50 protein-coding genes and 2 pseudogenes (1 of these 52 cut by a window edge) are annotated in these 56,368 nt (G+C 70.4%); 27 read left to right on the top strand and 25 right to left on the bottom strand.

The features are described from left to right. Nucleotides 1-613, top strand: the 3' portion of a protein-coding gene (locus tag LRA98_RS08225) for a 3-deoxy-D-manno-octulosonic acid kinase (protein WP_238633253.1). 116 nt of this gene lie to the left of the window's left edge; the window shows 613 of its 729 coding nt (coding positions 117-729); the start codon falls outside the window, past its left edge; the stop codon is at nt 611-613. 8 nt (nt 614-621) lie between these two features. After that, nucleotides 622-1,716, top strand: coding sequence for a glycosyltransferase family 9 protein (locus tag LRA98_RS08220; protein ID WP_238633254.1), 1,095 nt, complete (start codon nt 622-624; stop codon nt 1,714-1,716). Here LRA98_RS08220 and hldE read toward each other — a convergent pair. Continuing rightward, complete coding sequence (gene hldE, locus LRA98_RS08215) at nt 1,713-3,146, bottom strand: bifunctional D-glycero-beta-D-manno-heptose-7-phosphate kinase/D-glycero-beta-D-manno-heptose 1-phosphate adenylyltransferase HldE (RefSeq protein WP_238633255.1); 1,434 nt, start codon at nt 3,144-3,146, stop codon at nt 1,713-1,715. The two genes, LRA98_RS08220 and hldE, sit on opposite strands and share 4 nt — an antisense overlap. A 143-nt stretch (nt 3,147-3,289) precedes the next feature. Here hldE and LRA98_RS08210 point away from each other — a divergent pair, with 143 nt between their 5' ends. Next, complete coding sequence (locus LRA98_RS08210; RefSeq protein ID WP_201173155.1) at nt 3,290-3,724, top strand: DUF2721 domain-containing protein; 435 nt, start codon at nt 3,290-3,292, stop codon at nt 3,722-3,724. 19 nt (nt 3,725-3,743) lie between these two features. Here the strand turns inward: LRA98_RS08210 and LRA98_RS08205 are convergent, their stop codons facing one another. Next, a complete protein-coding gene (locus LRA98_RS08205) occupies nt 3,744-4,556 on the bottom strand; it encodes a hypothetical protein (RefSeq protein ID WP_201173156.1) in 813 nt (270 codons plus the stop codon). Between the two features lie 91 nt (nt 4,557-4,647). Here LRA98_RS08205 and LRA98_RS08200 point away from each other — a divergent pair, with 91 nt between their 5' ends. Both LRA98_RS08200 and rfaH read left to right on the top strand, forming a co-directional pair. After that, on the top strand, nt 4,648-4,905 hold the full coding sequence (locus LRA98_RS08200; RefSeq protein ID WP_207189725.1) for a zinc-finger domain-containing protein: 258 nt from the start codon (nt 4,648-4,650) through the stop codon (nt 4,903-4,905). 50 nt (nt 4,906-4,955) lie between these two features. Beyond that, entirely contained in the window at nt 4,956-5,486 is a 531-nt protein-coding gene (rfaH, locus tag LRA98_RS08195) for a transcription/translation regulatory transformer protein RfaH (RefSeq protein WP_238633256.1), read from the top strand. A gap of 16 nt (nt 5,487-5,502) precedes the next feature. Here the strand turns inward: rfaH and LRA98_RS08190 are convergent, their stop codons facing one another. Then, the gene (locus tag LRA98_RS08190) at nt 5,503-6,312 is read right to left on the bottom strand and encodes an ElyC/SanA/YdcF family protein (protein WP_238633257.1); all 810 of its coding nucleotides are present in this window, start codon (nt 6,310-6,312) and stop codon (nt 5,503-5,505) included. A gap of 32 nt (nt 6,313-6,344) precedes the next feature. Next, nucleotides 6,345-8,639, bottom strand: coding sequence for a primosomal protein N' (locus LRA98_RS08185; protein WP_238633258.1), 2,295 nt, complete (start codon nt 8,637-8,639; stop codon nt 6,345-6,347). On the opposite strand from LRA98_RS08185, the gene LRA98_RS08180 reads away from it, so the two are divergent. Next, complete coding sequence (locus LRA98_RS08180) at nt 8,599-9,183, top strand: DNA-J related domain-containing protein (RefSeq protein ID WP_238633259.1); 585 nt, start codon at nt 8,599-8,601, stop codon at nt 9,181-9,183. The two genes, LRA98_RS08185 and LRA98_RS08180, sit on opposite strands and share 41 nt — an antisense overlap. 28 nt (nt 9,184-9,211) lie before the next feature. Here LRA98_RS08180 and LRA98_RS08175 read toward each other — a convergent pair whose 3' ends face one another. The 8 genes from LRA98_RS08175 to LRA98_RS08140 form a co-directional block, all read right to left on the bottom strand. After that, nucleotides 9,212-10,651 (bottom strand): sodium/glutamate symporter, encoded by a 1,440-nt coding sequence (locus LRA98_RS08175; protein WP_238633260.1) that lies wholly within the window; start codon nt 10,649-10,651, stop codon nt 9,212-9,214. A gap of 72 nt (nt 10,652-10,723) precedes the next feature. Continuing rightward, nucleotides 10,724-11,683 (bottom strand): alpha-L-glutamate ligase-like protein, encoded by a 960-nt coding sequence (locus LRA98_RS08170; protein ID WP_201173168.1) that lies wholly within the window; start codon nt 11,681-11,683, stop codon nt 10,724-10,726. Beyond that, the gene (locus tag LRA98_RS08165; protein WP_238633261.1) at nt 11,680-13,197 is read right to left on the bottom strand and encodes an inactive transglutaminase family protein; all 1,518 of its coding nucleotides are present in this window, start codon (nt 13,195-13,197) and stop codon (nt 11,680-11,682) included. The genes LRA98_RS08170 and LRA98_RS08165 overlap by 4 nt, the downstream gene beginning before the upstream one ends. Before the next feature lie 47 nt (nt 13,198-13,244). Beyond that, a complete protein-coding gene (locus LRA98_RS08160) occupies nt 13,245-14,183 on the bottom strand; it encodes an ATP-dependent zinc protease family protein (protein ID WP_201173177.1) in 939 nt (312 codons plus the stop codon). Beyond that, the gene (locus LRA98_RS08155) at nt 14,174-14,731 is read right to left on the bottom strand and encodes a TIGR02444 family protein (protein ID WP_201173178.1); all 558 of its coding nucleotides are present in this window, start codon (nt 14,729-14,731) and stop codon (nt 14,174-14,176) included. Before LRA98_RS08155 ends, LRA98_RS08160 begins: the two co-directional genes overlap by 10 nt. Nucleotides 14,732-14,765: 34 nt before the next feature. Continuing rightward, nucleotides 14,766-16,160: an NAD(P)(+) transhydrogenase (Re/Si-specific) subunit beta gene (locus LRA98_RS08150; protein ID WP_201173179.1), complete on the bottom strand. Its 1,395-nt coding sequence runs from the start codon at nt 16,158-16,160 to the stop codon at nt 14,766-14,768. A 2-nt stretch (nt 16,161-16,162) separates the two neighbouring features. Further along, entirely contained in the window at nt 16,163-16,462 is a 300-nt protein-coding gene (locus LRA98_RS08145) for an NAD(P) transhydrogenase subunit alpha (RefSeq protein ID WP_274519903.1), read from the bottom strand. Continuing rightward, on the bottom strand, nt 16,459-17,598 hold the full coding sequence (locus LRA98_RS08140; protein WP_201173189.1) for a Re/Si-specific NAD(P)(+) transhydrogenase subunit alpha: 1,140 nt from the start codon (nt 17,596-17,598) through the stop codon (nt 16,459-16,461). Before LRA98_RS08140 ends, LRA98_RS08145 begins: the two co-directional genes overlap by 4 nt. 302 nt (nt 17,599-17,900) lie before the next feature. On the opposite strand from LRA98_RS08140, the gene LRA98_RS08135 reads away from it, so the two are divergent. Then, complete coding sequence (locus LRA98_RS08135; RefSeq protein ID WP_238633262.1) at nt 17,901-18,446, top strand: HNH endonuclease; 546 nt, start codon at nt 17,901-17,903, stop codon at nt 18,444-18,446. Between the two features lie 27 nt (nt 18,447-18,473). Here the strand turns inward: LRA98_RS08135 and LRA98_RS08130 are convergent, their stop codons facing one another. Continuing rightward, a complete protein-coding gene (locus tag LRA98_RS08130) occupies nt 18,474-19,835 on the bottom strand; it encodes an ethylbenzene dehydrogenase-related protein (RefSeq protein WP_443134945.1) in 1,362 nt (453 codons plus the stop codon). A gap of 1,182 nt (nt 19,836-21,017) precedes the next feature. Between LRA98_RS08130 and LRA98_RS08125 the strand changes: the two genes are divergently transcribed. Beyond that, complete coding sequence (locus LRA98_RS08125; protein WP_238633263.1) at nt 21,018-21,908, top strand: fructosamine kinase family protein; 891 nt, start codon at nt 21,018-21,020, stop codon at nt 21,906-21,908. A 19-nt stretch (nt 21,909-21,927) separates the two neighbouring features. Here the strand turns inward: LRA98_RS08125 and LRA98_RS08120 are convergent, their stop codons facing one another. From LRA98_RS08120 to xth, 4 genes are read right to left on the bottom strand one after another with little or no spacing between them, the layout of a single operon-like run. Next, nucleotides 21,928-23,007: a phytoene/squalene synthase family protein gene (locus LRA98_RS08120; RefSeq protein WP_238633264.1), complete on the bottom strand. Its 1,080-nt coding sequence runs from the start codon at nt 23,005-23,007 to the stop codon at nt 21,928-21,930. Further along, nucleotides 22,982-23,989 carry a CDP-6-deoxy-delta-3,4-glucoseen reductase gene (locus LRA98_RS08115; protein WP_238633265.1) on the bottom strand — a complete coding sequence of 336 codons (1,008 nt, stop codon included), beginning with the start codon at nt 23,987-23,989 and terminating at the stop codon, nt 22,982-22,984. Before LRA98_RS08115 ends, LRA98_RS08120 begins: the two co-directional genes overlap by 26 nt. Before the next feature lie 36 nt (nt 23,990-24,025). Continuing rightward, on the bottom strand, nt 24,026-25,492 hold the full coding sequence (ubiD, locus tag LRA98_RS08110; protein WP_238633266.1) for a 4-hydroxy-3-polyprenylbenzoate decarboxylase: 1,467 nt from the start codon (nt 25,490-25,492) through the stop codon (nt 24,026-24,028). Continuing rightward, nucleotides 25,489-26,292, bottom strand: coding sequence for an exodeoxyribonuclease III (gene xth / locus LRA98_RS08105; RefSeq protein WP_238633267.1), 804 nt, complete (start codon nt 26,290-26,292; stop codon nt 25,489-25,491). Before xth ends, ubiD begins: the two co-directional genes overlap by 4 nt. 132 nt (nt 26,293-26,424) lie before the next feature. Here xth and LRA98_RS08100 point away from each other — a divergent pair, with 132 nt between their 5' ends. The 13 genes and pseudogenes from LRA98_RS08100 (at nt 26,425) to LRA98_RS08040 (ending at nt 43,377) form a co-directional block, all read left to right on the top strand. Then, on the top strand, nt 26,425-27,468 hold the full coding sequence (locus LRA98_RS08100; protein WP_238633268.1) for an NADP(H)-dependent aldo-keto reductase: 1,044 nt from the start codon (nt 26,425-26,427) through the stop codon (nt 27,466-27,468). Nucleotides 27,469-27,484: 16 nt separating this feature from the next. Next, complete coding sequence (nfi, locus tag LRA98_RS08095; protein ID WP_238633269.1) at nt 27,485-28,156, top strand: deoxyribonuclease V; 672 nt, start codon at nt 27,485-27,487, stop codon at nt 28,154-28,156. A gap of 19 nt (nt 28,157-28,175) precedes the next feature. Then, on the top strand, nt 28,176-28,559 hold the full coding sequence (locus LRA98_RS08090; protein WP_201173209.1) for a DUF6394 family protein: 384 nt from the start codon (nt 28,176-28,178) through the stop codon (nt 28,557-28,559). Between the two features lie 15 nt (nt 28,560-28,574). Continuing rightward, complete coding sequence (locus LRA98_RS08085) at nt 28,575-30,269, top strand: potassium channel family protein (RefSeq protein WP_238633270.1); 1,695 nt, start codon at nt 28,575-28,577, stop codon at nt 30,267-30,269. Beyond that, entirely contained in the window at nt 30,266-31,669 is a 1,404-nt protein-coding gene (locus tag LRA98_RS08080) for an AmpG family muropeptide MFS transporter (protein ID WP_370641513.1), read from the top strand. Before LRA98_RS08085 ends, LRA98_RS08080 begins: the two co-directional genes overlap by 4 nt. 74 nt (nt 31,670-31,743) lie before the next feature. Next, complete coding sequence (gene trxB / locus LRA98_RS08075) at nt 31,744-32,706, top strand: thioredoxin-disulfide reductase (protein ID WP_201241817.1); 963 nt, start codon at nt 31,744-31,746, stop codon at nt 32,704-32,706. Nucleotides 32,707-32,817: 111 nt separating this feature from the next. Then, nucleotides 32,818-34,059: pseudogene (icd, locus tag LRA98_RS08070) on the top strand (isocitrate dehydrogenase (NADP(+))); the annotation flags it as partial. Continuing rightward, the gene (locus LRA98_RS08065) at nt 34,057-34,587 is read left to right on the top strand and encodes a CBS domain-containing protein (RefSeq protein ID WP_338018469.1); all 531 of its coding nucleotides are present in this window, start codon (nt 34,057-34,059) and stop codon (nt 34,585-34,587) included. The pseudogene icd and the gene LRA98_RS08065, both read left to right, overlap by 3 nt. 45 nt (nt 34,588-34,632) lie before the next feature. Beyond that, nucleotides 34,633-37,284, top strand: a complete 2,652-nt coding sequence (ppc, locus tag LRA98_RS08060; protein ID WP_238633271.1) for a phosphoenolpyruvate carboxylase — start codon at nt 34,633-34,635, stop codon at nt 37,282-37,284. Nucleotides 37,285-37,290: 6 nt separating this feature from the next. After that, nucleotides 37,291-37,938: an orotate phosphoribosyltransferase gene (gene pyrE, locus LRA98_RS08055; protein ID WP_238633272.1), complete on the top strand. Its 648-nt coding sequence runs from the start codon at nt 37,291-37,293 to the stop codon at nt 37,936-37,938. A gap of 83 nt (nt 37,939-38,021) precedes the next feature. Beyond that, entirely contained in the window at nt 38,022-39,137 is a 1,116-nt protein-coding gene (locus LRA98_RS08050; RefSeq protein ID WP_238633273.1) for an efflux RND transporter periplasmic adaptor subunit, read from the top strand. Next, nucleotides 39,134-42,172 (top strand): efflux RND transporter permease subunit, encoded by a 3,039-nt coding sequence (locus LRA98_RS08045; protein WP_238633274.1) that lies wholly within the window; start codon nt 39,134-39,136, stop codon nt 42,170-42,172. The genes LRA98_RS08050 and LRA98_RS08045 overlap by 4 nt, the downstream gene beginning before the upstream one ends. A 44-nt stretch (nt 42,173-42,216) precedes the next feature. Then, entirely contained in the window at nt 42,217-43,377 is a 1,161-nt protein-coding gene (locus LRA98_RS08040) for an MFS transporter (RefSeq protein ID WP_238633275.1), read from the top strand. On the opposite strand, the gene argB is transcribed toward LRA98_RS08040, so the two are convergent. Genes argB through coaBC form a run of 4 tightly spaced genes read right to left on the bottom strand, consistent with a single transcriptional unit; the run spans nt 43,374 to nt 47,427 of the window. Next, nucleotides 43,374-44,276, bottom strand: coding sequence for an acetylglutamate kinase (gene argB, locus LRA98_RS08035; protein ID WP_238633276.1), 903 nt, complete (start codon nt 44,274-44,276; stop codon nt 43,374-43,376). The genes LRA98_RS08040 and argB overlap by 4 nt on opposite strands. 29 nt (nt 44,277-44,305) lie before the next feature. Further along, nucleotides 44,306-45,700, bottom strand: coding sequence for a phosphomannomutase/phosphoglucomutase (locus tag LRA98_RS08030; protein ID WP_238633277.1), 1,395 nt, complete (start codon nt 45,698-45,700; stop codon nt 44,306-44,308). Between the two features lie 43 nt (nt 45,701-45,743). Next, nucleotides 45,744-46,205, bottom strand: coding sequence for a dUTP diphosphatase (gene dut / locus LRA98_RS08025; protein WP_238633278.1), 462 nt, complete (start codon nt 46,203-46,205; stop codon nt 45,744-45,746). Next, nucleotides 46,195-47,427 (bottom strand): bifunctional phosphopantothenoylcysteine decarboxylase/phosphopantothenate--cysteine ligase CoaBC, encoded by a 1,233-nt coding sequence (gene coaBC, locus LRA98_RS08020; RefSeq protein ID WP_238633279.1) that lies wholly within the window; start codon nt 47,425-47,427, stop codon nt 46,195-46,197. The genes dut and coaBC overlap by 11 nt, the downstream gene beginning before the upstream one ends. Nucleotides 47,428-47,557: 130 nt before the next feature. Here coaBC and LRA98_RS08015 point away from each other — a divergent pair, with 130 nt between their 5' ends. Together LRA98_RS08015 and radC are read left to right on the top strand one after the other, a co-directional pair. Continuing rightward, nucleotides 47,558-47,947, top strand: a complete 390-nt coding sequence (locus tag LRA98_RS08015) for a hypothetical protein (RefSeq protein ID WP_201173241.1) — start codon at nt 47,558-47,560, stop codon at nt 47,945-47,947. A 76-nt stretch (nt 47,948-48,023) separates the two neighbouring features. Next, nucleotides 48,024-48,698 (top strand): RadC family protein, encoded by a 675-nt coding sequence (radC, locus tag LRA98_RS08010; RefSeq protein ID WP_201173243.1) that lies wholly within the window; start codon nt 48,024-48,026, stop codon nt 48,696-48,698. A gap of 37 nt (nt 48,699-48,735) precedes the next feature. On the opposite strand, the gene rpoH is transcribed toward radC, so the two are convergent. From rpoH to ftsY, 4 genes are all read right to left on the bottom strand, one after another. Then, the gene (gene rpoH, locus LRA98_RS08005; protein WP_238633280.1) at nt 48,736-49,599 is read right to left on the bottom strand and encodes an RNA polymerase sigma factor RpoH; all 864 of its coding nucleotides are present in this window, start codon (nt 49,597-49,599) and stop codon (nt 48,736-48,738) included. Nucleotides 49,600-49,762: 163 nt separating this feature from the next. Further along, a complete protein-coding gene (gene ftsX / locus LRA98_RS08000; protein WP_238633281.1) occupies nt 49,763-50,809 on the bottom strand; it encodes a permease-like cell division protein FtsX in 1,047 nt (348 codons plus the stop codon). Further along, on the bottom strand, nt 50,809-51,489 hold the full coding sequence (gene ftsE, locus LRA98_RS07995; protein ID WP_201173249.1) for a cell division ATP-binding protein FtsE: 681 nt from the start codon (nt 51,487-51,489) through the stop codon (nt 50,809-50,811). The genes ftsX and ftsE overlap by 1 nt, the downstream gene beginning before the upstream one ends. After that, nucleotides 51,486-52,433, bottom strand: a complete 948-nt coding sequence (gene ftsY / locus LRA98_RS07990) for a signal recognition particle-docking protein FtsY (protein ID WP_238633282.1) — start codon at nt 52,431-52,433, stop codon at nt 51,486-51,488. The genes ftsE and ftsY overlap by 4 nt, the downstream gene beginning before the upstream one ends. Before the next feature lie 127 nt (nt 52,434-52,560). Here ftsY and LRA98_RS07985 point away from each other — a divergent pair, with 127 nt between their 5' ends. The 4 genes and pseudogenes from LRA98_RS07985 to coaD form a co-directional block, all read left to right on the top strand. After that, nucleotides 52,561-53,892 (top strand): M16 family metallopeptidase, encoded by a 1,332-nt coding sequence (locus LRA98_RS07985; protein ID WP_238633283.1) that lies wholly within the window; start codon nt 52,561-52,563, stop codon nt 53,890-53,892. Continuing rightward, nucleotides 53,892-55,248, top strand: a pseudogene (locus tag LRA98_RS13210) (M16 family metallopeptidase). The gene LRA98_RS07985 and the pseudogene LRA98_RS13210 overlap by 1 nt, the downstream one beginning before the upstream one ends. Further along, a complete protein-coding gene (gene rsmD, locus LRA98_RS07975) occupies nt 55,245-55,832 on the top strand; it encodes a 16S rRNA (guanine(966)-N(2))-methyltransferase RsmD (protein WP_238633285.1) in 588 nt (195 codons plus the stop codon). The pseudogene LRA98_RS13210 and the gene rsmD overlap by 4 nt, the downstream one beginning before the upstream one ends. A 10-nt stretch (nt 55,833-55,842) precedes the next feature. After that, on the top strand, nt 55,843-56,368 hold a 526-nt coding region (gene coaD, locus LRA98_RS07970; RefSeq protein WP_238640831.1), incomplete at its 3' end, for a pantetheine-phosphate adenylyltransferase.

Raw genomic sequence — 56,368 nt, 5'->3', positions numbered from 1 at the left:
CAGCGGACGCCCCGGCGGCGGTCGCGGCAGCGCCTGTTTCCTGGAGGTCGGCGGGATCCCGGCCGTGCTGCGGCCCTATCGCCGGGGTGGGCTCCTCGGCCCGTTGCTCGGCGACTGCTATGCCCGGGGCCGGCTCCACGCATCGCGCCCCTGGCGCGAGTGGTGGCTGCTCGCCCGGCTCCACGACGAGGGCTTCCCCGTGCCCGCCCCGCTGGCCGCCCGTGTGCGCATGGCCGGACCGTGCTACCGCGCCGAGATCCTGCTCGAGCGGCTGCCGGCGGCCACCCTCACCGAGACGCTGCGCCACGGACCACTGCCGGCCGAGCGCTGGTGCGCCATCGGCGCCTGCATCGGCCGACTGCACCGGCGCGGCCTGGATCACGCCGACCTCAACGCCCACAACATCCTGCTCACCACCGACGGCACCACCCACGTCATCGATCTGGACCGGGCCCGACTGCGCCCCCGCGCCGGCCGCTGGGCCGAGCGCAACCTCGCCCGACTGCAGCGCAGCCTGGCCAAGATCGCGCGCAACGACGCCGCCGTGGCGCCGGTGCCGGCAAGCCATCTGGCCGCCCTGCGTCAGGGCTGGCACAACGCGCTCGAGGAGTAAGCTCAGCGATGCCCCAAGACCCATCCACACCCCCCCGCTCGATCTGTCTGCTGCGCCTGTCGGCCATCGGCGACTGCAGCCATGTGGCCCCGGTGGTGCACACGCTCCGCGAACACTGGCCGGAGACCGCCATCACCTGGGTCGTCGGCAAGACGGAGTACCGCCTGGTCGGCGACCTGCCGGGGGTGGAGTTCATCGTCGTTGACAAGGGTGACGGGCTCTTTGGCGCCGTGCGCAAGCTGCGCGAGGAGCTGGCGGACCGGCATTTCGACGTGCTGTTACACATGCAGGCGTCGTGGCGGGCCAACCTGCTCTCGACGGCGATCCGGGCCGACACCCGAATCGGTTTCGATCGGCCGCGCGCCCGTAATGGCCAGCGGTGGTTCACCCACCGCCCCATCCCGGGGCCGGCGCGGGTCCACGTCCTGGACGGCTTCTTCCAGTTCCTGCAGGCAGCCGGGCTGGATGCACGCACCCTGCGCTGGGATCTGCCGGTACCCGCCGAGGCCGAGGCGGAGGTGGCCGGCCGGCTGCCCGCCCGCCCCTTCCTGGCGATCAGCCCGTGCAGCTCGATCCGTGCGCGCAACTTCCGCAACTGGTCGGCCACCCAATATGCGGCGGTGGCCGAGTACGCCTCCCAGGAGTACGGCCTGGCGCTGGCGCTGACCGGCGGCCCCACCGCGCTGGAGCGGGAGTACGCCGATGCCATCGCCGCCGCCACCAGCGCGCCGGTGGCCGACCTGGTCGGCCGGACATCGCTGAAGGGGCTGCTGGCCGTCCTGCAGCAGGCCACTGCGTTCGTCGGCCCGGACTCCGGCCCGCTCCACCTGGCCAACGCCAGCGGGGTGCCGGTGGTGGGGCTCTACGCGACCTCGAACCCGCAGCGTACCGGCCCCTACCTGAACCTCGAATACGTCGCCAACCGCTACCCGGAGGCGCTCAAGGCCGAACTCGGCCGGCCGGTGGAATCGGTCCGCTGGGGGCGCCGGGTGCGCAACCCCGAGGCCATGGACTGGATCAGCGTGGCCGACGTGGTCGAACGGCTGGATGCGGCCCTGGCCGACCACGGCGTACCACGCCGGGGCAGCGCGGCGGACGGCTAGCCGCGGCCGCGGATGCGAGCGATCAGCTCCGTGGTCGACGCGCCGGCGAGCAGGGGCAAGACCTCCACGGCACCGCCGGCGGCGACCACGGCGTCGTGGCCGGCGATCTGCTCAGGCCGGTAGTCCCCGCCCTTGACCAGCAGATCCGGCAGCACGACCTCGATCAGCCGCGCCGGGGTGTCCTCGCTGAACGGCACCACCCAGTCCACCGCATCCAGGCCGGCGAGCACCGCCATGCGCTGCTCCAGCGGAGTGACCGGCCGCTCCGCCCCCTTGAGCCGCGCCACCGACGCGTCGTCGTTGACGGCCACCACCAGCCGCTCGCCCCGCCGGCGGGCCCGCTGCAGGTAGTCGACGTGGCCGGCGTGCAGCAGATCGAAGCAGCCGTTGGTCATCACAATGCGCTCTCCAGCCGCCCGGGCCTGCCGGACGGCGGCGAGCAGACCTGGCTCGTCGACCACACCGGCGCCCGCTGCTTGGCCGCCCGCGCCGCCCATCGCGGCCTCCAGCTCCGCCGGAGTGACCGTGGCCGTGCCCAGCTTGCCCACCACCACGCCGGCGGCCAGGTTGGCCAGGGCGGCGGCATCGGCGAGGTCCACCCCGGCACCCAGCGCGGCGGCCAGGGTCGCGATCACGGTATCGCCGGCGCCGGTGACATCGAAGACCTCCCGCGCCCGGGTCGGCAGGTGCACCGGAGCGCCCTCCCGCGGAGCCAGGGTCATCCCCGCCTCGCCCCGGGTGACCAACAGCGCCTCGAGCTCCAGCTCTGCCGCCACCATCGCCGCGCGCCGGGCGATCTCGTCGCCGTCCGCGCAGGGCCCAACCACCGCCTCGAATTCCGCCAGGTTGGGCGTGAGCAGAGTGGCGCCGCGGTAACGACGGTAATCCGCCCCCTTGGGATCGACCAGCACCGGCCGCCCAGCGCGGCGGGCGGCGTCGATCAACCCGGCCGGATCGGGCAGGGCCCCCTTGGCGTAATCCGAGAGCACCACCACCGCGGTGTCGGTCAGCACCGGCTCAAGCAGCGCCAGCATGGCGGCGCGATCAAAGCCGGGGAAACCGCGCTCGAAGTCGAGACGGATCAGCTGCTGATGGCGGCTGATCACGCGCAACTTGGTGATGGTGTCGGCGCCGGGAATGCGGTGGAAGCGCTGGCCGACGCCGGCGGCCTCGAGCAACTGCGCCAACCGGTCGGCGGCCTCGTCGCTGCCGGTGGGGCCGATCACTTGCGCCGCGCCGCCGAGGGCGGCCACGTTGAGCGCCACGTTGGCCGCACCGCCCGGGCGCTCCTCGGCGTCATCGACCCGCACCACGGGCACCGGCGCTTCCGGCGAGATGCGCTGGGTGGCCCCGTGCCAGTAGCGGTCGAGCATCAGGTCGCCGGCGACGACGACCCGGACATCGCGGAAGCCGGGCAGCGGGAGATTCATGGGCGAGCGGGCATCCTGTCGAAGAACGGGTCGGGGATTATAGCCGCGGCGCCGGAGCCGACAGAAGCCGGCGCGACGAGGTGGCAGCCGTGGCGCGTGTCCGTATCATGGGGTCTCAGCCACCCTGACCGGAGGGCCCGCGGATGTTCCAGGCACCCGAGCCAACCGCCGAACTGACCCTGTCCACGCCGGCACTGCTCTTCCCCGCCATCTCGCTGCTCCTGCTCGCCTACACCAACCGCTTCATGGGGCTGGCCTCGCTGATCCGCGACCTGGAATCCAAGTACCGCTCCACCCACGACGTGTGCCTGCGCACCCAGATCGAGAACCTGCGCAAGCGCGTGCTGCTCATCCGCAACATGCAGGTCGCCGGAGTGGCCAGCCTGTTCTTCTGCGTCCTGTGCATGCTGGTCCTGTTCGCCGGATCGATGCTGCTAGGCAAGGTGCTCTTCACCATCAGTCTGATCCTGATGCTCGCCTCGCTGGGGCTGTCCCTGCGCGAGCTGCAGATCTCGGTGGGGGCCCTGCACGTGCAGCTGCGGGACCTGGAGAACCGTCACGACGAGGAAGGGCGTTGACCGTCCGCCGAGTGCGGGATCAATCGCCGACCGAGTGGTAGGCCGGGATGGCCTCCTGCTGGATGAACAGCACGGCGCGGCGGTGGCGGCTGGCCGGTGCCTCAAGGTGGGCGTGGTACTCCGAGTACAAGCGGCCGGCCGGGTGGTGGTGGAGCTCGGCGCCGATCACGAAGGCCAGCGCCCGGCGCCAGGCCACGGCGTGATCCGCCTCGCCGGCTGCGTCGAGCACCGACAGGGCGTGCCCGACCGTGCGCAGCGTGGCACCGGGGGCGCGCTCGACCACGGCCTCGTGGATCAGGTTCACCACCAGGCTCTCGCGCGCGTCGCTGGCGGCGGGGCTGGCGTGGAGGAGCGTGCCCGCCCACCCCTGGGGGACCATCGCCGGACCCATGCCCCGGGCCAGGTCGCGCAGATAGGCTTCGTGGGCCTCGGGGAAGTCGGCCACAGCGCCGATCAGCCAGACGCCGAGCAGATCACCGAGCAGCTCGGGGCCCGTTCCCGCGCCAGCGATCCTGCGCGCGTGCAGGGCCGCGCACGCCGCCCCTAGGGCCGCGGTGGCGTTCTCGTGGTGGAGGAACGGCGTGCCGGCCCGGTCCAGGCCCCGCTCGATGAGCAGCACCGGGGCCTCGAAGCGGTCCTGCTCGAGCAGGCCAAGCAGGGTGGCCAGGGCCACCGGCGGCTCCTCGTGGACCAGGTCCACCACCGGCACCGCCTCGCGGGAGCGCGGCGCGCCGATGCGCACCGCCTCGCGGTAGCCGGTTTCGCCGGCCCACGCCCAGAGCTGGGTACGGAGCAGCTGGATGCGATTCGGGGGCGGTGTCTCTTGACTCACGAGGCAGACCCGGGTGGACTGTAGGCAATAGCCTACGTGGTGCCTGCCTCGGTTACAATCGGCATCACGATCAGCAGCCAAGCGGGAGAGCATGGTGCCGGATCCCCAGACCCACGATCGCACAGACCTGGTACAGCCGAACGCGGCGAACCGCTATGAGGTCACCGCCCGGGACCTGCCGGTCTGCTGCCCGCTGCCCGGCATGTACCTGTGGAACTCCCATCCGCGGGTCTACCTGCCCGTCCACGAGACCGGCAGCATGATCTGCCCCTATTGCGGTGCCACTTACGTCCTCAAGGATGACGACCGGCTCGCCGTCGAGATCGGCGGTCAGCGGGAGTGGAAATAACCCCTACGGCCCGGCGGCCGGTCGGCGCGGATCAGGGCGGAGTGCACACCATGCAGGCGGAAGATCTCGTCGAGGACTTCGGGCGTTCGGACGCCTGGTATCTCGTCTACAGCAAGCCTAGGCAGGAGGAGCGGGCCTGGTGGAACCTGGATCACCAGGGCTATCGCTGCTTCCTGCCCATGGCGCGGTTCCGGCGTCGGCGCCAGCGGCGGTATCAGACCGTCGTCGAGCCGATGTTCCCGCGCTACCTGTTCATCCGTCTGGCCGCAGGGGTCGAGGACTGGAGCCCGATCCGCTCGACCACCGGCGTGAACGGGCTGGTGCGCTTCGGCACCTGGCCGGCCCGCGTGCCGGACGGGCTGGTGGAAACCATCCGGCAGCGCATCGAGGACGGCCACTGCGACCTGGCCCCCGAGCCCCTGCAGCCCGGCGAGCGGGTGCGCGTGCTCGACGGCCCATTCCAGTCCTACGAGGGGATCTTCCGTGCCTCGCGCAGCGAGGAGCGGGTCATGATCCTTCTCGACGTGGCCGGGCAGCACACCACGCTGACCGTCTCCCAGCACCAGGTCGAGCGCGCCTGAGCCGTCCGGAGCCGCGTCAGCGTTCCGCGGCGCGGATCTCCCCGCGGATCCGCCCCCAGGCGATCCCCAGGTACTCGTGGAAGGCGCGCTCGGTCATGTGCAGCGCGTGTACCGAGGGACGCAACCCGTGGCCCGGATGGGCCTCCGCGCCGGGCTCCCGTTCGCGCACACGGTGGCGCGTCGGGGCGGGGATCGGCTTGAGCCCCTGCCCCCGGAACAGGCCCATGGCCCGCGGCATGTGCGAGGCCTCGGTGACCAGGATGATCGACCCGGCCTCATCGCCGAGCCGCTCGGCCATCGCCCGGGCCTCTTCGGCGGTATTGCGGGGCTCGGCCAGGCGCTCGACAGCGCCGGCGTCGAGGCCAACCTCGCCCATCAGACGGTGGAGCACCGCCGAGTTGGGGGTATCGCCGCGCACCGCACCGCCGGTCAGCCAGAGGGTGCTCTGCGGAAAGTGGCGCTGGAGGCGCACTCCTTCGAGGACCCGGGTAACGCCGTCGGCGTTGGCCTGCGCGGTGGCCGGCAGCTGCGGATCGAGCCGGTGGCCGTGGCCGAGGACGACGATGTCGGTCACCGGCGCCTCCTCGCCCTCGGCGATCCCGGCCGGATCAAGCAGCGCCGGGTAGCGCTGCTCCAGCGGGGCGAGCAAACGGCTGGCGGTCGGTTCCCAGCTGGCTAGATAGAGCGCCGCCACGGTGACGATCAGCACCCCCCGACCCCAGCGCCAGTAGCGGGTGAAGAGCAGGACCAGGCCGACGATGCCGGCCAGCACCAGGAGGCTCAGGGGCATCAGGACCGCCCCGGCGAGCTTGCTGATCACGAACACGAGTCACCCCTCCCTGTCCTCTACACCGGGACTCAGACCATCTCTACCGGGTCCACATCCAGCGACCAGCGGACCTGGCGGGCCCCTTCCAGGCTGCCGAGCCCGCCGCTCCAACTCACCAGAAAACGCTGCAGATCGACCCGCCGCTCGGCGCGGATCATCAACTGCGCCCGGTGCCGACCCTCGCGCCGCTCCATGGGCGCCGGCACCGGGCCGAGCAGCTCCACCCCGCCGTCCGCACCGACCCGGCTTCGACCATACTGGGCCGCCGACTCAAGGAAAAGGTACGGTGCGTCGGCATTCACCGACTCGGCACGCAAAAGAGCCAGCGCGGCGTAAGGCGGCAGGCCGGCGGCGTGGCGCTCGGCCAGGTGGGCCTCGGCGAAGGCGGGATAGCCCCGCTCGAGCAGAACCCGCAGCAGCGGATGCTCCGGATGACGGGTCTGCAGCAGCACCTCGCCGGGCTGATCGCCGCGCCCGGCGCGGCCGGCCACCTGCACCACAAGCTGCGCCAACCGCTCGGTGGCCCGGAAGTCTGCGCCGAACAGCCCCTGATCCACATCGATCACCGCCACCAGGGTCACCGCCGGCAGGTGGTGCCCCTTGGCCAGCATCTGCGTACCGATCAGCAACTGGGCGTCGCCCCGGTGAGCGGCCGCAAGATGGGCCTCGAGCTCGCCGCGGCGCCGGGTGGTGTCGCGGTCGATGCGCAGCTGCCCCACGCCGGGGAAGAGCTCCGTGAGCGCCTCCTCAAGGCGCTCGGTTCCGGGCCCCAGCGGGCGCAGATCCGCCGCACCGCAATCCGGGCAGGCCGCCGGCAGGCGCGCGCTGTATCCGCAGTGGTGGCAGCGCAGCTGGCCGCGGCTGCGGTGGTAGGTCAGCCGCGCATCACAGCGGTGGCATTCGGCCACCCAGCCGCAGGCGTGGCAGGTAAGCACCGGGGCGTAGCCGCGCCGGTTGAGGAACAGCAGCGCCTGCGAGCCAGCGTCCAGGTGCCGGCGCAACGCCTCCTGCAGCGGTGCGGAAATCCCTCCAACCAGACGGCGGCTGCGGATATCGACCAGCTGCACACTCGGGGCACGGGCCTCGCCCGCCCGATGCGGCAGGCGCAGGTGGGTGTAGCGACCGGCCCGCGCATTGTGCAGAGACTCCAACGAGGGCGTAGCCGAGCCGAGCACGACCGGCACATCCAGGGTGCGGGCCCGCAGAACCGCCAGGTCCCGCGCCGAGTAGCGGAACCCCTCCTGCTGTGCCAACGAGGGGTCGTGCTCCTCGTCGACGACGATCAGCCCCGGACGCGGGAGCGGCGTGAAGATGGCCGAGCGGGTGCCGAGGATCACCGCCGCGTCGCCGTCCCGGGCGGCCAGCCAGGCCTCGGCGCGGTCGGCGCCGGACAGCCCGGAGTGGAGCACCACCACCGAGCCGCGCAGGCGCTCGCGCAGACGCTCAAGGAACTGCGGGGCGAGTCCGATCTCGGGGACCAGGATCAGCACCTGCCGCCCCGAGGCCAGCGCCCGGGCTGCGGCCTGCAGATAGACCTCGGTCTTACCGCTGCCGGTCACCCCCTCGAGCAGGAAGGCGGCGTACCCCTCGGTATCCAGGATCGCGGCCAGGGCGCGCTGCTGATCGGCGTCAAGCTCTGGCCCCGGGCGGGGCGCCGGCACCGTCTCGGCCCCGCGCTCGGCCGGGTGGTACTCGCGATGGAGCAGGCCGGCCCGCTCCATGAGGCGCCCGGCCCGCTGCCAGGCAGGCTGCTCCGCCACCAGCGTGGCACAGGGCGCGGCACCGCCGGCCTCCACCAGGCGGCGACGCAGCTCCGCCTGGCGCGGGGCCCGGCGCACCGGGGCATCATCCTCACGCAGCCGCTCGTCCAGGCGCCAACAGGCCACCGCCCGCCGTGCCGGGCGGCCCTGGCGCAGCGGGCCCGGCAGCCCGGTGGCCAGGGCTGTGCCCAGCGGGTAGCGGTAGTAGCGCGCCGCCCAGGTGAGCGTCTCCAGCAGTTCGGCGTCGAGCAGCGGCCGCTCATCCACCCAGGCGGTGGCGGCACGCAGCCTCGCTGCCGGCACCTCGGAGCCCCGGCACACCTCCACGACGATGCCCACGGCGCGACTGCGGCCGAGCGGCACCTCGACCCGACAGCCGACGGGGTCATCCGGCCAGGCGCCGGACGGCGGGCGGTAATCCAGCGCCTCCTGCAGCGGGCGGGGCACCGCCACCCGCAGAACCGGCGGCAACCCCGCTGCACAGGGGTGACCGGCGTCCGGGCGCGCGCTAGAGTCGTCAGCCATGGAGCCGGAGACCGCCATCGCCGAGCTGCAGGCCGCCATCGAGCCCATCCTCCACGCCCATCCCGAGGGCGTGACCGAGATGACCCTGATGGACCGGCTCGCCGCCGACGGGCATCCGCTGTTCACGCGCGAGGGGCGCGGCGAGCCGGCGGCGCTCTACCGCGCCCACTTCCTGCTCTTCCACGCCCTCTACCGATTGCGCCCGGCACTGGCCGAGGCCGGCCTGGGGTTGGAGATCCACTGCCTGTGCATCCGGCTGCACCGGCTGCCCGGGCGCGCTGCGGCCGAGCGCGCGCTGATCGGCGCCGACCCGTTGGCCGCCTTCTACCTCGACCCGGGCAACCTGGAGGGCATGGACAACGCCGCGGTGGAGCGGCTGATCGCCGACGGCCTGTGCCGGGCCCTGGGCGCGGGCGACCGGGCGGCGGACCTCGCCGAGCTGGGCCTCGCCCCGGGAGCCCCGCCGGCGGAGATCCGGCGCCGCTACAGGCGCCTGGCCATGCGTCACCATCCGGACCGGGGCGGCGATACCGCGACCCTGCAGCGGATCAACGACGCCTACCAGCGCCTGATGGCCCGCTGAGACGCACCGCGGCGCCCGGTCCATGGGATCAGCCCCGCGCCGCCGGCCGCAGCCGGCCGCGCCCGCCGTCCGGCACCATGCGCCCGAAGTACAGGAAGCCCAGGGCCAGCCACGCGGTGGTGACCACGGCCGCGAGGATCAGCACCGGGACCGGCCCGAACTGGTAGATCAGCGGCACCGACGCCGCGGTGAACAGCCCCCCGCCGACGATGGGCTCGAAGAGCAGCTGCTTGTAGCCGAAGCTCTCCAGGGCGCCGGAACGGTTGTTGGGGTCGGCCATGCGCATGAGCAGCACGCCGGTAACCGTCACGCCCATGGACTGACCGAAGTCACCCACACCACGCTCGAACCAGTCGAAGGGGATGACGCGTGGAGCGATCACCACCAGCACGAACAACGACCAGGCGATGCCCGTTGCGGCCAACAGCAGGAAGGGCACCAGATGCTCGCCTAGGGCGGTCAGCGACAGGGTGGCCAGGGCGGCGACAATGGTGAAGTCCAGCGCCGTGCCGGAGATCCGCGACATGCTCCGCTCCGACACATATTCGGCATAGCCGGAGCGGATGATGAACACCTGCAGCAGCACGCCGCCGAGCATGGCCATCGGGAACAACGGCACGTGCTGGAGGATCTCCACCCCGCTGTCACGCGCCCAGGTGACCGCCTCGAGCCACTGCAGCGCCGAGAGCATCCCCCAGCCCAGCACCACGGCCAGGGCGACCAGGCCCAGGTGGACGGTGAGCGGATCAGTGGTCTGGCTCTCCTGCTGGCGGTCGCGGCGCAGGAGGTGGAGTTCACGGTCGCTGAAGCGCTCCTGGGCGCTACCGGGCCCCTGGGCATTCTCCGGGTGATCGATGATCCCCCGACGCACCGCCAGGTTGATCAGGATGGTGCCGACCACGACGCCGCCGACCAGGCCTACGGTGGCCAGCCCTAGGGCCAGATCGGCCCCGGCGGGGAAGCCGAGATCCTCGAAGGTACCGGCCATGCCGGCGGCCGTGCCGTGGCCGCCCTCGAAGCCGATCTCGATCAGCGCCCCGGCCATCGGACTCAGGCCGAAGACCGGCGTCAGCACCAGCAAAGCCAGCAGGATGCCCACCACGTACTGCCCCCACGCCATGGTCTGCCCGACCACGACCTGGGGGCCGGCGCGCAGCCAGATCTCGCGCAGCCCCGGCAGCGGCTTGCCGAGAAAGAGGGCGGCGAAGACGACGCTGATCAACAATCCGGGGATGGCCGACCAGGTGTCGTAGACGTAGTCCGGGAACAGCCCCGCGCCGTCCTCGAAGGGGCTGCCGATGAACCGGCCCAGCACCTCCGGGCCGAGCAGCAGCGCCACGGCACCGGCGATGATCGACGCCGGCAGGAACAGCCGCCGCGCCCACAGCGTGTAGGCGCGCAGGACCGAGCTGGCCAGTACCAGCAGGCAGAGCACCAAGATGGCGATCAGGATCTCGGCAACAGCCATGGTCACTCACCCCCAATGAACACGAGGCGCATCGTACTGGCGCTTCGGCCTTCGGGGCCAGAGGGCGTCGCCTCAGGTGCCGACGGCGAACTGCTCCATGGCCCAGCCGACGCGCGCCTCGGCGGTGGCGTGCCGGCTTTCCAGGGCCTCAATGGCCCCCAGGCGCGGCAGCAACCCGCAGCCGTTGGCGATCTGCACCGACAGGCCGGGGCGGGCGTTGAGTTCCAGCAGCTGCGGGCCCCGATCCCGGTCCAGAACCAGATCAGCCCCCAGGTAACCGAGGCCGCTCATCTCTTGGCACCGCGCGGCAAGCTCCAGCAGCGAGCGCCAATCGGGGATGTCGATGTCGTCGAGCGTCACCCCGGTGTCCGGGTGCTGGTAGACGCGCTGGTCGTACTGCACCGCGTGGGCACACCGGCCGGTAGCGATGTCCAGGCCAACGCCCACCGCCCCCTGGTGGAGGTTGGCCTTGCCCTGGGAGTCCTTGGTGGACAGGCGCAGCATGGCCATCACCGGATAGCCGAGGAAGACCAGGACGCGGATATCCGGGATGCCCTCGTAGGAGAGGGCCTCGAACCGGGGATCGAGGCGGATGCGATCCTCGAACACCGCGGTATCCGGCATGCCAGCCAGCGAGTGCAGCCCGGCCAGCGTGTTGGAGACGTGGCGCTGCAGATCCTCGAGCGAGAGCTCACGCTCGCCGCCGGTCAGGAAGCGGTCGCCGCGGCGCCCGGTCACCACCAGGATCCCCTTGCCGCCCGCCCCCTTGGCCGGCTTGATGACGAACTCGTCTACCCCCTGCAGGCGCCCGGCCAGATCGCGGACCTCGTGCTGGTGACGGATGGTGAAGCGCAGCGACGGGGTGCCGACCCCATGCTCCTCGGCCAGCAGCTTGGTGCGCAGCTTGTCGTCGACCAGCGGGTACAGCCGCCGGTCGTTGTATTGGCCGATGTAGTGGACATTGCGCCGGTTCATCCCGAGGATCCCCGCCTGCCGCAGGCGCCGGGCCGTGCGCCAGTGGCGGAGGATCATCCCGAGGCCTCCCGGAAGGCGCTGAAGCGCTTGAGCTCGACCAGCCGGTAGCCGGTGTACTGCCCCATGAGCATGATCAGCGCGACCACCACCAGATTCAGTTCGGGGAAGTTGAAGGTCAGGTGCTCGGCCAGCGGGCGGCTCATGAGCAGGTACGCGGCCAGCGCCACGACCAGACTGCCGGTGCCCTGGGTGAGGACCTCGCGGGCCCCCTCCTCCTCCCAGAGGATGGACATGCGCTCGATGGTCCAGGCGATGATGATGATCGGGAAAAAGGCCAGGGTCATGCCGGTGGCGAACCCGAGCTGATAGCCGAGCAGGCTCATCAGGCCAATCATGAAGACCACGATCACGATCACGGTGGCGATCCGGGCCACCAGCAGCAGGTTGAGCCGCGATAGGTAGCCGCGCAGCAGCAGGCCCAGGGCGACGATGCCCACGAAGCTGATCAGCCCGGCGACCAGCTCTGTCTGCAGGAAGGCCAGGGCGATGAGCACCGGCATGAACGTCCCCGAGGTACGGATGCCGACGATGATGCGCAGGAAGACGGTCACCAGCGCGCCCAGCGGGAGCAGCAGGAGCAGCTTGAAGGCGGTCTGCTGCTCGATGGGCAGCTGATGCACGCTGAGCACGCTCATCACGCCACCCCCCTCCTCCATCCGCGCCAGCTGCTCGGCCGGCACGTTCTGGCGGTTCATGGAGAAGGCCACGCGCGCATTCTGCCCGCCGAAGAGATCGATGAGCGAGGCCCCGCCCCGGTGCCAGAGCAGCACATCGTCGTCGATGCCCTGCTGCCCGGTCACCGGGTTGAAGGGTAGCCAGTGGTCGTCGACGAAGATCTCCACCATCTGCACCGGCGTCTGGTTGCGCCGCCCGTCCTCCAACTCCAGGGCCAGCGAGGTGCGCGCCGGGACGCCGGCGTGGTGGAGCAGCCGCTCGATGACCACGGCGCGATCGTAGTTGTCGAGGAGCAGGTCAGCGGCACCGTCCCGGCCGGTCCCGAAGGCGTAGATCAGCTGGCGCGCCAGACTCTGCGGACTGGCGGAGGTCTCCTGGGCACGCTCGAGGATCTGCTCCGCGGCGGTCTCCTCCGCACCGGACCAGGTCGGCGAGGCCGGTTCACCCGGTGCCTGGTCCACCGTCCGGTCGCGGTGGTCTGAGCCATCCGGGGTGGCGTGGACCTTGTAGTAGAGGGTCTGATCGCCCTCGGCCTCGGCGATGGTCCACTCGCCGCGGACCACGCCGTCCTGTTCGACGGTGGAGAAGCCGTAACCGGGGGAGGCGGTGTGCTCGAGCGAGAGTTCGAACCCCGGTGGACGGTCGGGGACGTTGAAACTGACCAGCACGGAGTCGCCCTGGGCCTCGAAGTCGATCCGCGCCTCGACCAGCCAGACCGGCTTCTGGGCACCGGGCAGGAACGGCACGCCGGTGTCGATGTAGCGCCACGCCGCGGTAGCGGTCCCGACAACGATCAGCAGCGCCACCAGCGCGAAGAAGAGCCTCCGGGCCGTCATGGTCGCTCCCCCGGCCCCCTCACGCAGTGGCGGGCCGCCCGGCCCGTCTACTCGTCCCCGTCATCGTCGTCCGCCTCCTGCTCGTCGCCATCCGTGTCGTTGTCTTGATCGTCCTTGTCGTCATCGTCCCCGTCCTCCCCCGGATCCTCGTCGTCTTCCTCGACAATTTCCTCGACATGGTCATCGGCATCGATGGCGTCGAGATCCTCGTCATCCGGGGTCACGGGTTCGGTGGCACGCTTCAGGCCGACGTCGACCACCGCCACATCGCGCAGCACATCGCGGCCGATCAGCACCGGGTAGGTCAGGTGGCTGCGGTCGGTCAGGGTGAACTCGGCCGTCTCCGAGAACCGGCCGATGGTCACGTGCAACTCCACGACCGGCCGTGACTCCCGCCCGGAGGCCTGAACGATGGTGGCGCTGCGCGCCTTGGGGCGCTCGATGGCGATCCGGCCATCGCCGTCCGGGTTGAGCATCTGGAAACGGACCCACGGCTCGCCATCCCGCTCGAATTCCTCGATCTCGCGGGCGTCCACCGACGAGGTGGAGGCACCGGTATCGATCCGGGCATCGAACAGCAGCCCCGGCGGATCCAGTTGCAGCTCCTCGATCTCGCCAAAGACGAGCATGCCGTCGGCACTGAGCTCCTGACCCGGGCGCAACTGATCGTCGGGACAGGCCGGCTCGTCCGAGCACTCGGGGTCGCCTGGATCGACGGGGCGCAGCGGCACCAGCCAGCGGTTCGCCGTCTGCGCCTCCATGGCGCCGGCGATGCGCGCCAGCTGCGCCTCGCGCGCCAGCTCACGGGATCGCTCCTGGGCCTCGGCCAGGGCCTCCAGACGCTCGTCGACGCTGTCGAAGCGCTGCTCGAAACGTTCCGTCTCGGCCTTCTCGATGAGCAGGTGATCCGGGGCCGTACAGCCGGCCAGCAACAGGGCGCCGCCCACCGCCAGCAGGGCGGCACGCGGCAGGTTGATCAGGGCCATACCCGTCGGACCTCTTCCGTCGCAGTTTCGTTCCCGAGCCCCTCGCACGCCTCGCAGAGGATCCGCGCGATGGCCGAAACCGCCTCCGGGTCGCAGGTCGGGCACTTGCGTCGTACGACCACGCCGGCATTCCACGCGGCGTCGCGCCAGCGCTCGCCCTCCGGGGCGGCGGGAAGGTCCGTGGGCAGGTCTTGCAGGAAAAGCTTCTGCTCAATCGCCTCGGCGCGGAGCTCGGCGGCGATCAGCTGCTTGCGAAGCTCGTGGTTGTCATCCGCCAGATCGCGGGGCGGATGCAGCTTAAGGTGGCGCCGCAGGGCCCGGAGCGGGTCGATGACCTCTCGATCCCACTCCTGGCCCCGGCGGATGGCACCTTCGGCACTGGAGACCCCGAGCCGCCCCCGCCCCTGCAGACCGCTCCAGACGGCGGCCAGCAGGAGCGAAATGGACAGCCCGTAGCGGGCCTGAAGCTTGAGGCAGGCGGCTTCGACGCCCGGCCTGGCGTAGATATCCTCGGCGAAGCGCCAAAGCCGCTCGGACTCATCCAGCAAACCCGTTGCCTCCAGCAGACCGGCCGCAGCCGGCTTACATACCCTTGACGGTCTGGACCATTTCGGAGACGACCTTCTGGGCGTCGCCGAAGACCATGCGGGTATTGTCGCGGAAGAACAGCTTGTTCTCCACACCGGAGAAGCCGGCCCCGCGACCACGCTTGACCACGAGAACCTGGTCGGCGTAGTCCACGTTGAGGATCGGCATGCCGTAGATGGCGCTGCCCTCGTCCTCCCGGGCGGCCGGGTTGACCACGTCGTTGGCGCCGATGATCAGCACCACGTCGGTGTCCTCGAACTCCTCGTTGATCTCATCCATGTCGTAGATCATGTCGTAGGGCACGCCGGCCTCGGCGAGGAGCACGTTCATGTGGCCCGGCATGCGGCCGGCCACCGGGTGGATGGCGAACTTGACGTCCACGTCGTGCTTTTGCAGCAGCTCGACCATCTCCCAGAGCTTATGCTGGGCCTGCGCCACGGCCAGGCCATAGCCCGGGACGATGATCACCCGGTCGGCGTACCCCATCATGTAGGCGCCGTCGGCGGGACCGACCTCCTTCATCTCGCCCTCGGCCTCCGACTCGGCGGCGGCCGGAGCGGCTCCGAAGCCGCTGAACAGGATGTTCAGCAGCGAACGGTTCATGGCCTTGGCCATGAGCAGGGTCAGCAGCATGCCGGCGGCGCCGACCACCGTACCGGCGATGATCAGCGCCAGGTTGCCCAGGACGTACCCCTTGAAGCCCACGGCCAGGCCGGTCAGGGCGTTGAACAGGGAGATGACCACGGGCATGTCGGCACCGCCGATGGGCACGGTGATGAAGATGCCCAGCGCCAGTGCGGCGATGAAGAACAGCAGAATCGGGAAGCCGGAGCCGGTATTGAACACCCAGATCGCCAGCAGCAGGGTCGCCGCGGCCAGAGCCACGTTCCACCACTGGTGGTTCTCGACCAGGGTCGACTTCTTCAGGCGATCATCCAGCTTGGCCCAGGCGATCATGGAGCCGGAGAAGGCCACCGAGCCGATCACCGCACCGAGCAGGCCGAGTGCCGCCGCGTCGGAGCCCATGGCCGCGGCCACCGAGCCCTCGTCCGCTCGCGCGCCCTGGAGCAGGGAGACCGCGGCGATGGCACCGGCGGAACCGCCACCGAGGCCGTTGTAGACCGCCACCATCTGCGGCATCTCGGTCATCTGCACCTTGAGCGCCGTGTACCAGGCGAAGGCGCCGCCAAGGACGATGGCGATCAGGATCAGGGAGATGTTCTCCATCCCCACGCTCGGGTGGGCGAAGGTGGCCACCGTGGCCACGACCATGCCGACACCGGCCCACATCACGCCCTTGCGCGCCGTCACCGGCGAGCTCATGGCCTTCAGGCCGAAGATGAACAGGATGGAGGCGACGAAGTAACTGAGTTGGACTACGACACTCATGTTCAGCCGTCCTCCTTCTTACTGCTCTTGAACATATCGAGCATCCGCTCGGTGACGACGTAGCCGCCGACGGCGTTGGCAGCGCCGAGCAGCACGGCGACAAAGCCGATGGCCTGCTCCAGCGGCGTCTCGGCGACGCCGAGGGCGACCATGGCGCCGACGACGACGATGCCGTGGATGAAGTTCGAGCCGGACATCAGCGGCGTGTGCAGGATGACCGGCACCCGGGTGATGACCTCGTAACCGGCCACCGCTGCGAGCATGAAGACATAGAGTGCGACGAACCCGCCGACCTCGATCATGACTTACCTCCTTCCAGGCGCTCCCGGGTGGCCCCGTGGCGAACCTGGCCGTCGTGGGTCAGACAGGTATCCGCGATCACCTGGTCGTCCCAGTTGAGAGTCAGGTCACCATCCTGAACCATCAGCGTCAGCAGGTTGTACAGGTTCTTGCTGTACATCTCGCTGGTGTGGACGGCGACGCTGGCGGGGAGATTCTTCGGCCCGACCACCAGAACCCCGTTGTGGGTGACGTCCTTGCCGGCCTTGGTGACCTCGCAGTTGCCGCCGGTCTCGGCGGCCATGTCGACAATCACCGTGCCACCGCCCATGCGCTCGACCGTCGCCTTGTCGATGATCTTCGGCGCCGGGCGGCCCGGGATGGCGGCCGTGGTCACCACCACATGGGCGTTGGCGACATGGTTGGCCAGCACCTCGGCCTGCTGTTGCTGCTCCTCGGCGGTGAGCTCGCGGGCATAGCCGCCCTCGCCCACGGCCGAGACCCCGGTGTCGATGAACTTGGCACCGAGCGACTCGACCTGTTCCTTGGTCTCGGGGCGCACGTCGTAGCCCTCGACCTGGGCGCCGAGGCGGCGGCAGGTGGCAATGGCCTGCAGGCCAGCCACACCGGCACCGACCACCACGGCCTTGGCCGGACGGATGGTCCCGGCGGCGGTGGTGAGCATCGGGAAGAAACGCGGGGAACGCTCGGCGGCGATCAGCGCGGCCTTATAGCCGGCGGCAGCCGCCTGGGAGGAGAGGGCGTCGATGGACTGGGCCCGGGTGATCCGCGGGACGAGCTCCATAGCGAAGGAGGTGACCTTCCGCTTGCACAGCGTCTGGATCCGCTCGTCGCCCTCGTGGGGCGTCAGGAAGCTGATGAGCACCGCTCCTTCCTTCACCTGGCCGGTCTCCTTGACGCTCAGCGGCTGCACGCTGAGCAGGACATCGGCCTCCTTGAGCAGCTCGTCACGGGACTGGACGATGCGAACACCGCCGGCTTCGTAATCGGCATCATCGAACCCGGCGCCCTCACCCGCTCCCGTCTCCAGGAGCAGCTCGACGCCGAGTTTGCCGAACTGCTTCAGGACCCCAGGGACGAGCGCGACACGCCGCTCGCCGGGCCGGGTCTCCTTCGGCACGGCAACCTTGATGGCCATGGTTTGATCCCCCGTTTGCGGCAGTTGTTAGCCGTTGGATTGTTCGTGACGACTGTCCGGACGGGCCTCGACCCGGGCCCGGATCACGGCGCACGGATACCGCCGCGCGCCCAGCCGAACGGGCAGATGCTAGCGAATCGGCCACGGGGTGTGAAGCGGTGCCGCGGTGCGGCAAAACCGCAACCCCGCCCACCGACTGTTGTCAAGAGGCGTGCCAACCGGCTATAAGAGGGCAAGCCCAATGCCTGACACGGGGGTGGGCAGTGCTCGAACATCGCATACTGCGAACCGATATATCCGGCATGCCGCTGGAGTGGGTCGGCTTCGAGGAGGCGGTCCGCTACTACCACCTCGGCCAGGTCGCCTACGCCTGCGGCAGTACACTCTACCGGGTCCGAGGCGGGTTCAACTCGGCCACCGGGCGACGATCGTACCTTGACCTGAACTCGATCATCGCCACCGAGGGAACCCGACAGGCATCGCTCAAGGGTCGACCGGGCTACACGCCCCCGCTCAACAATCCGACCCTGTTCCGCCGCGACGCCCACCTCTGCCTTTACTGCGGCAGGCGCTTCCGTTCCTCCGAACTCTCCCGCGATCACGTCACCCCGGTCAGCCGCGGCGGCGCCAACACCTGGAACAACGTGGTCACCGCCTGCAAGCGCTGCAACAACCACAAGAGCGACCGGACCCCGGAGGCCGCGGGCATGGAGTTGCTGGCGGTGCCATTCACGCCCACCCACGCCGAGTATGTCTACCTGCAGGGCCGGCGCATCCTTGCCGACCAGATGGAGTTCCTGCGCTCGCACTTCCCGCGGCGCAGCCCGCTGCGGGTGCGCGAGCCGTAGCCCAGCAGCGCCCTTCTCCGAGGCGGCCTATTCGGAGCGCTCGATGCGCCGGCGCTCCTCGTAGAGCAGGTAGTCCTGGAGCTGCGGCAGCCGGTGCTCGTCGCCGATGGCGTCCTCGCCACCGAGCACATGCCCCGCGCCTGGGTGACCGCCGCGGCCCCGGTCGATGAGCCAGTCCCAGGTCATCTGCCCCGGGTAGATCAGTCCGATATCGGCCCACGCCACCTCGGCCTCGTCCAGATCGCCCTCCGTGTAAGTGGCCACGATGTCGGCCTCCGGGGCGTCGCCCGCCTCCCCGGCCAGGGCAAGCGTGTGCGGCATCGAGACCCGGTGCCAGCGCTGCCCCACGCCCTCGTGGACGGCGAAGGCCACGTCGTAGACCTCACCGGGCTCCAGGGCGTGGCTGTCTGTGGGGTCCGGCGCCTCTAGCGAGCGGGTCAGGCGAACTCGCCAGGCGCCGTCCTCATAGCCACCGTCGGCCCGGATCGCCCCGCGGCTGCCGTCCGGCTCCTGCAGGAAACGCTGCGGCAGAACGTCCCCGTCCTCCCAGGGGTGGTCGGGGTCGAAATCGGTGGCGTGCCCCTCGCTCAGGTAGTAAAGGTCGTCCTGGTCGTAGTCACCCGCGAACAACCGCTCGCGGTCCAGGGCACGGAAGCCGGCCTCGTCGGGGTCGTACATCCAGCGCGGCTGCTCCGCCTGGTCGTCCCAGTTGTCGGTGAACATGCCGCGTCCCGCAGAGCTGTGGCGGTACTCGAGGACGTAGCCGTTGTCGGCGTAACCCAGGGGATGGGAGCGGTGGGCACGCCACTGCCACAGGTCGAGGAACTCACCGCGCTCGCGCATCGCCTCAAGCTCCGCCTCATCCCGCACGGCCGCCCAGTCGGCGGCGCCGTCACCGTCCTCGCGCGACTGGGGGATGTACTTGCGCACGTCCGAGCGCCCCAGGGTCTCGCCCAGGTGGGGGTGGGCCCGTACCTCGTCGGCCCCGGCGGCGCCGGTGAGCCCGCGCATACCCTCGTGGGCGGTCATGAATCCGCCGTAGCGGTCGAGCCCGACGTCCCCGTCGTCCAAGAGCATGGAGATGCGGTCCTCGTAGAGGCCGTGCTCGTCGGGTTCCGGACCCCCACTCCCGTAGCGGACCCACTCGCCACCGCTGCCGCGCCCCTCCACCTCGTAGACCCAGTACTGGTGATACCAGGACGGCGCCTCGGTGGCGAACTCGTAGCGGATCTGGATGGCCTCGTCGTTGTAGACGGCCCCCACCCGCAAGGTGCGCTCGAGCTCGCCGCGCGGCGGGATATAGACGTTACGCTGCGCATCCTCGGCCAGGGGCCGGTCCGGTTCCAGGCGGACGTCGAGCAGCGCCGAGGCCGCCCGCCACAGCCGCACGCTGTCGAACAGACCGCCCTCCAGCTCCACGTGGGCGAGACCAGCGCTGCGGTAGAGGTGGGCCTCCGGCGCCGCCGCCTCCAGTGCCTCGCTGTGGGAGAAGGGCACCACCCGGTCGTTGGTGCCGTGGACCAACAGCAGCTCCGGGTGGTAGTCCGACCAATCCCGACGGGACGGGTCCAGCTCCTCCAGGGCATCGCGGTAAGCGGCCGGGATCTGCTCCAAGTAGTCATCGAAGGCCTGGGGGTCGTCATTGGCGAGCAGATCCACCAGGGCGGCCGCCTCCTCGCCCAGCGCCGCGCGCTCGGCGCCGATGTCCGACTCTGGGTCATCCAGCCGGCGTTCGGCGATACGCTGCAGCCACTCCCGGTCATCCCCGTCCACCCGGCTGGCCAGTGCCTGGAGGAGAACCCAGCGGCTCTCCGCCCGTGGCGCTGGGTCATCCTGGGCGTCGGCCAAAGCGTCGTACCCGGTGGTGATGTAGCGCAGCCACGCCTCAAGATCGTAGTACCCACCGATCAGGGCGACGAACTCCACGCGCCGGCGCAGCTCGTCGTCGGCGGTGGCGAGCAGCACCGGACCGCTCATCAGGCTCAGGGTGCTCACCCCCAGGGGCAGCCCGCGACTCGCCTCGCGGTTGGCCATATGGCGGACCGCATCGGCGACGTCATCGCGATTCTCCGGCCCCCAGCGCAGCTCGCGCAGCCCCTCCACCTCGGGCACCAGGACCCGGTAGCCGACTCGGGTCAGGCTCTCGGCCATCTCCACCAGGCGCCGGTCGTCCTTGCCCTGCTCGGTCAGGCCGTGAATCAGCACCAGGTTGCCGCGGGCCTCGCCGTCCGGGCGGTAGAGATCCGCCTCGCGCTCGCCTTGGCCCTTGTCGTAGCGCACTGAAGTGCGCTCAGGGTCGCCGCCGCGATCCTGCAGGCGGGTCTCTTCGTGGCCCTCGGCGCTCAGATCGCCGAGCAGCAAGGCGGCCTCGTACTCCCGGTCGAGGGTGGCGCAACCGCCGGCGGACAGGGCCGCTGCGGCGCAGGCCAGGGTGGCGGATCGGGGGATTCGGGACACGGTGGCACCTCGCTGTGAACACCCGGAACGGGGTCCGGGACGGTTGAGTCGCAGCCGCCTATTCTGCACGTTGTCCGTCACGCATCCGACCCCTGAACCGCAGGAGCGCTGGCCATGGATCTGCAACAAACCATCGAGACCGCCATCACCGAGGCCACCGGCGAAGCCTTCGGCCCGGCCCGCCGGGGCGGCGCCGGGGGCGGCTGCATTAACGACGCCTTCACCCTCAGCGACGGGCACCGCCGCTTCTTCGTCAAGATCAACGATGCCGCCGGGGCCGAATTGTTCGAGACCGAGGCCGACGCCCTGCGCGAGCTGGCCGGCGCCGGGGCACTGCGGGTGCCGCGGCCGATCGCCGAGGGCGCTCACGGCGGACAGTACTTCCTGGTCCTCGAGCACATCGACCTCTCCGGCCGGGGCGATACCGCCGGCTACCGGCGCCTGGGCGAGGGGCTGGCCGCCCTGCACGGGGCCTGCGCCGCGGCCCACGGCTGGCACCGCGACAACTTCATCGGCGCGACACCGCAGCCCAACGGCTGGGACGAGGACTGGGTCCGGTTCTTCCGCGAGCGGCGGCTGCGCCACCAGCTGCGCCTGGCCGCCGAACGCGGCGCCGGGCGCCGGGTGGTCGACGCCGGGGAACGCCTGGCGGCGGGGCTGGGGGCACTGTTCCGGGACTACACGCCGGCCCCCTCGCTGCTCCACGGCGATCTGTGGGGCGGCAATGCCGCCTTCTCCGGCGACGGGGCGCCGGTGATCTACGACCCGGCCACCTACTACGGCGACCGCGAGACGGACCTGGCCATGAGCGAGCTATTCGGCGGTTTCCCGAGCGCCTTCCATGAGGGCTACGACGCCATCTGGCCGCGTGATCCCGGCTACGCGGTACGGCGCGACCTCTACCAGCTCTACCACGTGCTCAACCACTTCAACCTGTTCGGCGGCATGTACCTGAGCCAGTCGCAGCGGCTGATCGATCGGCTGCTGGCCGAGATCGGCGGCTGAGCCGCCACGGCGAGGCCGCTCACGCCCGCTCGCGGGAGCGCACCAGCGGCCGCGGCAGACCGCGCCCACTCCAGGCCAGCACGGTGCGCATGGCCCAGTCGCGCTCGGCGGCGTAGTTGGTCAGCCCGGCCAGGCGACGCACCTGGCGGCGGCTGATCTTCACCTCGTCGCCGGACTTGAAGCCGGGGTGCCGGCGGATCTGCCGCAGCGTGGCCAACGACATGGTCGCCGCCCAGGCACAAAAACGCCGGATGCCCGGCTGTGTGGGCGGGATGCGCAGGATATAGGCACGCGCCGCCTCCATGTGCTCGACCCCGATCTCGACCATGCGGCCGATGCCGCGGTGGAACCCCGGGTCCTCGCTCCAGTCGGCATCGGGCCCCAGGCTGCAGCCGGATTCGGTGAAGATCTCCCGCGGCAGCCAACAGACGCCGCGCTGGCGATCGGCCCAGACATCCTTGATGACGTTGGTCGCCTGCAGCCCCAGACCGAAGCGCCGCCCCAGGTCCATCATCTCATCCCGGTTGGGGTCGAAGCCCTCGACCTCGAGGATGAACAGGTCGGTGAGCATCTCGCCGACCACCCCGGCGACGTAGTAGCAGTACTCCTCGAACTGCGCCCGGTCGGTCAGCCCCACCGGTGAGCGCAGGCGCTGGAAGCGGGCCATGCCCTCGCCCATAACCGAGACACAGCGGATCACCGGCCCCTGGTGCGCCTCGGGCAAGCCACCGGTAACGGCGAGCACCCGCGGCAGCGCGACCACCAGGTCGCGCTCGGCCGGCGGCGTGTCCCAGTCGAGTGCGCGCTCGATCTGCCCGGCAAGCCGCGCCGGGTCGCGGGCACCGTGGAGCGCCTCCTTGAGCCCGAGCATGAGGTCGTGCTTGGCTTCGGCGTCCGCCGACGAGTGGTCCTCGATGGTGTCGGCCACCCGGCACAGCAGATAGGCATTGGTGACGGTATCGCGCAGCACTTCGGGCAGCTGCGGGATGGTCAGCGCAAAGGTGCGCGAGACGCCGGGCAGCGCGGCCTCCTGATAGGCGCGGTTCACCGCCCAGCGGTACGCCCTGTAGCGGTCACTCGTGGCTGAAGTGGAATGCATCGTAGAAGAGTCGCTCCGGGTTCAGTCCGTGCTCGAGAAAGGCCGCCCGAGCAGCCTCGGTCATCGGCGGCGGACCGCTCATGTAGACATCGAAGCCCGAGAGATCCGGGTGATCGTGCACCACCGCCTCGTGCACCCAGCCGACCCGCCCGTCCCACGCGTCCTCGGCGCCGGGCTCGGAAAGCACCGGGGTGTAATCCACACCGGGATAGGTCTCGGCCCAGCGGCGGGCCAGGTCGTCCAGGTAGAGTCCGGCGCGTTCGCGGGTGCCCCAGTAGAGGTGAAACCGGCGCCGATCGCCGCGGGCCAGGGCGTGCTCGACGATCCCCTTGAGCGGCCCGAAACCGGTCCCTCCGCCGACGAGCAACGCCGGCCGGTCGCTCTCCTCGCGCAGGTAGAGCTGACCGAGCGGCCCCTCGATGCGCAGCAGCTCGCCCTCGCGCATCCGCTGGAAGACGTGATCGGTGAACCGTCCGCCGGGGATGTGGCGGATGTGCAGCTCCAGATGGTCATCCTCCAACGGCGAGCTGGCCAGAGAGAAGGCCCGTCGCTCGCCGTCAGCGAGCAGGACGTCGATATACTGCCCCGGCCGGAAGGGCAGACGCTTGCCCTCGGGCAGACGCAGGAAGAGACGGCAGACCGAGGGCGCCAGGTGCTCAATGCGCGCCACCCGCGCCGGCAGGATGCGCGGCGGCGCCGCGGCGTCGCCCAGGGGCTCCAGGTCCACGGCCAGGTCGCTGGCGGGGCGGGCCTGGCAGAGCAGGGCCAGGCCGGCGGCACGCTCGGCATCATCCAGCGCCTTGGGCTGACCCGGCGGGTAGCTGATCTCGCCGGCACGCACCGGCGCACGGCACGTCCCGCAGACGCCGTTGCGACAGCCATAGGGCAGCGAGACGCCCTGGCGCAGGGCGGCGTCGAGCACCGCCTCGTCGGGCTCGGCACCGATCTCGGTGCCGTCACTAAAGCGCACGGTGTAGGTCATGACCCTCTGCCTGGTTCGTGGGCGGCCGCTGCCGCGTCAATCAAGACCGAGTTCCGCCCAATAGGCGTCCACCCGGGCCCGGGTGGCCTCATCCATGGTGGCCGGTGTGCCCCAGGTGCGGTCGGTCTCCCCGGGCCACTTATTGGTGGCGTCGAGCCCCATTTTCGACCCCAGCCCCGAGACGGGGGAAGCGAAATCGAGGTAGTCGATAGGGCTGTGGTCGATGAAGGTGGCGTCGCGCCGCGGGTCGCTGCGGGTGGTCAGCGCCCAGATCACCGCCTTCCAGTCGCGGGCGTCCACGTCGTCATCGGTGACGATGATGAACTTGGTATACATGAACTGGCGCAGGAACGACCAGACCCCGAGGAGGACGCGCTTGGCGTGCCCGGGGTACTGTTTGCGGATCGTGACCACCGCCAGGCGGTAGGAGCAGCCCTCCGGCGGCAGGTAGAAGTCGACGATCTCCGGGAACTGCTTGCGCAGGATGGGCACGAAGACCTCGTTGAGCGCCTCGCCGAGCACCGCCGGCTCGTCCGGGGGCCGTCCGGTGTAGGTGGAGTGGTAGATCGGCGCCGCCCGGTGGGTGATCCGGTCGATGGTGAACACCGGGAAGGTCTCGGTCTCGTTGTAGTAACCGGTATGGTCGGCGAACGGGCCCTCTTCGGCAGTGTCCCCGGGGTGGATGTGGCCCTCGAGCACCACCTCGGCCGAGGCGGGCACCTGGAGCGACGACCCCTTGCAGGTCACCAGCTCGGTCTTCGAGCCGCGCAGCAGACCGGCGAAGGCGTACTCGCTGATGGCATCGGGCACCGGCGTGACGGCGCCGAGGATGGTGGCCGGATCCGCCCCCAGGGCCACCGCCACCGGGAAGGGCTCGCCGGGGTGGTGGCGCTGATGCTCGGCGAAATCCAGGGCCCCACCCCGGTGGGCGAGCCAGCGCATGATGACCCGGTTGCGGCCGATCACCTGCTGGCGGTAGATGCCCAGGTTCTGCCGCTCCTTCTCCGGGCCACGGGTGATCACCAGGGCCCAGGTGATCAGCGGACCGGCATCGCCGGGCCAGCAGGTCTGGATCGGCCAGCGCGACAGATCCACGTCCTCGCCCTCGATCACCCGCTCCTGGCACGGCGCCTTGCGCACCGTCTTCGGCGACATGTCCAGCACCCGGCGGAAGACTGGCAGCTGCCGCCAGGCATCGCGCATCCCCGTGGGCGGCTCGGGCTGGCGCAGGAAGGCCAGCAGCTCGCCGATCTCGCGCAGCGCGGCAACATCCTCGGCGCCCATGCCGAGGGCCACCCGGTGCGGCGTGCCAAAGAGGTTGCCGAGCACCGGCGTGTCGTAGCCGCGCGGGCGTTCGAAGAGCAACGCCGGGCCGCCGGCACGCAGGGTCCGGTCGCAGACCTCGGTCATCTCCAGATGCGGGTCCACCGGGTGGCGGATACGCTTGAGCTCGCCCCGGGCCTCGAGGTGCTGGAGGAACTCGCGCAGGTCGCGGTACTTCATACCGGGCTCCCGCCCTCGCCCCCCGCCAGCAGCGCGGGGTCGAACTCGGCGACCACCGGGGCGTGATCCGAGGGACGCTCCCAGCGGCGCGGCTCGACGTCGACCCCGGACGCGGTGCAGGCCCGCGCCAAGGCGCTGCTGGCCAGGATGAGGTCGATGCGCAGGCCTCGGTTGCGCTTGAAACTATTGACCCGGTAGTCCCACCAGGAGAATTGCGCCTCGGGCTGCTCAAACAGCCGGAAAGTATCCACCAGCCCCAAGTCGAGCACCCCCTGCAGCGCCTCGCGCTCGGGCGGGCTGAACAGCACCTTGCCCTCCCACTCGGCGGGGTCGTGGACATCCGCCGGCTCTGGGGCGATGTTGAAATCGCCCAGCACCACCACCTGCTCGTGGACCGCCAGCTCCTGGGCCACCCAGTGGTGCAGGGCCTCCAGCCAGCGCAGCTTGTAGTCGTACTTCTCCGAGCCCACCTCCTGGCCGTTGGGCACGTAGAGATTGATCAGCCGCACCCCGTCCACGGTACAGGCGAGCACCCGGCGCTGGGCATCGGCGAAGCCGGGCAGATCCGTCACCACCTCCTCCGGCGTGCTGCGGGCAAGCACGGCCACCCCGTTGTAGGTTCGCTGGCCGGCGAAACACGCCTGGTAACCGGCCTCCTGCAACGCCGTGAGCGGGAACTGGTCGTCGGGGACCTTGGTCTCCTGCAGGGCGATCACCGACGGTGCGGCACTCTGCGCCCACGCCTTGACCTGAGGCAGGCGGACCTTCAGGGAGTTCACGTTCCACGAGGCGATCTTCACCGGGGTCTCCTTCTTCGGCGGTCGCCCCCAGCTTAACGGCTCGCCGGCGCCGCCACGAGTCCGCCGGGGGCTTGCCGGCAGCCGGCGCGGCCGGGAAACTGACCGGGTCCACGCCGACAGCAGGGCACGCCCATGGAATACCGTCCACTCGGCCACACCGATCTGCGCGTCAGCAGCATCTGCCTCGGGACCATGACCTGGGGCGAGCAGAACACCGAGGCCGAGGCCCACGCGCAGCTCGACCTCGCCACCGAGCGTGGGGTCAACTTCATCGACGCCGCGGAGATGTACCCGGTGCCACCGCGCACCGAGACCGCCGGGCGCACCGAGGCGTATCTGGGCAGCTGGCTGGCCCGCCAGCCTCGCCGCGAGGACCTGGTCATCGCCACCAAGATCGCCGGCCCCGGGCTCGACTCGATCCGCGACGGACAGCGCGCCTACACCGCCGAGCAGCTCCGGGAGGCGGTGGACGGCTCGCTGCGGCGGCTGCAGACCGACTACATCGATCTCTACCAGCTTCACTGGCCCGAGCGCCGCGCCAACTTCTTCGGGCGACTCGACTATCCCTGCCCTGAGGAAGAAGGCGAGGACGAGCGGGCGCGCATCCGGCGCACCCTGGAGGCGCTGGGCGAGCTGGTGGCCGCCGGGCGGATCCGCGCCATCGGCCTGTCCAACGAGACGCCCTGGGGGGCGATGCGCTTCATCGCCGAGGCCGAACGCCTGGGCCTGCCGCGCATCGTCTCCATCCAGAACCCGTACAGCCTGCTCAACCGCAGCTACGAGGTGGGCCTCGCTGAGGTCAGCCACCGCGAGCGCTGCGGCCTGCTGGCCTACTCGCCGCTGGGCTTCGGTGTGCTCAGCGGCAAGTACCTGGACGGGCAGCGCCCCGCCGCGGCCCGGCTGACCCTCTACGAGCGCTTTCAGCGCTACACCGGCGAGCGGGGCGTGACAGCCACCCGGGCCTACGTCGAGCTGGCCCGTGAGCACGATCTCGACCCGGCGCAGATGGCCATCGCCTTCGCCACCCAACGGCCCTTCTGCACCAGCACAATCATCGGCGCCACGACCCAGGCGCAGCTGGCCGACAACCTGGCCGCGGCCGATCTGACCCTGCCCGAGGCGGTGCATGACGGCATCGAGGCGATCCACGCCGCCAACCCCAACCCGTGCCCGTAAACCGGGGGCCGGCGGCGTGACTTGGCCCTGCCGGATCCCGCACCCCTGGCGCGTGGACGCCGCTGAAGGAGCGCGGATCCAACGCCAGCTGCACCAGCGGGTGCGGCTGGCCAACGACCTGCCGCCGGTAGTGAACGTTGCCGGGGTCGACGTCGGCTTCCGCGACGGCGGGGCCACCGCCTGCGCCGCCGTGGCCCGTTACAGCTGGCCGGGGTTCGAGCTGCAGGAAAGCCGGCAGGCCCGCCGCCCGGTGGAGATGCCGTACCGCCCGGGGCTGCTCTCGTTCCGGGAGCTGCCCGCCATCCTCGACGCTCTGGCTGGGCTGGAAACACTGCCCGAGCTGCTGCTCTGCGACGGCCAAGGCGTCGCCCACCCGCGCCGGCTCGGCATCGCCGCTCACCTGGGCGTCCTGCTCGAGCGACCGAGCATCGGCGTCGGCAAATCGCGACTGATCGGCTCGCACGCCGCGGTCGCCGAGGCGCGCGGTGCCAAGACACCGCTGTACGACGGCCAGGAGCGCATCGGCACGGTGCTGCGCACCCGTGCACGGGTGCGGCCGGTATACGTCTCGCCCGGTCACCGCCTAGACTACGACACGGCAGCGGCCTGGGTGATGGCCTGCTGCACCCGCTACCGCCTCCCGGAGCCGATCCGCACCGCCGATCGGCTGGCCTCGCGCGGCGGCTGACGGAAACCAAGGAGTTCTCATGAATCTCGAGAAGGTCGTCTTCGGCTTCTTCATCCTGCTGGCGCTGACCCTGAACTTCGGGTTCGTCTACGGGACGATCGACAACCCGGACCACCACGCCGCCTGGGAGCTGTTCGCCGCCATCGTGGTCAACCTGATCGCCACGGTGCTCAAGTTCGGCGAACGCACGCAGATCGGCGCCATCCTCCTGGCGGCAAGCCTGGTCGCCGACCTGCAGCTGATTGCCGCCGCCGTGCTCTGGGGTGTGGCGGTCTACGGCACCGGCGTGGGCCTGACCGACATGACCATGGCCAGCATCGTCTCCCTAGCCAGCGGTGCGCTGGTGGCCAACGTGGTCTCGGTGACCCTGCTGATCATCGAGACGGTGAAGATCCACCGCTAGGCGCAGGACCGATCCATGGGCAACGCCGCCTTCTACATGGTGCTGCGCCGCATGCGCGGCCCGCTGCTGATGCTCATCGGCAGCTATGCGCTGGGCATCCTGGTGCTCATGGCCATCCCCGGCGAGCACCCGGACGGCGAGCCGTGGCGGATGAACTTCATCGACGCCCTCTACTTCCTGACCTACACGGCGCCGACCATCGGCTTCGGCGAGTATCCGCACGAGTTCAACTACGCGCAGCGCTTCGGGTACATGCTGGCCATCTACCCGCCGGTGATCGCCTGGTTCTACGCCATCGTGACCATCGTCGGGCTGATCCAGGATCCGATCTTCCGCCGCACGGTGGAGGCCGGGCGCTTCCGGCGCCGGGTGCGGCGTCTCGCCGACCCGTTCTGGATCATCTGCGGCTACGGCGACACCGGCTCGCTGCTGGTCCGCTCGCTCACCGAGCGGGGCTGGGAGGCCACCGTGCTCGATGTCGACCCCGACCGCATCGCCGATCTGGAGACCCGCGACCTGCGGCTTTTCGTGCCCGGCTGGCAGGCCGACGCCAACGTCACCGAGAACCTGCGCGCCGCCGGGCTCGATCACCCACAGTGCGCCGGCGTGCTGGCGGTGACCAACGACGACCACACCAACCTGCAGATCGCCATCACGGTGCGGCTCCTGCACCCGGAGCAGCGCGTCATCTGCCGCGCCGAGAACCGCGCCACGGCGGACAACATGGCCTCGTTCGGCACCGACTACGTCGTCGACCCGTTCTCCTCGTTCGCCGACCGCCTGGCGCTGGCGATCACCAAGCCGGAGATGCACCGGGTCTATGAGTGGCTCTCGGGGATGCCCAACACGCCCCTCTTTGAGCCGCCCCGCCCCCCCTCGGGCCGGTGGCTGATCTGTGGCTACGGGCGCTTCGGCAAGGCGGTCTGCCGGCGGCTCGACAAGGTCAACGTGCCCTACACCGTTATCGAGCGGACCCCGGAGCAGACCGGCGCCCCGGAGGGCACCATCTACGGCAAGGGGACCGAGGCGGTGACCCTGCGTGAGGCCGGCGTCGAGCAGGCCGAGGCGGTGCTCGCCGGCACCGACGACGATGCCGACAACCTCTCCATCGTCATGACCGCGCGGGACATCAAGCCGGACCTCTACCTCGCCGCCCGCGAGAACCAGATGGCCCATCGGCCGCTGTTCAAGGCGGCGCAGCTGCAAATGCCGGTGGAACCGAGCTACCTGATCGCCACGCGCATGCTGAGCCTGATCACGGCACCGCTGCTGCCGGAATTCCTGCGCATCGCACGCGGGTTCGACCGCAGCTGGCACGCCGCGGTGGCCCGACGCATCCGCGAGGTCAGTGGTGGCCGGGTTCCGGAGATCTGGACCCTGGAGGTGAGCGAGCGCCGCAGCCCGGCGATCCTTGAACTCCGTCACGAGGGCGCCGAGGTGGCCATCGGCGACATCCTGGCTGACCCCCAGCAGAGCGGCCAGGGCATGAACACCGTGGCGCTGCTGTTGGTCCGCCCGGAGGCCGTGGTCCCCCTGCCCGATCTGCAGGTGCCGCTGGAACCGGGGGACCGGCTGCTGTGCTGCGGGACCACCGAGGCGCGCGCGCAGCTGCGCTGGACCCTGTTCCACCGCAACACGCTGCGCTATCTGACCACCGGCGAGCAGCGCCCCGACGGCTCCATCTGGCGCTGGCTGGGGGAGCGCCGGTGAGCGAGGAGGCAACCCCCACCGCACCGGCCGAGCGCAACGGCTACGCCGGGCTGCGGGTCTATCTGCACCCGCGGGTCATCGCCATGGCCTTCCTCGGCTTCTCGGCGGGGCTGCCGCTGCTACTGGTCGGCGGCACGTTCACCGCGTGGCTCCAGGACATGGGCGTCGAGCTGGCCGCCATCGGCTTTCTCAGCTGGGTGGGGATCGCCCACAGCATCAAGGTGGTCTGGGCGCCCTTCGTCGATCGCCTCACCCTGCCGGTGCTCGGCCCCTGGATGGGGAGGCGCCGCTCCTGGATGCTGCTCGCGCAGCTGATCGTGGCCAGCTCACTGCTCGGTATGGCACTGACCGACCCCACCGAGTACCTGGGCCTGGTGGCCGTGTTCGCCGTCGCCGCCGCCTTCGGCTCGGCCACCCAGGACGTGGCCATCGACGCCTACCGCGTCGAGGCCGCCGCCCGCCATCGGCAGGCGGCCATGGCGGCCACCTATGTCTTCGGCTACCGCATCGCCCTGCTCGCCGCCGGGGCCGGAGCGTTGCACCTGGCCGCCTGGGGCAACTGGACCCTGGCGTACAGCGGCATGGCGCTGCTCATGGGCGTGGGCCTGACCACAACGCTGCTCATCCGCGAGCCGCAGGTGGCCGTCAGCCGCGACACGCGGCAATTGGAGCAGCGGGTCGTCGACTACCTGGAGCGGACCCCGCACCGGGGCCTGCGCCGGCGGATTACGGCCTGGCTGATCGGCGCCGTGCTCTGCCCCTTCGCCGATTTCTTCAAGCGCTTCGGCCTCCCGGTGGCCATCATCATCCTGCTGTTCGTCGCCACCTTCCGCGTCAGCGACATCGTCATGGGCGTGATGGCCAACCCGTTCTACCTGGACCTGGGCTTTACCAAGGACCAGATCGCCAACATCGCGGCGGCCTTCGGCCTCGCCATGACCCTTTTCGGCGCCGCCCTCGGCGGCGTCATGGTCAGCCGCGTGGGCATCGCGCCGATGCTCATCGCCACCGCCATCCTGGCGCCACTGACCAACCTCACCTTCTCGTGGCTGGCGACACTGGGTCCGGAGATCCACGGCCTGATCGCGGCCATCGTGGCCGACAACGTCACTGGCGGTATGGCGATCGCGGTCTTCCTCGCCTACCTGGCGAGCCTGACCAACACCGCCTATACGGCCACACAGTACGCGCTGTTCAGCTCGCTGATGACGTTGCCGGGTCAGTTCCTCGGCGGTTTCACCGGGGTCGTCGCCGAGCAGGTGGGCTGGGTCCACTTCTTCATGATCTCTGCCGCCGCCGGGCTCCCGGCGATTGCCCTGGCCCTGGTCCTGCTGCGCTACGCCCACCCGGACCGCATCCACCGACCGGGGCGCGACGGCGTAGAGACACCCTTGCAATAGCGCTAACATATCCCCGGCCGCGCGCGCCGGGCGTGCGGTGCATCCACCCCTGCAAACAGACGAGTCGTGACCCCATGGCCCAACAGAGCAAGCATTGCAACGTGCTGATCCTCGGCTCCGGCCCGGCCGGCTACACCGCGGCCATCTACGCCGCGCGGGCCAATCTCGATCCGGTCCTGGTCACCGGCATGGAGATGGGCGGCCAGCTGACCACCACCACGGAGGTCGACAACTGGCCCGGCGAGCCGGAAGGCATTCAGGGTCCGGAACTCATGGACCGCATGCGCCGCCAGGCCGAGCGCTTCAACACCGAGATCATCTTCGACCACATCCACACCGCAAGCGTGGCCGGGCAGCCGATCACCCTGGAGGGCGACCAGCATCGCTACACCTGCGACGCGCTGATCATCGCCACCGGGGCGAGCGCCAAGTACCTCGGCCTGGCGTCCGAGAAGCAATTCATGGGCAAGGGCGTGTCGGCGTGCGCCACCTGCGACGGCTTCTTCTACCGCAATCAGCCGGTTGCGGTGGTCGGCGGCGGCAACACCGCCGTCCAGGAGGCGCTGTACCTGGCGAACATCTGCTCCCACGTCACCCTGGTGCACCGACGCAACAACCTGCGCGCCGAGAAGATCCTCCAGCGCCAGCTCATGGAGAGGGTCGAGCAGGGGCGCGTCGATATCTGCTGGAACCGGGCCCTGGAGGAGGTCGTCGGTGACGACAGCGGCGTGAACGGCGTGCGCCTGCGCCATACGGAAAGCGGCGAGATCGCTGAACGCGAGGTCTCGGGCGTCTTCATCGCCATCGGCCACTCCCCCAATACCGGGCTGTTCGAGGGTCAGCTGGCCATGTCCGGCGGCTACATCCGGGTCAACAGCGGCCTGGACGGCAACGCCACGGCGACGAGCGTCCCGGGTGTGTTCGCCGCCGGCGACGTCTGCGACCACGTCTATCGCCAAGCGGTCACCTCGGCCGGCACCGGCTGCATGGCCGCGCTGGACGTGGAGCGTTACCTGGAGCGGCTCGCCCATTCTTGATTGGCCCCGGGGGCTGATTGAGAATAGAGCCCGTTTGTCACAGGCGCCGGGACCGCGGCCAAAAGCCGGACCGGCCACGCGCCGCCGAAAGGAAATCCAGCGGGAGGAGCCATGAGCCAACAAATCCAGTACCCCGAGGGCGGCCAGAAGATCACCGTCGGGTCCGACGGCCGACTTCAGGTCCCGGACAACCCGATCATCGGTTACGTCGAGGGCGACGGCATCGGGCCCGATATCAACCGCGCCTGCATGCGCATCTGGGACGCCGCGGTCGAGAAGGCCTACGGCGGGCGGCGCAAGATCCACTGGGCCGAGCTGTACATGGGCGAGAAAGCCGCCGCCCTGTACTACGGCAACTACTTCCCCGATGAGACCAAGGCCGCCCTGAAGGACGTACTCATCTCCATCAAGGGGCCCCTGACCACGCCGGTGGGCGGCGGCTTCCGGTCGCTGAACGTCTCCCTGCGCCAGGAGCTCGATCTGTACGCCTGCGTCCGCCCGGTGCGCCACTACGCCGGTGTCCCCTCGCCGCTGCAGCGCCCCGAGGACATCGACGTGGTGATCTTCCGCGAGAACACCGAGGACGTCTACGCGGGGATCGAGTACCAGGCCGGCAGCGCCGACAACGAGAAGGTCGCCCGCTTCCTGCGCGAGGAGATGGGCGAGACGTTCTTCGACGGCGCCGGTCTCGGCGTCAAGCCGATCAGCCCGTTCGGGACCAAGCGCCTGGTGCGCAAGGCGATCGAGTACGCCATCGAGCATAACCGCGAGAGCGTCACCCTGGTGCACAAGGGCAACATCATGAAGTACACCGAGGGGGCTTTCCGCACCTGGGGCTACGAGGTCGCCCGCGAGGAGTTCCCGGACCAGACCATCACCGAGGAGGAGCTCTACGCCACCTACGGCGGCAAGCGCCCCGAGGGCAAGATCGTCATCAAGGACCGCATCGCGGACATCATGTTCCAGCTCATGCTGCTGCGGCCCAACGAGTTCGACGTCCTCGCCACCATGAACCTCAACGGCGACTACCTCTCGGACGCCATCGCCGCCGAGGTCGGTGGCGTGGGCATCGCGCCGGGCGCCAACATGTCCGACAACGTGGCGGTATTCGAGGCCACCCACGGCACCGCGCCGAAGTACGCCAACCAGGACAAGGTCAATCCCGGCTCGCTGCTGTTCTCGGGCGTCATGCTGCTCGAGCACATCGGCTGGAGCGAGGCAGCCGACCTGATCCGCGCCGCCTACGAGAAGGTGGTCGGCGCCGGGATCGTCACCTACGACTTCGCCCGCTCGCTGCAGGGCGCCACCGAGGTGAAGACCAGCCAGTTCGCCGACGCGCTGATCGATCAGATGCACGGCACCATCGACATCGACCGCATCCAGCGCGAGCGCGAGGAGGCGATCGAGGCCGAGCGCCAGGCCCGTGAGCAGCGCCGGGTGGTCGCGCCACTCGAGGAGATGGTCGCCTCGGGCCGGGTGCCGCACACGGTGGCCGACCTCATGAACCCGAACCTGGTCACCATGTCCGGCGATACCAGCGTCGAGGACGCCATGCACCTGATGCGCGAGCGGCGGATCTCCTCGGTGGTGGTCCAGCCCGCGCCGGACGAGGCCGACGGCATGGGCATCATGACCCAGCGCGACGTCATCAGCCGGGTGGTCTCGGCCACCAAGCAACCGAGCCAGGTACGCATCTCTGAGGTGGCTACGCGGCCGCTGATCACCGTACCCGAGGACACCTCGCTGCTCGACTGCGCCGAGCGCATGGGCGCGGAGAACATCCGGCGCATGGTGGTCATCGACACCCAGGGCCGGCCGATCGGGATCATCTCCGATACCGACATCTTCGCCAGCGTCGAGCAGTTCGGGCTGCCCGAGTAGGCCGAGTGACCACGCAACCACCCCAAGCAGGCGGGGCGCAACGGCATGGAAGAGCATCAGGATAGCGACAGCGCCCTGCGCGAAGACATCCGGGACCTCGGCGAGTTGCTCGGTGCCACCCTGCGCGAGCAGGGCGGCGCCGAGCTCTACGAGACCGTCGAGCGCGTCCGGGTGCTGGCCAAGACGGCCCGCGCCGGGGACGACGAAGCTGCGCAGGAGCTCGAACGGACCCTGTCGGGACTGCCGCCCGAACAGGTCACCCCGGTGGCCCGGGCCTTCTCGCAGTTCCTGAACCTGGCCAACATCGCCGAGCAGCATCACCGGGTGCGGCGCAGCCGCGAGTGGGCCCGTACCCCCGAGGCCCGACCGCTGTTCGGCTCCCTGGCCGAGACCGTCCCCCGACTGGCCGCCGACATGGAGCCCGAGCAGCTCCACGAGGCCATCTGCAGCATGGACATCAACCTGGTGTTCACCGCGCACCCGACCGAGGTGCAGCGGCGGACCATGCTGCAGAAGTACAACCGCATCGCCGGGCTGCTGGACAACCGCGACCGCTTCGGCCAGACGCCCACGGAGGTGGCCGAGACGCGGCTGGCGCTCAAGCGCGAGATCACCGCAGCCTGGCACAGCGACGAGATCCGCCGCCGCCGCCCCACCCCGCAGGACGAGGCCCGCTGGGGTCTAGCGGTGGTCGAGCAGACACTCTGGGACGCCGTGCCGCGCTACCTGCGCAGCCTTGATCACACCCTGCGCGAGCACACCGGCCGCCCGCTGCCCCTGGACTGCGCGCCGATCACCTTCGGCTCGTGGATGGGCGGCGACCGCGACGGCAACCCCAACGTCACCCACCGGGTCACCCGGGACGTGGCCATCCTCTCGCGCTGGATGGCCGCCTACCTCTACGAGCGGGACATCCAGCGGCTGGTCTCCACCCTGTCGCTGCAGGTCTGCGACGATGAGCTGCGCGAGGAGGTCGGCGGCGAGGCGTGGGAGCCGTACCGGGTGGTGCTCAAGCGGCTCCGGGCGCGGCTGCGCCAGACCATGCGCTGGGCCGAGGCCAAGCTCCAGGGCGGTCGCCCCCCGGAGAGCGACATCCTCTCCGACGTCGAGGACCTGCGTCAGCCGCTGCTGCGCTGCTACTACTCGCTGCAGCGCGTCGGCGCCGGGGTGGTCGCCGAGGGCGAGCTGCTCGATACCATCCGCCGGGTGAGCTGTTTCGGGCTCACCCTGATGCCCATGGACATCCGCCAGCACGCGGAGCGCCACACCGCGGTGCTCGACGCCATCACCCGCGCCGTGGGGCTGGGCAGCTACGCCGAGTGGGACGAGCCAACCCGCCAGCAGTGGCTCTTCCAGGAACTCTCCCACCGCCGCCCGCTGATCCCGCTGGACTTCAAGCCGGAGCGCGAGGTCCAGGAGGTGCTCGACACCATCCGCATGCTCGAGGAGATCGGCCCCGACGCGGTGGGGGCGTACATCGTCTCCCACGCCGCGAAGCCCTCCGACATCCTCGCCGTGGAGCTGCTGCAGAAGGAGTGCGGTCTCACCCACCCCACCCGGGTGGTGCCGCTGTTCGAGACCCGCGACACGCTGGCCGAGGCGGCCGACACCATGGAGGTGCTCTTCGAGAGCGACTGGTACCGCCAGCGCATCGCCGGCCGCCAGGAGATCATGATCGGCTACTCCGACTCCACCAAGGACGCCGGTCACCTGACTTCCACGTGGACGCTCTACCAGGCCCAGGAGCAGCTGGTCGCCCTATCCCGCCGGCAGCGTATCGATCTGACCCTGTTCCACGGGCGCGGCGGCAGCATTGGCCGTGGCGGCGGCCCGACCCACGCCGCCATCCTGGCCCAGCCGCCGGGCTCCGTGGACGGGACGCTGCGCGTCACCGAGCAGGGCGAGGTGATGCAGGCCAAGTTTGGACTGCCCGGGATCGCCCTGCGCAACCTGGAGCTCTACACCACCTCGGTGCTCGAGGCGACGGTCCGCCCGCCGGAACCACCGCCGCAGCGCTGGCGCGAGATCCTAGACCGGCTCAGCGCCCGGGCCATGGCGGCCTATCGCGACACGGTCAAGGAGCGCCCGGAGTTCATGGACTATTTCCGGGCGGCCACCCCCATCGACGAGATCTCGCGGCTGACCATCGGCAGCCGCCCGGCCAAGCGCTCGCCGGATCAGATGACCGTGGACAGCCTGCGCGCCATCCCCTGGGTCTTCGCCTGGACCCAGACCCGGCTGATGCTCCCGGCCTGGCTGGGTGTTGGCGAGGCGCTCGAAGAGGCCATCGAAGAGGGGCTAACCGAAGAACTACAGGAGATGTTCGCCCACTGGCCCTTCTTCGAGGCCTTCCTCGACATGGTCGAGATGGTCGTGGCCAAGGCCGAACCCGGCGTCAACCGACTCTACGAGCACGCCCTGGTCCCCGAGGAGCTGCGCGGGGTGGGCGACGAGCTGCGCGAGCGCTTCGCCCGCACCCGCGACGCCGTGCTGACCGTCACCGGGCACGAGCAGCCGCTGTCGGACTTCCCGGTGGTCAAACGCGCTGTGGAGGTCCGCAACCCCTACGTCGACCCGCTCAACCTGTTGCAGGTCGAGCTGCTGCGTCGTTCCCGGATGTGCGAGGACGACTCCCTGCGCCGCGGCCTGCAGGTGGTCATCAACGGGATCGCGGCGGGCATGCGCAACACGGGATAGACCGCCATGTACGATTACCAGGAAGAGTTCATCCGCTTCGCCCTCGACCGCGGGGTGCTGCGCTTCGGGCGCTTCACGCTGAAATCCGGCCGCGAGAGCCCGTACTTCTTCAATACCGGGCTGTTCAACAGCGGCGAGGCACTGAGCAGGCTCGGCCGCTGCTACGTGGAGGCCCTGGCGCGGGCACAGGTCGACTTCGACCTGGTCTTCGGCCCCGCCTACAAGGGCATCCCGCTGGCCACGGCGCTCAGCATGGCGTTGGCGGAGACGCGCAGCCGCGACGTCCCCTACGCCTTCGACCGCAAGGAGGCCAAGGACCACGGCGAGGGGGGACGGCTGGTGGGTGCACCGGTGGATGGTCGGCGCGCCGTGATCGTCGACGACGTGATCTCATCGGGCGGATCCATCCGCGAGGCCGCCGAGCTGATCACCGCCGAGGGCGGCCGCGTGGCCGCGGTGGCCATCGCGCTCGACCGCAAGGAGCGCGGCGCCAATGAGGTCTCCGCCGTCCACGAGGTCGAACAGGCCCTGGGCGCCCCGGTGGTCCCGATCATCACCCTGGATCACCTGGAAACCTACCTGGCCGAGCACGGCGGCAAGGGCGAGACCCTGGACGCCATCCGCCAGTATCGGAGCCGCTACGGCGCGGCGTAGCCGCGCCGCCGGCTGGCGCCGCTCGGCCCGGCTGGATACGATAGGTGGAGTACCTGAACCCCCCATCACCTTCAAGGAACGCCATGGACGTGCGGCCCCACCATGCGCCCGCGCCGCTGCTGCGGACGCTGACCCTGCTGGTCACCGGCCTGGCCCTGGTCACCGGCTGCGGCGATCCGGGTACCGAGCAGCCCCCCGAGGAGCGGCCGCGCCCGGTCCAGACCCTGGTCCTGGAGGATCCCGACCGCCTTGCCGAACGGCGCTTCACCGGCCGCGTCGAGGCGCAGCACCGGGCCTGGGTGTCGTTCCGCGTAGGTGGCGAGCTGGATACCATCCACGCCGATGTGGGTGACCGCGTGGCCGCCGGCGAGCGCCTTGCCGAGCTGGACGACTCCGACCACGCCCGCGAGGTCGAGGAGCTGGAGGCACAGCTCGAGGCGGCCCGCGCCCGGCAGGCCTACGCGGCCACCGAGTACCTGCGCGCCGCACAGCTGGTCGAGGAGGAGGCCATCACCCAGTCCGAGTACGACCAGGCCGCCCGCCAGCGTGACGAGGCCCGCGCCGAAGCCGCCTCGCTGCAGGCCGGCCTGGCCCTCGCCCGCGACCGGCTCGCCTACACCCGGCTGAGGGCCCCGTTCGAAGGGGCGGTCGCCGAGCGCCGCTTTGACGCCTACGAGGCCGTGCCGCCCCAGGAGCCGGTCTACCTCCTTGAGGACCTCTCGCAGCTGGAGGTCGAGGTCGGCATCCCCGAGGAGTTCATGGTCTACCGGGAGCACCTGCAGCAGGTGCAGGTGCACGTCCCGGCCCTCGACGCGGTCTTCCCGGGGCGGATCCGCACCGTCGGGGTCGACGTGCTCCCCGAGCGCCAGACCTACCCGGTTCAGGTCACCCTGGCCGACCCCGACGACCGGGTGCTGCCCGGGATGACCGCCGAGGCGGTCTTCCGCGCTGACCTCGGCCCCGGCGAGGGGTTCCGCGTCCCACTGACCGCCGTCCACAAGCACGACGGCGAGCCCCACGTCTGGCTGCGCGGCGAGGACCACCGGGTCCGGCGCCAGGCCGTGGAGCTGCTCGCCCTGGATCGGGGCAGCGCTCTGGTCGGTGACGGCTTGGAGACCGGCGACGAGGTGGTGACCGCCGGCGTCCACCACCTGGCCGAGGGTCAGCCCACCCGGCGGATGGATGCGGAGGCGCCGTGAGCATCGGCGGCTGGAGCCTGGCGCATGCCCGGCTGATCGTCTTCGCCACGGTGCTGCTCGGGCTCTCCGGCATCTGGGCCTACGGCCAACTGGGGCAGCTCGAGGACCCCGACTTCACCATCCACACCGCCCTGGTCCAGGCCGAATACCCCGGCGCGCGGGCGCAGCGGGTGGAGGCGGAGGTCACCGAGGTCCTCGAGCGTCACATCCAGCAGCTCGAGGAACTCGAAGAGATCGAGTCGATCAGCCGCGACGGCGAGGTGGTCATCTATGTCGACGTGGATGAGCGCTACTCCGGGGCACGGCTGCGCCAGATCTGGGACGAGCTGAACAAGAAGGTCCAGCGGGCTTCCCGCGAGCTGCCGGACGAGGTGCGCGGACCGGTGGTCGACGACGACTACGGCGACGTCTTCGGCCTGCTCTATGCGGTCACCGGCGAGGGCTACGGCCTGCGCGAGATCGACGACTATGCCGATGAGTTGCGCCGCGAGCTGTTGCGCGTCCCCGGCGTGGCCCGGGCAGAGCTCTTCGGCCGCCAGGGCGAGCGAATCTTCATCGAGATCAGCCGCGAGCGCCTGTCGGCTCTCAACCTACACCCCGGGCAGATCGCCGAGACCCTGCAACGGCAGAACGTGGTCGCGCCGGCGGGCGCCATCGATCTCGACGACGATCGGGTTGGGCTGTTCGTCTCGGGGGCCTTCGACAGCGTCGAGGATGTGCGGTCGCTATCCATCCGTAACCCGGAGACCGACGAGCGCATCTACCTGCGCGACATCGCCGATGTCCGCCGCGGTTTCGCCGATCCTCCCGAGCGCGTGTTCCGCCATGACGGCGAACCGGGCGTAGCGCTGGGGGTCTCGCCGGCTCCAGGGACCAACGTGGTCGAGCTCGGCGAACGCATCGAACAGCGCCTGGCCGAGCTTGAGCACGACCGCCCGGTGGGCATGGCGCTGCACACCGTCAACGACCAGGCTGAGACGGTCCGCGAGGCGATCACCGAGTTCGTCACCAACCTGGCCACTGCCGTGGCCATCGTCCTGGCCGTCCTGCTGATCGCCTTGGGCTGGCGCACCGGAGTGATCGTCGGCGCCGGCGTACCACTGACCATCCTCGGCACCTTCCTGGTGATGTGGATCACCGGCATCGACCTGCACCGCGTCTCGCTGGGGGCGCTGATCGTGGTCCTGGGCATGCTGGTCGACAACGCCATCGTGGTCGCCGAGCTGACCATGACCCGCATCCAGCGCGGCGTCGAGCGCGCCCGGGCGGCGCGACAGGCGGTCAGCGAGACCGCCGTGCCGCTGCTGATCGGCACGGCCATCGCCGCACTGGCCTTCTCGCCGATCAGCTTCACGCCGACGGCAGTGGGCGAGTTCACCAGCTCGCTGTTCTGGGTGGTGGCCTTCGCCCTGGGCCTGAGCTGGATCCTGGCGGTGACCTTCACCACGCTGCTGGCTTACCGCTTCCTGCCCGCACCGGCCGAGGGCGAGGCAGGGGATCCCCACGACACCGTCTGGCACCGCACCTACCGGCGGGCTCTGGGCACGATGCTGCACTACCGCACCAGCAGCCTGATCGTCGTCCTGCTGGTAGTTGGCATCGCGGTGGCCGCATTCACCCTGGTGCCGCGGATCTTCTTTCCCGCCGCCGACCGGGACCAGTTCCTCATCGACCACTGGCGCAGCGAGGGCACGCGCATCGAGGCGGTGGCGGCCGACACCGAGCGCATCGAGGCCTTCCTGCGCGAGCACGACGACGTCGCTCGGGTGACCACCTTCATCGGCGAGGGGGCTCCGCGCTTCTACCTGCCGATGATCCCGGAGCTGCCCAACCCGGCCTACGCCCAGCTGCTGGTGGGCACCGAACCGGGCAGCGACCTGGATGCGGTGATCGACGATGTGCGCGACTGGCTCGAGGGCCGCTTCGCCGACGCACAGCCGCGGGTGCGGCCGATGATGCTGGGCGATCCGGTGCGCTACCCGGTGGAGCTGCGCGTGGCCGGTCCGCGTGATCACGCGGAGCTGCGCCGGGTAGCCGAGGAGCTGCGCGACTGGCTGGCGGCCCAGCCGGAAACCGAAGGCACCCGGCACAACTGGCGCCAGAAGGCGGTGTCGCTGGATGTCGAGGTCGACCAGGAACGGGCCCGCGCCGCCGGGCTCTCCTCGGCCGAGGTAGCCGAGACCCTGGAGATGGCCTACGACGACGGCCCCATCGGTGTGCTCATCGACGGGGACCGCCACCTGCCGATCCACTGGTATTTGCCCGAGGCCGAACGCGGTGACCTGTCGCGGCTCGATACCCTGGAGATCTGGCCGCGGGACGCCGAGCAGCCGGTCCCGCTGCGCCAGGTGGCGAACCTGGAGCCGGCCTGGGAAGAGCGCAGCATCTGGCGCCAGGACCGGGTGCCGACGGTCACCGTCCAGACGGACCTGGCCGAGGGGGCCACCGCCGAAGGGCTAGTGGCCCGCCTCGACCCGGAACTCGCCGAGCTGGACCTGCCCCCTGGCCTGGAGCTCTCCTGGGGCGGCGAGGCCGAGGCCTCTTGGGAGGCACGGGCCGATGTGCTGGCCTTTGTTCCGCTGGTGCTGGCGGTCATGGCCCTGCTGCTGGTCGCGCAGTTCAACAGCCTACGCGATGCCGCCGCGGTGGCCCTGACCGTGCCGCTGGGGCTGATCGGGGTGGTCGCCGGTCTGCTCGCCTTCCGCCAGCCATTCGGCTTCATCGCCCTGCTCGGCGCCATGAGCCTGGCCGGCATGCTCATCCGCAACGCCATTGTCCTGGTCGAGCAGATACGCCTGCACCGCGATGATGGCATGGCCGTGCAGCCGGCTATCATGGAGGCCGGTGTCGGGCGCATGCGCCCGGTGCTGCTCACCGCAGCCACCACCATTCTGGGGATGATCCCACTGGCTCTCTCCGGGCCTTTCTGGGCGCCCATGGCCATCGCGGTGATGTCCGGCCTGGCCTTCGGCACGATCCTCATCCTCGGGGTCGTGCCCGTGCTCTACGCCCTTTTCCACCGCGCCGAGCATTAGCCGGCGCACCCGTTCCCGTCCCGAAAGCCACCCTCAGCCCGTCCATGCCCATTGCCCAGCTGCTGATCACCATCTACTGCACGGTCCTCGCCTTCTCGGCCATCCACGCCCCGCAGCCGCTGCTGCCGACGCTCCAGGCCGCTTTCTCGGTGAGCGAACCGAAGGCCTCGCTGCTGCTCACCGCCACGCTGCTGCCGTTGGCCATTGCGCCCATCGCCTACGGCTTCGTGCTCCAGCGCGTATCGTCGCGACAGATGCTGGTGGTGGCCTCGGGGCTGCTGGCCGTGACCCAGCTGGCGGTGGCCATGGCGCCAAGCTTTGAGATCCTCCTCGGGCTGCGCCTGGTTCAGGGCCTGCTGATCCCGGCTATCCTCACCGCGCTGATGACCTACCTGGCCGCCAGCGCCGCCCCGGGGCGGACCACGCGGGTGATGGCCGGCTACGTGGCGGCCACGGTGCTGGGCGGCTTCCTGGGTCGGGCCATCGCCGGCGCGGTGACCACCGCCGCGAGCTGGGAGGCCGCCTTCCTGCTCTTCGGCTTGGCGCAGCTGCTGTGCACCGCCCTGCTGCTGCGTCTGGACGCCGATCCGCAGGCTGGCTTCGGCCGCCTGGACCGCCGCGCCGTCGGCCAGATCCTGCGTCAGCCCCGGGCGCTGCGGGTCTACGGCGCCATCTTCTGCGCCTTCTTCGTCTTCCTATCGCTGCTCACCTTCCTACCCTTCCGCCTGGTGGAGCTGGAGACCGGGCTCAGCGATCTGGGCATCGCGCTGATGTACACGGGCTACCTCATGGGGGTGGTCACGGCACTCAGCGCCCTGCGCGTGGCCGATCGCATCGGCGGCGTGGTGAACACCATGCTGCTGGGCATCGCCATCTTCGCCGCCTCGCTGGCGATGTTCCTCGGACCGTGGCTGGTGGTGATCTTCGCGGGGATGTTCGTCTTCTGCGCCGGGATGTTCCTGCTTCACGCCCTGGCACCGGGGTACCTCAACCAGGAGGTGGAGGGCGAGACCGGCGTGGTCAACGGCCTCTACATCGCCTTCTACTACGCCGGCGGCGCGGTGGGCTCGTGGCTGCCGGGCTACCTCTACCACGGCCTGAGCTGGGAGGCCTACGTGGCCTCCCTGGCCGCCATGCTCGGCCTGGCCGGGTACTGGATCTGGGGGCTGCGCGACCGCGGCGCGGGCCCCGCGCGAACGGGCTAGTCGGGCTGGCGCCGGATCAACGTGCCCACGCCCTTGTCGGTGAACAGTTCGAGCAACACCGCGTGGGGGACGCGGCCATCGATGATATGCGCGTTGCGCACGCCGCCGGCCACGGCGTCCAGGGCGCAGCGGATCTTGGGCAGCATGCCGCCGGCGATGGTGCCGTCGGCGATCAGGCCGTCGACCCGCTCGGGGCTCAACCCGGTGAGCAGATTGCCTGCGCCATCGAGCACGCCGGGGGTATTGGTCAGCAGCAGGAGCTTCTCGGCGTCGAGGACCTCGGCGATCCGGCCGGCGACCAGGTCCGCGTTGATGTTGTAGGACGTTCCGCGCTCATCGACGCCGATGGGCGCGACCACCGGGATGAACTCCCCGGAGTCGAGCATCTCCACCACCGCCGGGTCGATGTGATCGACCTCGCCGACGTGGCCGATATCGATGATCTCGGGGACCTGGTTCTCGGGCCCGGGCTGCTCGACCTCCAGCTTACGGGCCCGGATCAGGCCACCGTCCTTGCCGGTCAGCCCCACAGCACGGCCACCCTGGGCGCTGATCAGATTGACGATCTCCTTGTTCACCAGGCCACCGAGGACCATCTCCACCACGTCCATGGTCTCGGCGTCGGTGACCCGCATGCCCTGGACGAACTCGGTCTCCTTGCCGATGCGATCGAGCAGGTTGCCGATCTGCGGACCTCCACCGTGGACCACGACGACGCGGAAACCGACCAGGCGCATGAGCACGATATCCCGCGCAAAGGCCACTTTCAGCGCCTCGTCGACCATGGCATTGCCGCCGAACTTGACCACGATGGTCTGCCCGCGGAAGCGACGGATGTACGGCAGGGCCTCGACCAGGACGCGGGCAGTGAGATCGGGATCGATGGGGTGATCGGTCATTTTCTTATCAACGGTTCCGTGTGCAGGGTTCAGGAGGCCGGGATGACCAGGCCGGGGCGCACGCTGGCGAGCAGGGCCTCGAAGGCCTCGCGGATGCGGGCCAGACCGTCGGCATCGTTGGCCTCGAAGCGCACCACCAGCACCGGCGTGGTGTTGGAGGCGCGGATCAGCCCCCAGCCGTCGGGCCACTCGACCCGGATCCCGTCGATGGTGTGGATGGTGGCGTCGGTGAAACGACGCTGCCCCTCGGCCACCAGGGCGTCCATCAGTTCGCCCTGCTCACCCTCCTGGATGTGCACCTTGAGCTCCGGCGTGGAGACCCCCTCGGGGAGCTCGGCAAAGATCTCGGCGCTGGGGCGACCATCGGCGGCGACGATCTCCACCAGCCGGGCGCCGGTGTAGAGGCCGTCGTCAAAGCCGTACCAGCGCTCGGCGAAGAAGGTGTGGCCGCTCATCTCCCCGGCCAGGGGGGCGCCGCTCTCACGCAGGGTGGCCTTGATCAGCGAGTGGCCGGTGCGTGACATCTGCGGCCGACCGCCGGCGGCCTCGATGACGTGCTTGAGGTGCATGCTGCATTTGACGTCGAAGACCACCGGCTCACCGGGACGACGGCTGAGCACATCCCGGGCGTAGAGCATCAGCTGGCGGTCGGGCCAGATGATGTTCCCCGCCGAGTCGACGACGCCGAGCCGATCTCCGTCACCGTCGAAGGCCAGCCCCAGATCGGCGCCACTGTCACGGACGCGGGCGATGAGCGTCTCCAGGTTATGGGGCTCCGCCGGGTCGGGGTGGTGGTTGGGGAAGTCGCCGTCGACCTCGCAGAAGAGCGCCTCGACCTGGCAGCCCAGGGCCTCGAAGAGCCGCGGCGCCACCGCCCCGGCCACCCCGTTGCCGGCATCCAGGACCAGACGCAGCGGCCGCGCCGGGCGGATGTCGCCGGCGATACGCGCCAGATAGCGCTCCACCAGGTCGGTGCGCGTCTCCACACTGCCTTCCCCCTCGACCAGGCAGCCGTCGCGGATGCGCCGGTAGAGCCCGGTGATGGCCTCACCGGAGAGGGTGTCGCCGCCGACCATGATCTTCAGGCCGTTGTATTCCGGCGGGTTGTGGCTGCCGGTGATCATCACCCCGGAGCCGGTCTCCAGCTCGTGGGTGGCGAAGTACATCACCGGCGTGGGTGCCTGACCGATGTCGATGACGTCGCAGCCGGCCTCGTTCATGCCGGCGGCCACCGCCGCGGCCAGCTCGGCGCTGGAGTGACGGCCGTCGCGGCCCACCACCAGGCGGCGGACGCCGCGCTCGCGCGCCTCGCTGCCCACCGCCCGGCCAACCCAGCGGACGATGTCGGCATCCAGGGTCTCGCCCACCACGCCGCGGACGTCGTAGGCGCGAAAGATCGATGCGGGTACCTGCGCTGCGCTCACGGGCGCCTCCTTGTCATCGTCATCCTGCGGGGATGCCCCCGCGTCATAGCGTACCGCTGTGGCCGAAGCCACCCTCGCCCCGCTCGGTGGTGGCGGAAAAGGCCGAGACGTAATCCAGCGTGACCTGCACCACCGGCTGGAAGAGCAGCTGCGCGATGCGCTCCCCCGGCGTGATCGTATACGGCTCGGTCCCGTCGTGGGCCAGGATTACCCCGATCTCCCCATGGTAGTCGGAATCGATCACCCCGATGCCCTGGGCCACCCGCAGGCCGTGTTTGAGCGACAGCCCCGAGCGGGAGGCGATCACCCCGACGAGGCCGGGATCGTGGATGTTCACCGCCAGGCCGGTTCCGATCAAGCGGCGCTCGCCCGGCCCAAGCCTCAACGGCTCGGACAGGCAGGCGCGCAGATCGACGGCGGCGGAGCCGTCGGTGGCGTAGTGGGGCAGCGGGATCTCGCTGCCGAGGCGTGCGTCGACGATGCGTGCTTCGATCTTACGGTGCATGGGTGCTCCTCGCTGCCTCCGCGAACCCGGCGCGCTCGGCCACGATCTGCAGCAGCTCCCGGGCAAGGGCCGTCTTGGGCTGCTCGGCCAGGGCGACGCCGCCGTCGCGCCAGAGGACTTCCAGGGCGTTGTGGTCGGTATCGAAACCCTGCCCCGGACCGACGCGGTTGGCGGCGATCAGGTCGAGGTCCTTGTTGTTGAGCTTACGCCGGGCGTATTCAGCAACGCGCTCGGTCTCCGCGGCAAACCCCACCACGAAGGGGCGCGGCCTGCGCGCCGCCACGGCGCGCAGGGTATCCGGCGTCGGCTCCAGGGCCAGGGTCAGCGCGTCACCGCCTTTCTTGATCTTCTCGGGCGCCTCGTGCTCGGGCCGGTAGTCGCTCACCGCAGCGGCGGCGATGAAGCAGTCCGCCTCGTCGATCCGGCCGAGCACAGCGTCGTACATCTGCCCGGCGCGTTCGACATCGATACGCTCCACGCCCGGCGGCGTGGCCAGGGCGGCGGGCCCGGCAACCAGGATCACCCGGGCTCCAGCCTCGCGGGCGGCCGCCGCCAGCGCGAAGCCCATCCGCCCGGAGCTGCGGTTGGTCAGGTAGCGCACCGGATCCAGGGGCTCGCGGGTCGGGCCGGCGGTGATCAACACGGTGCGCCCGGCCCACGCGCCCCCCGGGGCACCGCCGGCATCGAGCAACGCCGCGGCGATGCGCGCCGGATCGGACATGCGCCCCTCGCCGAACTCACCGCAGGCCTGCTCGCCGTACTCGGGGCCGATGCACGCCACGCCCCGGCGATGCAGCACCGCCAGGTTCTCGCGGGTCGGCACCGCCTCCCACATGACGTTGTTCATGGCCGGGGCCACGGTGATCGGCGCACGGGTGGCCAGGCACAGCGCCGCCGGCAGGTCGTCTGCCCGCCCCTGAGCCAGTCGCGCCAGGAAATCGGCGGTGGCCGGCGCGACGACGATGCGATCGGGCCAGCGCGCCAGCTCGATGTGGCCCATGGCCGCCTCGGCCTCCGCGTCGAGCAGATCCGTGTGGACGCGCTGACCGGAAAGGGCCTGAAAGGTCAGCGGCGTGATGAAGCGCTGCGCGGCGGCGGTCATCGCCACACGCACTTCGGCGCCGCCGCGGCGCAGTTCGCGGACCAACTCGGCGGCCTTGTAAGCGGCGATCCCGCCGCTCACCACGAGCAGGATGCGGATGGTTCGGCTCGGCAAAGACATACGCGTATTGTCGCAGATCCGTGCAGCCAGCGCGCTACTGCGCTACACCGCTAGCGGGCGGGGTTGAATCCCGACCCGCATTCTATAGTGTCATCCCAGTGGGGACAGGGGATTAACCCGAGGAGGCACCATGAGTCGAGAGCACGCGCACGCTGAGCAGACCCAACACGACGACCATTCACCGGAGGTCGGCACCGCGCCCGCACAAGGGCAGGAGGCCGAAGGCAGCGCCCTGGGGCGAATGTTCGGGGCGACGGACGAGAACGCCTTCGACAGCTACGAGGAACTGGATGCCCACATCAAGCGCACGGAGTCCGCGGCGATGGTGCGCCTGATCGGCGCACCGGCGGCGGCCATGGTGGTCCTGCTGGGCCTGCATCTGGTCGGCGCCCACCAGCTGGCCATCGCCCTGGCCTTCCCGGTGCTTTTCATCGTGGCGATCTTCATGATGACGGCCAACATCAACCGCTACCAGGCGCGGCGCCTCAAGCGCGTACGCGACAACTGGGCAGCGGAATAGCCGCGGGGGCGTCGCCGCGCCGCGGCGGCGCCCGCCGACAAACCGTTCACACGACGCCGCCAGGGAGGGCAGTGTCATGTCGATCCGTTCGTGGCCGCGGGACGAGCGGCCCCGCGAGCGGCTCATCCAGCGCGGACCCCAGGCGCTTTCGGATGCGGAGCTGCTCGCCATTTTCCTGCGCACCGGGCGCCGCGGCCAGTCCGCGGTGGAGCTGGCCCGCGAGCTGCTCGCTGCGTTCAGCGGCCTGCGCGGCCTGCTCGAGGCCGATCGCGAGACCTTCGCCGCCCGGCCCGGACTGGGCGACGCCAAGTACGCGCAGATGCAGGCGGCCTTGGAGATCGCCCGGCGCCACTTGGGCCAAGCGTTACAGCGTGGCCCCACCCTCAGCAGCCCGGCGCAGACGCGCACCTACCTCACCGCACTGCTGCGCGACCACCCCAGCGAGGTCTTCGGCGGGCTGTTCCTGGACAACCGCCACCGGGTGATCGGCTACGAGGAACTCTTCCGCGGGACCATCGACGGCGCCAGCGTCTATCCGCGCGAGCTGGTGCGACGCGCCCTGGCCCATAACGCGGCAGCGGTGATCGTGGCTCACAACCATCCCTCCGGCGTTGCCGAACCCAGTGCGGCGGACGAGGCGCTCACCCACCGCCTGCGTGAGGCACTGGGGCTGGTGGACGTGCGTCTTCTGGATCACTTCGTGGTGGGCGACGGCGAGCCGGTCTCGCTCGCCGAGCGGGGGGTGCTCTAGCAACCGGCGCGAGGTCCGGACAGCGCCGGGGCGCCGCTCAGGCGCTGACCGCCCCGCGCAGCTTGCTGATCGCGTTCTTCTCGAGCTGACGGATGCGCTCGGCGGACACGCCGTAGTGGTCGGCCAGTTCCTGCAGGGTCTGGCGCTCCTCCTCCAGCCAGCGGGCACGCAGGATGTGCCGGCTGCGCTCGTCGAGCTGCGCCAGCGCCTGATGCAGGGTGTCGTCCTGGTGGGTCCCCCAGTCGCTGCTCTCGACCACCTCGGCCGGGTCGAAGCGGCGGTCCTCCAGGTAGGCCACCGGGGCACGCACCTGCTCCTCCTCGTCCTCGGAGACCAGCGGGTCGAAGCCGAGGTCCTGCCCCGAGAGGCGCGACTCCATCTCGAGGACCGTCTCCGGCTGCACGCCGAGATCACGGGCCACCGCATTGACCTCGTCGCGGTTCATCCAGCCCAGCCGCTTCTTGGCACCGCGCAGGTTGAAGAACAGCTTGCGCTGCGCCTTGGTGGTGGCCACCTTGACGATGCGCCAGTTGCGCAGGATGAACTCGTGGATCTCGGCCCGGATCCAGTGGACCGCGAAGGAGACCAGGCGGACACCGACGTCCGGATCGAAGCGCTTGACGGCCTTCATCAGGCCAATGTTGCCCTCCTGGATCAGGTCGCCGAGGGCCAATCCGTAGCCCCGGTAACCCCGGGCCACGTGGACGACGAAGCGAAGGTGCGAGAGCACCAGCTGCCGCGCTGCTTCGAGATCGCCTTCGTACTGGCAGCGCCGCGCCAGCTCGTACTCCTCGTCGGCATCAAGCACCGGGATCTGGCTCACCGCCTGGATGTACGCGTCTTCGCTGCTCGTCGGCAGCGGCAGATTCGCGTTACCCGCCGTAACCAGTGCCGTGCTCATACGCGCCTTCTCCTCCAACCTGACCGAGTCTCCTCTTTTGTTTTGCCGGGTTTCGCTGCCCGCACCATTCTTGGGGCAACTGGGGTCGGGACCGGAGGATTTCAAGGGACGGCCCCGCGACCGGATGCCGCATATTATAAAGCATTCAGCGGGCCATGACGATTCACCGCGGTTCGATGGCGCTCAGGTGGCGGGCCACGGCGGTCCACGCCCCCAGTACGCCGAGGACGGCGCCGCCGAGCAGCAGGAGCAGGCCGTTGGCCAGCCCCAGCCCACTGAGGGTGAACTCGGTGCCGTAGGCGGCCGCCAGCCGGCTGGCCGGCCCGGCCAGGGCCCAACGACCGAGTTCGGTGAGCACCCAGGCCAGCACCCCGCCGAGCACTCCGTAGCCGAGGCCCTCGTAGAGGAACGGCCGGCGCACGAAACCGTCCCCCCCGCCGATGAGCTTGATGATCTCGATCTCGTGGCGCCGGCTCTCGATGGTGAGGCGGATGGTGTTGCCGATGACCAGGATCACCGCCAGCGCCAGCAGCACCCCGACCGACCAGAGCGCCCGCTCGGCCAGGGTCATGATGGCGTGCAGACGCTCCACCCACTCCTGGTCGAGGCGCATGCGCACCACGGCCGGGTCGTCGGCCAGCGACTCGGCCAGCTCGGCCACCGCCCCGGGATCGAGGCCGCGGTCAGCGGTCACCACGAGCACCGGCGGTAGCGGGTTCTCGTCAAGCAACTCCAGCGCGGCATCGAAGTCGGTGCCGGCCCGAAACTCCTCCAGCGCCGCATCCGGTGTCACCGGCTCCACGCCGGTCACGCCCGAGCGTTCGACCGCCGCCTCGGCCTGCTCACGCAGAGTCTCCGGCCCGGCATCGCGGGCCAGGAAAAGCGAGATCTGCGGCGCCCCGTCTTCCCAGCCGCCGGCCACGCGCTCGGCATTTTCCAGACTGAGCATGAAGGCCGCCGGCAGCGCCAGGGCGATCCCCACCACGGCGCTGGTCAGCAGGCTGTGCAGGGGCGCCCCCTGGGTCCGCTGCAGCGCCGCCGTCAACGCCTGAGCATGGCGAAACAGATAGAGCAAGGGGCCCGCCAGCAGCTGTGCGCCGGCACCGGCGTCACTGCGCCGGCTGGCACGCACCGCCTTGCGCTGCGCGCGTGCCTCGGCCCGGCTCTGGCGACGCCGGGGCGTCGCCCCGCGCTCTTGACGACGCGCCATCAGGCTGCCTCGCGGGCCGGCCGGTCACCGACCAGCTCGCCCTGGCGCAGGGTCAGGGTGCGGCGGCCGAGGCGCTCGACCAGCTCCAGGTCGTGGCTGGCGATCAGCACCGTGGTGCCGATGCTCACGAACGAGGTGAACAACCGCATGATCTCCTCGGAGAGTCCCGGGTCCAGATTGCCGGTGGGCTCGTCGGCCAGCAGCACCGGGGGCCGGTTGACCACCGCGCGGGCGATGCCCACCCGCTGCTGTTCGCCACCGGAGAGGGCTTCGGGAGCGCTCGACTCCTTGTGCAGGAGGCCGACCTTATCCAGGGCCGCCCGGACCCGGCGCGCCGCCTCGCGGCGGGGCACGCCCGCGATCTCCAGGGGCAGGGCGACGTTGCCGAAGACGCTGCGGTCGGCCAACAGACGGTGATCCTGAAAGGTGACCCCGACCCGCTGGCGCAGCAGCGGGATCCTGCGCCGGGGCAGCTGGCCCACATCGACGCCGGCGACCACCACCCGTCCTCCGCTGGGCTGCTCCAGGCGGGGGATCAGGCGCAGCAAGGTGCTCTTGCCAGCGCCGGAGTGACCGGTGATGAAGACCAGCTCCCCCTGCCCGATCTCCAGGCTGACGCCGCGCAAGCCGTCCTGGCCAGCGCGCGGGTAGCGCTTGCTGACCCGGTCGAAGTGGATCATTCCGCGGTCAGCGCCTCCGCAAAATCGGCCGCGCGGAAGGTGCGCAGGTCCTCAACCCTCTCGCCGACGCCGATATAGCGCACCGGCACCTGCAGCCGCTCGGCCAGCGCCAGCAGCACGCCACCGCGGGCGGTACCGTCCAGCTTGGTCACGGCCAGGCCGGTGACATCCACCGCCCGGCCGAACTGCTCGGCCTGGGCCAGGGCGTTCTGGCCATTCCCGCCGTCGAGGACCAACAGGGTCTCGTGGGGCGCCTCATTGTCCTGTCGGCCGAGCACGCGGCGGATCTTGCGCAGCTCCTCCATCAGGTTGTCCTGGGTGTGCAGGCGACCGGCGGTGTCGGCGATGAGCACATCCACACCGCGGGCCCGCGCCGCCTGGTGGGCGTCGTAGACCACGGAGGCCGGATCCGAGCCGGTGGGCTGGGCGATGACCGGGCAGCCGACCCGCTCGCCCCACTGCTGGAGCTGATCCACCGCAGCAGCCCGGAAGGTATCCCCGGCGGCGACCATCACCGACCGCCCCTCGCTCTGGAAGCGGGCCGCCAGCTTGCCGATGGTGGTGGTCTTGCCGGCGCCGTTGACCCCGACCGTGAGGATGACGTAAGGGCGCTTGGCCGGATCGACCTGCAGCGGCTGCTCCACCGGCTCAAGCACCTTGACGATCTCGCCGCGCAGGGCCTCGAGCACCGTCTCGCCGGAGCCACCCGCGGAGCCGCCGAGGCGCTCGACCAGCCCATCGAGCACCTTCTGCGTCGCCTCCATGCCCACGTCGGCCTGGAGCAGCCGCATCTCGAGTTCCTCGAGCAGTTCGTCGTCGAGTTCACGGCGGCCGACGAACAGGGTCGCAAGCCCTTCGGTGAGCCCGCTGCGGGTGCGCCGCAACCCGTTGCGCAGCCGCCCCATCAGCCCGGGGCGCTTCTCGGTCTTCTCGCTTTCGCTCATGGCCTTCGGCACGATTGTGGTCTCAGAGATGCCGCGGGGTTCGATGGGCAACGGCCGCCCGCGACTTGTGCTGTGGGGTATCCTACCATTGGATCGGAACCCGGCGGCGACCCGACCCAGAGGAGCCATGGCCCTGCACAGACTGCTCACCACCCTCCTACTCTTCGGCCTGGCGTCCGCCGCGGCGGCGGACCGGATCCACCACCACGAGCTGGACAACGGCCTGACCGTCCTTGTTCAGGAGGACCACCGCGGCGGCGTGGTCGCCTCGATGCTCTGGTATCACGTCGGCTCCGGACACGAGCATCGACCGATCACCGGCATCTCCCACGCCGTCGAGCACATGATGTTCAAGGGCACTGAGGTGCGCGGGACCGGCGAGTTTGCACGTCTAATCGCCCGCGAGGGCGGGCGGACCAACGCCTTCACCGCCCGCGACTTCACCGGTTACTTCCAGCTGCTGGCCGCCGACCGCCTGGAGCTGGCCCTGGAGCTGGAGGCCGAGCGCATGCACCGGCTGGTCTTCGACTCCGAGGAGTTTCAGCGCGAGATGCAGGTCATCCATGAGGAGCGCCGCCAGCGCGTGGACGACCCGCCCGAGGCCCGGGCCTTCGAGCGCTTCACCGCCACCGCGCACATGGCCAGCCCGTATCGCCACCCGATCATCGGCTGGCGCAAGGACCTGGACCGCCTGCGTCTCGAGGAGCTCGAGGCCTGGTATCAGCGTTGGTACACGCCGGGCAACGCCACCCTGGTGGTGGTCGGTGCCGTGGAACCCGAGCGGGTCTTCGAGCTGGCCGAGCGCCACTTCGGCGCGGTCCCCGCGGGCGAGGTCGAGCCGCCGCCGGAAGGGCGCGAGATCGCGACCGGCCCCGGTGAGCGGCGCATCGAGGTGCGCTTCGAGGATGCCCGCGTGCCGCTGCTCTTCCTCGGCTACAACGTCCCTTCGCTGGCCACGGCAGCCGAGCCCGGCGACGCCTACGCCCTGCTGCTCGCCGCCGAGCTGCTCGATGGCGGACGCTCCGCCCGGCTGCCCGAGGAGCTGGTGCGCGGCCCCGGGCTGGCGACCAGCGCCTCAGTCGGCTACTCCCCGGTAGCACGCCTCGACACGCTGTTCTCGCTGGTGGCGAGGCCGTCCGAGGGCCACGACCTGGACGAGCTGGAATCCGCCCTGCGCGAGCAGGTGGGCCGGCTCCGCGACGATCCGGTGGAGGACTCGGAACTCGAGCGCGCCATCACCCGCCTGCTCGCGGCCGAGGTCTACGCCCAGGACGCCCCCATGGGGCGCGCCCAGCGCCTGGGCCGACTGGCCAGCACCGGGATCGGCTGGGAGGAGGCGCAGCGCTTCGAGGAGCGGGTGCGCGCGGTCACGCCGGAGGACATCCAGCGCGTCGCCCGCACCTACCTGGAACCGGAACGGCTCACGGTGGGCCGCCTGCTGCCCGGCGAGGAGGAGTGATGCGTCTGCTGGATCGATTGCGCGCCGCTACCGTGGCCGCCACCACCCTGCTGGCCGTCCCCGCGCAGGCCGATCCGTTCGGACCTGAGGTGCAACGCTGGGACGGCCGCGAGGGGGCCGCCATCTACTTCATCGAAGCCCGCGAACTCCCGATGGTGGACGTCCGGGTGATCCTTGACGCCGGCAGTGCCCGCGACCGCGGCACACCGGGCCTGGCCGGGCTCACCGCGCGCACCCTGGACCAAGGGGCCGGCGACATGGACGCCGGCGAACTGGCCCGCCGCCTGGAGGATGTCGGCGCGCGGCTGAACACCTCCGCCGGCCGCCACCAGGCCGAGGTCCATCTGCGCAGCCTCTCCGAAAGCGCTGCCCTGGACGCCTCAACGGAGCTGCTCGAGCAAGTGCTCGGCGCGCCGAGCTTCGACGACGCCGCCGTCGAGCGGGAGCGCAGGCGCATGCAGCAGGCCCTGCGGGCCGAGCGGCAGTCGGCCTCGCGCATCGCCCTGCGCTCGCTCTACGCGGCCATGTACGGCGATCACCCCTACGCCACTCCGCCCTCGGGCACCGAGGCGGGGCTGGAAAGCCTGGACGCGGCGCGCGTGGCGGCCTTCCACGCGGAGCACTACGTCGCCGCCAACGCCAGCGTGGCCATCGTTGGTGATCTCGACCGCGAGGAGGCCGAAGCGCTGGCCGCCCGGCTCCTCGGCGCCATGGAGGCCGGCGAACCCGCGCCCTCGCTACCCGCCCCCCCCGAGCGAGCCGAAAGAGACGGAGGTCCGCATCGACTTCCCCGCCTCGCAGACCGCGCTGATGATGGGCCTGCCCGCCATCGCCCGCGGCGAGGAGGAGCTGGAGTACCCGCTGCGGGTTGCCAATCACGTCCTCGGCGGCGGGGGCCTGGTCTCGCGGCTTTACCAGAGCATGCGCGAGGAGCGCGGCCTCTCCTACGCCTCCTCCTCGAGTCTCAACATCATGCCGCTGCGCGGCCCCTGGCTGATCCGTTCCACCGTCGAGGCCGGCCGCGGCGAGGAGGCCCTGGAGGTGCTGCGCGGGGAGATCGAGCGCCTGGCCCGGGACGGGCTGGACAGCGAGGAGATCGACGCGGCGGTGCGCCATCTAACCGGCGCCTTCCCGCTGAGCGTGGCGAACAACTCGGCCCTGGCCGGGCAGCTCAGCGTCCTGGCGACCAACCGCCTGCCCGCCGATCACCTGGCGCGCTACATCCCGCGCATGGAGGCCGTCGATGAGCAGGCAATCCGCCGGGCCCTAGACGAGCGGCTGGACCTGGCGCGGATGGTCACCGTCCTGGTCGGCCCGGAGGTGGAGGACGCCGACGTGGAGATGGACCCGCCGTGAGCCGACGACGGGGGGGCGAGCTGCGCATCATCGCCGGGCAGTGGCGGGGGCGGCGCCTGCCGATCCCGGCCCAGGCCGGGGTCCGGCCGACCGGCGACCGGGTCCGCGAGACGCTGTTCAACTGGCTGGCGCCCGCACTGCCAGGGGCACGCTGCCTGGACCTGTTCGCCGGCACCGGTGCGCTAGGCCTGGAGGCGCTCTCTCGTGGCGCCGCCGAGGTGGTCCTGGTCGAGCGTGACCGGCGCATCGCCGACGGCCTGCGCGGCAACCTCACCACCCTGGCGGCGACGGACGCCCGAGTCGAGGTCGCCGACGGCGCCGGCTACCTGCAGGGGCGCCCCGTGACACCCTTTGAGATCGTCTTCCTCGATCCGCCCTACGGCAGCGGGCTTCTGGAGGTGTGTTGCCAGCGGCTGGCCACCGCGGGATGGCTGACGCCCGGGGCGCAGATCTATATTGAAGACGATCGGAATGCGCCGACACCGACGCTGCCCGCCGGCTGGCGCGTGCATCGGGAAGGCCAGGCCGGGCGGTGTCGCTTCCGGCTACTGTGCGCGGACGCAACCAACCGAGACGAGGACTGAGGAGCCATTGATGGGCGTAACCGCCATCTACCCGGGGACCTTCGACCCGATCACCCACGGGCACACCGACCTGATCCAGCGCGGGGCACGACTGTTCGACCGGCTGATCGTCGGCGTCGCCGCCAACCCCAGCCCCTCGAAGGCCCCCACCTTCGCCGTGGAGGAGCGCCTGGAGCTGGCACGCACCGCCCTGTCCGGCGTCGACAACGTCGAGGTGGAGGCGTTCACCTCCCTGCTGGTCGATTTCGTCGCACACCACCAGGCCCAGGTCATCGTCCGCGGCCTGCGCGCCGTGTCGGATTTCGAGTATGAATTCCAGCTGGCGAGCATGAACCGCCAGCTGCGCGCCGACGTCGAGACCGTTTTCCTCACCCCGGCGGAGCAGTACGCCTTCATCTCCTCAAGCCTGGTCCGGGAGGTCGCCGCCCTGGGCGGCGACCTCTCGCGCGTCGTGCATACGGCCGTGGCGGAGGCGTTGCGCCAGCGCGTCCGCCGCGGTCCCAGACCCCCCCCGGCAAGGAGGGCGGCATGGCCGG

Origin of the sequence: Halorhodospira sp. M38, assembly GCF_022227985.1 — a bacterium.
Taxonomy (GTDB): Bacteria; Pseudomonadota; Gammaproteobacteria; order Nitrococcales; family Halorhodospiraceae; genus Halorhodospira; species Halorhodospira halophila_A.
The sequence above is the reverse complement of the archived record's forward strand: the minus strand, read 5'-3'. Positions and strand labels throughout refer to the sequence as shown.

What these genes read in the sequence shown, in the direction of transcription:
- LRA98_RS08220 (WP_238633254.1), top strand. Translation starts at nt 622, where the DNA reads ATGCCCCAAGACCCATCCACACCCCCCCGCTCGATCTGTCTGCTGCGC.
- hldE (WP_238633255.1), bottom strand. Translation starts at nt 3,146, where the DNA reads ATGAATCTCCCGCTGCCCGGCTTCCGCGATGTCCGGGTCGTCGTCGCC.
- LRA98_RS08210 (WP_201173155.1), top strand. Translation starts at nt 3,290, where the DNA reads ATGTTCCAGGCACCCGAGCCAACCGCCGAACTGACCCTGTCCACGCCG.
- LRA98_RS08200 (WP_207189725.1), top strand. Translation starts at nt 4,648, where the DNA reads ATGGTGCCGGATCCCCAGACCCACGATCGCACAGACCTGGTACAGCCG.
- rfaH (WP_238633256.1), top strand. Translation starts at nt 4,956, where the DNA reads ATGCAGGCGGAAGATCTCGTCGAGGACTTCGGGCGTTCGGACGCCTGG.
- LRA98_RS08180 (WP_238633259.1), top strand. Translation starts at nt 8,599, where the DNA reads ATGGAGCCGGAGACCGCCATCGCCGAGCTGCAGGCCGCCATCGAGCCC.
- LRA98_RS08185 (WP_238633258.1), bottom strand. Translation starts at nt 8,639, where the DNA reads ATGGCGGCCTGCAGCTCGGCGATGGCGGTCTCCGGCTCCATGGCTGAC.
- LRA98_RS08175 (WP_238633260.1), bottom strand. Translation starts at nt 10,651, where the DNA reads ATGGCTGTTGCCGAGATCCTGATCGCCATCTTGGTGCTCTGCCTGCTG.
- LRA98_RS08170 (WP_201173168.1), bottom strand. Translation starts at nt 11,683, where the DNA reads ATGATCCTCCGCCACTGGCGCACGGCCCGGCGCCTGCGGCAGGCGGGG.
- LRA98_RS08165 (WP_238633261.1), bottom strand. Translation starts at nt 13,197, where the DNA reads ATGACGGCCCGGAGGCTCTTCTTCGCGCTGGTGGCGCTGCTGATCGTT.
- LRA98_RS08160 (WP_201173177.1), bottom strand. Translation starts at nt 14,183, where the DNA reads ATGGCCCTGATCAACCTGCCGCGTGCCGCCCTGCTGGCGGTGGGCGGC.
- LRA98_RS08150 (WP_201173179.1), bottom strand. Translation starts at nt 16,160, where the DNA reads ATGAGTGTCGTAGTCCAACTCAGTTACTTCGTCGCCTCCATCCTGTTC.
- LRA98_RS08145 (WP_274519903.1), bottom strand. Translation starts at nt 16,462, where the DNA reads ATGATCGAGGTCGGCGGGTTCGTCGCACTCTATGTCTTCATGCTCGCA.
- LRA98_RS08140 (WP_201173189.1), bottom strand. Translation starts at nt 17,598, where the DNA reads ATGGCCATCAAGGTTGCCGTGCCGAAGGAGACCCGGCCCGGCGAGCGG.
- LRA98_RS08135 (WP_238633262.1), top strand. Translation starts at nt 17,901, where the DNA reads ATGCCGCTGGAGTGGGTCGGCTTCGAGGAGGCGGTCCGCTACTACCAC.
- LRA98_RS08125 (WP_238633263.1), top strand. Translation starts at nt 21,018, where the DNA reads ATGGATCTGCAACAAACCATCGAGACCGCCATCACCGAGGCCACCGGC.
- LRA98_RS08120 (WP_238633264.1), bottom strand. Translation starts at nt 23,007, where the DNA reads ATGCATTCCACTTCAGCCACGAGTGACCGCTACAGGGCGTACCGCTGG.
- LRA98_RS08115 (WP_238633265.1), bottom strand. Translation starts at nt 23,989, where the DNA reads ATGACCTACACCGTGCGCTTTAGTGACGGCACCGAGATCGGTGCCGAG.
- ubiD (WP_238633266.1), bottom strand. Translation starts at nt 25,492, where the DNA reads ATGAAGTACCGCGACCTGCGCGAGTTCCTCCAGCACCTCGAGGCCCGG.
- LRA98_RS08100 (WP_238633268.1), top strand. Translation starts at nt 26,425, where the DNA reads ATGGAATACCGTCCACTCGGCCACACCGATCTGCGCGTCAGCAGCATC.
- LRA98_RS08090 (WP_201173209.1), top strand. Translation starts at nt 28,176, where the DNA reads ATGAATCTCGAGAAGGTCGTCTTCGGCTTCTTCATCCTGCTGGCGCTG.
- LRA98_RS08085 (WP_238633270.1), top strand. Translation starts at nt 28,575, where the DNA reads ATGGGCAACGCCGCCTTCTACATGGTGCTGCGCCGCATGCGCGGCCCG.
- trxB (WP_201241817.1), top strand. Translation starts at nt 31,744, where the DNA reads ATGGCCCAACAGAGCAAGCATTGCAACGTGCTGATCCTCGGCTCCGGC.
- LRA98_RS08065 (WP_338018469.1), top strand. Translation starts at nt 34,057, where the DNA reads ATGCACGGCACCATCGACATCGACCGCATCCAGCGCGAGCGCGAGGAG.
- ppc (WP_238633271.1), top strand. Translation starts at nt 34,633, where the DNA reads ATGGAAGAGCATCAGGATAGCGACAGCGCCCTGCGCGAAGACATCCGG.
- pyrE (WP_238633272.1), top strand. Translation starts at nt 37,291, where the DNA reads ATGTACGATTACCAGGAAGAGTTCATCCGCTTCGCCCTCGACCGCGGG.
- LRA98_RS08050 (WP_238633273.1), top strand. Translation starts at nt 38,022, where the DNA reads ATGGACGTGCGGCCCCACCATGCGCCCGCGCCGCTGCTGCGGACGCTG.
- LRA98_RS08040 (WP_238633275.1), top strand. Translation starts at nt 42,217, where the DNA reads ATGCCCATTGCCCAGCTGCTGATCACCATCTACTGCACGGTCCTCGCC.
- argB (WP_238633276.1), bottom strand. Translation starts at nt 44,276, where the DNA reads ATGACCGATCACCCCATCGATCCCGATCTCACTGCCCGCGTCCTGGTC.
- dut (WP_238633278.1), bottom strand. Translation starts at nt 46,205, where the DNA reads ATGCACCGTAAGATCGAAGCACGCATCGTCGACGCACGCCTCGGCAGC.
- coaBC (WP_238633279.1), bottom strand. Translation starts at nt 47,427, where the DNA reads ATGTCTTTGCCGAGCCGAACCATCCGCATCCTGCTCGTGGTGAGCGGC.
- LRA98_RS08015 (WP_201173241.1), top strand. Translation starts at nt 47,558, where the DNA reads ATGAGTCGAGAGCACGCGCACGCTGAGCAGACCCAACACGACGACCAT.
- radC (WP_201173243.1), top strand. Translation starts at nt 48,024, where the DNA reads ATGTCGATCCGTTCGTGGCCGCGGGACGAGCGGCCCCGCGAGCGGCTC.
- rpoH (WP_238633280.1), bottom strand. Translation starts at nt 49,599, where the DNA reads ATGAGCACGGCACTGGTTACGGCGGGTAACGCGAATCTGCCGCTGCCG.
- ftsX (WP_238633281.1), bottom strand. Translation starts at nt 50,809, where the DNA reads ATGGCGCGTCGTCAAGAGCGCGGGGCGACGCCCCGGCGTCGCCAGAGC.
- ftsE (WP_201173249.1), bottom strand. Translation starts at nt 51,489, where the DNA reads ATGATCCACTTCGACCGGGTCAGCAAGCGCTACCCGCGCGCTGGCCAG.
- ftsY (WP_238633282.1), bottom strand. Translation starts at nt 52,433, where the DNA reads ATGAGCGAAAGCGAGAAGACCGAGAAGCGCCCCGGGCTGATGGGGCGG.
- LRA98_RS07985 (WP_238633283.1), top strand. Translation starts at nt 52,561, where the DNA reads ATGGCCCTGCACAGACTGCTCACCACCCTCCTACTCTTCGGCCTGGCG.